This window comes from Halomonas sp. IOP_31 (genome assembly GCF_021151495.1).
Classification (GTDB): Bacteria; Pseudomonadota; Gammaproteobacteria; order Pseudomonadales; family Halomonadaceae; genus Modicisalibacter; species Modicisalibacter zincidurans.
This window is the reverse complement of record NZ_JAIRBP010000009.1, coordinates 1-57,274: the sequence shown is the minus strand read 5'-3', so window position 1 is coordinate 57,274 and position 57,274 is coordinate 1. Positions and strand designations below refer to the sequence as shown.

Below are 57,274 nucleotides of genomic sequence, written 5' to 3'. Positions count from 1 at the left end.
AAAAGCGGTTGACGCAGACGCAGGTCTGGCCGGCGTTGCGGAATTTCGAGGCCATCGCGCCCTCCACCGCGGCGTCCAGGTCGGCATCCTCGAAGACCAGGAACGGGGCGTTGCCGCCCAGTTCCAGCGAGATCTTCTGGACGTGCTGCGCGGCCTGCTCCATCAACCGTTGGCCGACCTCGGTCGAGCCGGTGAAGGTGATCTTGCGCACCAGCGGCGACTCGGTCAGCGCCCCGGCGATCTCGCTGGCACGCCCCGGCACCACGTTGAAGACCCCGCGCGGCACGCCGGCACGCTCGGCGAGCAGCGCCATGGCGGTGGCCGAGAACGGCGTCTGGCTGGCCGGCTTGACGACGATCGGACAGCCCGCCGCCAGCGCCGCGCCGACCTTGCGGGTGATCATCGCCGCCGGGAAGTTCCACGGCGTGATCGCGCCGACGACCCCGACCGGTTGCTTGATGACCATGATCCGTTGGTTGCTCTTGGCGCCGGGAATGGTCTCGCCGTAGATGCGCCGCCCCTCTTCGGCGAACCAGCGCAGGAAGCTCGCCGCGTAGACGATCTCGCCGGCGGCTTCCTTGAGCGGCTTGCCCTGCTCGAGGGTCATGATGCGCGCCAGCTCGTCCTGATTCTCGAGCATCAGCTCGTACCACTTCATCAGGATGTCGCCACGCTCCTGGGCGGTATGCGCGCGCCAGGCCGGCAGCGCGGCATGCGCCGCGTCGATCGCCCGCTCGGTCTCGGCGCGGCCCAGCCGCGGCACGCTGCCGATGATCTCGCCGGTGGCCGGGTTGTCGACTTCGATCTGCTCGCCGCTGTCGGCGGCGACCCAGCTGCCATCGATGTAGGCGAAGGGCCGGTACAGCGAATAGTCCTGCAGCGATTCCATGATGTTCTCCTTCCTGGAGGGCGCCCGCTCCGCGAATGCCCTGAAGCGTTACCCGGCCTGCGCGACGCCGGGCGTGACAATGGCTTGCAACTGAATGGCTTGCGACTGTGAATGTATATCCGGCAAGAGGGGTGACGTTATCGGTGGCTTCACCAACAAGCATAGCCTAGGATTTTGAGCGCCAGCCAGCCTAGCTCGCGCCGGCCGCGATCGTCGCGACGCAATCCGTTCAGGGCGGCGATCCCGAGCGGCATCATCGAAGCTGACCAGCATCCCCTCCAACGCTTACTCCGTGACCACGGCCGGTTCATGCTAAGCGCTTTGGTCGATGGACTCCAACCGCCGCTCAGGCCAGCCAGCGTGGCTGTTCGAGTGCGACGCGCTGCTGCTCGAGGGTGCGAATGTGCTGATCCCAGTACGCTTCGTCGGCGACCCAGGGAAAGGCGCGCGGAAACGCCGGGTCGCGCCAGCGTGCGACCAGCCAGGCGCTGTGGCGCATCAGCCGCAGGGTCCGCAGCGGCTCGATCCAGGCCAGTTCGCGGCGATCGAAATCGCAGTATTGCTCGTAGCCCTCCAGCAGCTCGGAGAGCTGCATCTGCCACTCCTGGTCGTTCTGGGCAGTCAGCATCATCCATAGATCCTGCACGGCCGGCGCCATGCAGCAGTCGTCGAAATCGACCAGCGCGAACTGCTCATCGCGCCCCAGAATATTGCCCAGATGGCAATCGCCGTGCACGCGAATCGCCGCCTGCGCCGGCCAGGCGCGCTCCGCCAGCGTGTTTTCCAAGGCCTCGCTGATGCGCTGGTAAGCGCGACGCTGGCGCTGGCTGAGCCATTCGCCGGCGAGCACCTGCTCGCGGCTGCTCACCGCCCAGCCAATCGGCTCGAGGGTCGGTCGCGTGGCGAACGGCGTTGCATCCGACACCGAGTGCACCCGGCCGATCAGTTCACCGAGGGCGAACAGGTGGGCAGGGTTCTCAAGCTCCGGGGCCTGACCCACGACGTGCGGGAACAGCGCGAAGCGAAAGCCCTCGTGCTCATGCAGACTCTCGCCGCCGGCGTCGCGCCAGGGCGCCGCCACCGGCACATCGGCGGCGGCCAGCTCGGCGAGAAAGGCATGCTCCTCGCGGATCTGCGCATCGCTCCAGCGGTCGGGACGATAGAACTTGGCAACCCAGCGGCGGCGCTCGTCGTCGTGGACCAGAAAGACCCGGTTTTCGTAGCTGTTGAGCGTGAACGGCTCGCCGGGCAGCCAGAATCCCAGTGCCTCGATGGCGGCAACGATGCGCTGCGGCGGCAGGTTCTCGAATGGGTGCGGGTTGGCGGCCATGCGGGCCTCCTCGATGAACGATGCCCGCATGCTAGCAGATCGCCACCCATCAACGTCAGCGCAGCCACTCAATGACCGAGCGGCGTGCGCGCCACTGCCCAGGCCTCGACATGACGAGCCCCGGCGCCGCGGCAGGCCACGGCCAGCGCGTCGAGCGAGGCGCCGGTGGTCATCACGTCGTCGACCAGCGCAATCCGCTCGGGCAATGCGGTCTCGACCGCGAAGGCGCCCTTGAGATTGCGCCGTCGCGCCAGGCGGTCAAGGCCGCGCTGCGAGGGCGTGGCGTGCAGCCGGCGCGGCTGGTACCAGGGCAATCCCAGCCGCGCGGCAAGGCGCTCGGTCAGCCAGGGGCCCGGATCGAAGCCCTGTTCCCGGGCACGCTGACGATGGCGCGGCAGAGCGATCAACAGTTCAGGCAATTGCTCCCTTTCGAGCCCCGCCAACGACTCGTTCATCAGGCTTACCAGCAAGTTGCCCGCGCGCGGGTCGTAGCCGAACTTGAAGCGACGCAGCAGCAGCGCGATCTCGTCTTCGTAGCGCAGGCCGATGCGCGCAACGGCAAACGCTGGAGGACGCCGCAGGCAGTGCCCGCAGTAGCGCGGAGACGCTTCCGGCAAGGGCTCGGCGCATTGCACACAGGCATGCCGGTTCCACGGCAGCACCGCCAGGCAGGGCCCGCACCATGGGACGTTCGGCATGCAGCGCGCCAGGCAGAACGCACAGCGCCCGGGCAGGGCGCGACGCAGCATCTTGTCAACCTGGTTAACAACCAGGGCTGGCTTCGGACCCATGCGCCCCGCCATCTCTGTCAACTTCATCATGAACAAAAGATCACTAATTGCTCGCAAGCCTGTGATGACCTTAACCGCGCCATCCTCCCGCGTCACGCTAGCCGCGCGGAACGGCAATTGACTTGGCCGACGCGGCCCGTACAATACGGGCGTTTCCTGCCCCCTATTTGCGGATGTGGTGGAATAGGTAGACACGCTAGATTTAGGTTCTAGTGCCGAGAGGCGTGGGAGTTCGAGTCTCCCCATCCGCACCATCTATGGGCCTGCAGGCCGCTTTACCAGAGCCTTTACCTATCTCAGAACTTGGCATTCTCAGTCCCCGCCAAGTCCCCATGCACTCCTGAGCACGGACGAGGCCAGCTAACGCTCTCCCCTCTCCCCTTGTTTCTATTCAGGCAATCGAATAGCGCTTGACGCAGACCCGCAAAGCCTCCATATGGTTATGTACAGGCATCGCATCAAGGAGATAGCCATGAAACGCATGCTCGGCGCAGCCGTTGCCAACTGGCTCAGGAATCCTCAGAACCGCGAGAAGGCCAAGCGCACGGCAAGGCAGTTATGGAGCAAGTATCAGAATCGCAAGGGCCCACCGCCAGGCAGCAATACGCCCACGAGATAAACCTACCGGCTGCGCTTCGGCTATGTGTCAGGCGCAGTCGAGTGCGCTACGCGTAGCGCCACCGCGCTGATCGCCGCCTGGGGCGTCGCGCTTCAAGACATGAGTTAGAACCGAGAGCTCACCATCAGATGGCCGAATCAAACTATTGTTTTTTAAGCAATGATTAATTACGTTAGCGCTTGCCATATAAATTCACCCACTACGCAGGGCAGTTATGGCAGTCTATTTAATAACGTATGAATTACACCTACCCATCGCCTACAACGCATTCCATGATCTGTTGGAATCCTTTCCCAATGCCACGGCGGTCGACTGCAGCGTACTCATAGAGGCCGATGCCACGGCTGCCGCTCTGATCGAACGCCTCCATCCGCATATCGGCGCTCACGATTCGCTCTTCGTATGTCAGATCGGCCGCGATTGGGCCGGCGTACAAGCGCGCTGCGGCAATTGGCTCGACGAGAGAGTCTATGGCTGAACCGACGGAGCACTGCATGCAGGCCAACAGAAACCCCGCACTCCGTTGTTTACTTGTCAGGCACTGACGTCACGGAAACGCGCATTGATGAAGCAGTAGATGCCATAAGCGACCAAACCCAGCGAGACGATACCCAACAGCCAGGGACCCAACGGCTGCTGAGCCAACGTCGCCAGAGCGCCACCCAACCCTTCCGCTTCGCTAGGGTCGGACTGCCAGGCAGCCAGACAGAGAAACAGCCCAATGAGCAGAAACACGATGCCGCGGGCCGTCAGCCCCATGCGTGTGGCCCACTTGGCAAGTTTGCGCTGACGCTCGTTCATCTCTCGCATGTGCCAATTCTTCAGAAATGAGCATTTGACTGCACGAACGATCTGGCGCACGCCAACCCCGAAAAAGACCACACCCACTGCGAAGACCAGATAGATTCCTCCGGGATGGCTCATCAATTCGGCCGTGCGACCGGTTGGCGAGGTATTACCGGTGGCGGCGTTGCGCAGCAGGTTGAAGCTGTAAAGTGCCAGGCCGCTATAAATACCGCTGCTGACCAGAAACCCCAGACGCGCCGCAATGGCACGCACTCCGTAGCCCAGATTCTCGGTGTCGATCAGAGCCTGTAGCAGACGCCACACGGCGTAGGCGAGCAGGCCCAGGCTGAGCAATGCCAGCATGAGACCACCGAATGGCTGACTAGCCAGCTGGGTGATCGCCTGCTTGGTGTTGACACTGCTGCCACCCAGCCCGGCGGCAGCCAGCGACGCCAGGACGCCGACGATCATATAGACCACGCCTTTGGCGACATAACCGCAACGAGCGATGATGCGAACGACGCGTCTCGCCAGGATAGAGCGCGATGCCAGAGCGCGGAGCTTGCTGAAAGGGGCTGCCAGCATCGTCAGAAGCGATCCAGACTGTCGATCAGAGGGCATCGTGGGCTCATGCCTCGCCCACAGGTTGGAGAGGCTCCGCTGCCATGCGCTTGTGAATGGCCAATGGCTGCAGCAGCGCAAGCACACCGAGATAGTCGGCCAGGCTGTCGTCGACCAGCACGAAGAAGTGCGACTTGGGATCGGTATCGACCTGAATCAGATAGCGCACGCCCTCCAATGCATGTCGAAAAGCATCGCCCAGCACGGTGTCTTCCACCGGCGCATAGACGGTATAGACGCCCTGGACGGTTTCATAGGCCGTGTAGCCCGCTTCGTCAAGAAGGTTCTCGAGTGTTTGCGGCGCGCTAGCACGATCGCCATGAAGTAGCTCGGCCAACGTATTGCTCTGCTTGACCAGCCGGCCATCGGTATGCCTGTAGACTCCGCATCCTGGCACATCGTCTCTGAACATGACTCTCTCCTTGAACCGCCAGCGTCGCGCCTTGTTTCGCCAGTGTACGTGGGCCTCAGGGGATCCACAAATGCTGACTTATCCGGCAATTATCCTTTTTGTCGCCATTAAGAGACGCTGTAGAGCGCTGATTAGACTAACGTTAACGCCGCGTTCATGGTGAGCGTCAGATATTAGCAACGCTTAATAAAAGCTCAGCCGATGGATGCCCAGCCAACGACCTGCGCGGGCCTGGATGGTTTTTATAAACCACTGTATTTAAATTGAATTAAAATAGATGGCACGCTTATGGCTAAGTTTTTAGCGAGTGAGCAACTGGGCGCCGGGCACGCTACGCCCGCGTAGCAAGCCTGGCTCTTCGTGACTCACTCAATGCGATGTGTGACTTAGGTTGCGATGAGACGGCACCGCCTTCGGGCAAGGAAGGGTGTCTAGGGAAAGGATTCCCCGGCAAGGATGCCACCTATCCAGCATGCTGCGTCATCGATAGGGCATGCCATCGGGGTGGCCGCGTCTACGCCAAGGCGACGAGGCATGCCCATTCCGGGCCTTCGGGCCAGCGACTACCTCGTGTTCGCATCTCCGATAGTTCCCTGCGTACTGGACCGCCACTGATGGCGGTCCTTTTTTGGTTCTTCGCGGATCAGCGTGAAACGTCAAGACCCCGCTATTGGGAATAAACTCCCTCCCACGCAAACCAGCCTGGATGGCCCACTGGAGCATGGGGACGCCGGTGGGAGGAAACTGGTTCGCGATTGGCGCCGCAGGCGCCCGGCATGGCCGGGGAGGTACAGTGCCCGCCGCCATCGCGAATAAATTCGCTCCCGCAAGGGCAAGGAGCTTGTTCGCGAAGGCAAAGAATGAGACATGACACTCTCCTGAACGGTATAAAAGGGGATCAGCTGACGGCACGCACGTCCGGACGGCGCTCCGGCAGCATGCCGCGATCGAGAATGAATCGGATGATGGTCTCGAGCCCCACCCCGTCGTGCAGATTGGCGAATACGAACGGTCGCTCGCCGCGCATCTTGCATGCGTCGCGGTCCATCACCTCCAGCGAGGCGTGGACGTACTCGGCGATGTCGATCTTGTTGATGATCAGCAGGTCGGACTTGGTGATGCCCGGCCCGCCCTTGCGCGGAATCTTGTCGCCGGCGGAGACGTCGATCACATACAGGGTCAGGTCGGACAGCTCGGGACTGAAGGTCGCCGAGAGGTTGTCGCCGCCGGATTCCACCAATACCAGCTCCAGATTGGGATGGCGGCTGTGCAGATCGTCGATGGCAGCGAGGTTCATCGAGGCATCTTCGCGAATCGCGGTATGCGGACAGCCGCCGGTCTCGACGCCTAGGATACGGTCCGCGGCCAGCGCATCGTGCTTGAGCAGGAAATCGGCATCCTCGCGGGTGTAGATGTCATTGGTGACCACCGCAATATCGTAATGGTCGCGCAGTGCCAGGCAGAGCTGCCTGAGCAGGGCCGTCTTGCCGGAGCCTACCGGGCCGCCGACACCCACACGCAAGCAATGATTCATGGCGTTACTCCTTCCTTAAATGACCGCTCAGCTACGAAATAGCCGCGAATATTGGGTTTCATGATGGGCGCTGGCCAAGGCTAGCCCCGGCAATGCCGGCCCCAGCTCCTCGTCCTCCAGCGCCAGGGCCGTGTCGACTGCCGCCACCAGCTGCGGTCGCAAGCGCTCGATCAGCCGCTGGGCGCTGGTCTGCCCCAGCGGCAGGGCCTTGCAGGCCACCGCCAGCTGGTTTTCCAGCCAGGCCCAGGTGAAGCCGAGCAGGCTGTCACGGACCGAGATACCCCGCTGCCAACTGGCGAGCGCGAACGTCGCGGCGTAAGTCGGGCGGGACGGCAGCGACGGCGCCAGCGGCAGCCGATCCAGCGAATGCAGCAGGCGCACCATGGCCTCACCGAGCCGGAAGTCCTCGGCGGCCAGCTCGGCGGTCTCGCGATTGGCCTGCAGCCAAGCGTTCCATGCGGCGAGGGCGTCTGCGTCGCCGGCCTGCCAGGCGTCGTACAGGCGCGCCAGTGCCGGCAGGTCGCAACGGGTCAGGCCATCCTCGAGCACGCCTGCCAGCCATTCGCCGAGGGTCACCTCGTCGCTCACCCAGCCCAGATCGAAGGCGCTTTCCAGCCCCTGGGACCAGGCGAACGCGCCGATCGGCAGCGCCGGACTGACCAGTTGCAGCAGGCCCAGCAGGGCCAGGTCGTCACTGCCGGCCTGGCTGGACTCAGTGGGCATGGCCGGGCTCGTGGTCGTGTCTATGTGACTGGCCATGATCGTGGTTATGACCGTGGGAATGTCGATGTCCGTGGGAATGATCTTCACCCTGCGAATAGGCGCCCGGCTCGGGGTCGAATGGCGCCTGGTGATGCTCGAGCGTCGCCCCCAGGCGCTCGGCGAGTTCCTCGAGCACGTGGTCCGGCGGGAAGCGCACCCAGCCCTGATCTCGTGAAGAGCGTTCGTCGCCGCCGATGGCCAGTTGCACGTGACGATTGCCCAGGTGATAGCACAACCGTGCCAGCGCCAGTGTGCCTTCGATGCGCGCCGTCACGGCCGGCTCGTCGGCCGCCCTGACCCGAATCACCTCGCCGCTTTCGGCACGCAACCCTTCGCCATCGCGCAGCACCGGGCCACGTTCGAGGAACAGTCCCAGCTCGCGGCCGGCATCGCTGACCGCCTTGAGCCGACCGCGCATCCGCGCCTCGAACGGCAGCGTCAGGGTGTCGCTCGCCGCGCTTTCATCTATCGGCCCCAGGCGTTCAATCAGTTTCAACATGTTTCACCTCAGCACGCAGGTCAGTGTGGGAGCGAATTTATTCGCGATTAGGGCAGCCGAAACCGATCGGGAACAAGTTCCCTCCCACCAAGAACTTCAGCCGTGATGGTTTTAAAATAAGTGATAACGCTGGGCCAGCGGCAGTTCCGTCGCCGGCTCGCAGGTCAACAGTTCGCCATCGCAACGCACCTCGTAGGTCTGCGGGTCCACCTCGAGATGGGGGCAGACCCCGTTGAGCTTCATGTCGGCCTTGCGCACGCCGCGCACGTCCCTGCAGGCCAGCAGCTCGCTCTGCAGTCCCAGGCGCTCGCGGATGCCGGCATCCAGCGCGGCCTGGCTGACGAAGGTCAGGCGCGTACGGCTGGCCGCGCGGCCCAGAGCGCCGAACATGGCCCGGTAATGCACCGGCTGCGGCGTGGGGATCGAGGCGTTGGGGTCGCCCATGGGCGCCGCGGCGATCATCCCGCCCTTGAGCATCATGGCCGGCTTGACGCCGAAGAAGGCCGGCTCCCACAGCACCAGATCGGCCAGCTTGCCGACCTCCACCGAGCCGACCTCATGAGCGATGCCATGAGTGATCGCCGGATTGATGGTGTACTTGGCGATGTAGCGTTTGGCGCGAAAGTTGTCGGTGCCGCGTTGGGTGTCTTCCGGCAGCAAGCCACGCTGCACCTTCATCTTGTGGGCGGTTTGCCAGGTTCGGCAGATCACCTCACCGACCCGCCCCATGGCCTGGGAGTCCGAAGCGATCATCGATATCACGCCCAGATCGTGAAGGATGTCCTCGGCGGCGATGGTCTCGCGGCGGATGCGCGAATCGGCGAAGGCCACGTCCTCGGGAATGTTGGGATCGAGGTGGTGGCACACCATCAGCATGTCGAGGTGTTCATCGATGGTATTGACGGTGTAAGGGCGCGTGGGATTGGTCGATGACGGCAGCACGTACGACTTGGCGCAGGCGGTGATGATGTCCGGTGCATGACCGCCCCCGGCGCCCTCGGTGTGGTAGGTATGAATGCAGCGTTCCTTGAACGCCGCCAGGGTATCCTCGACGAAGCCCGACTCGTTCAGCGTGTCGGTGTGGATGGCGATCTGCACATCGAAACGCTCGGCGACGCTCAGGCAGTTGTCGATGGAGGCCGGCGTGGTGCCCCAGTCCTCGTGCAGCTTGAGACCCATGGCGCCGGCCTCCAGTTGCGCCTCCAGCGCCTCGGGCAGGCTGGCATTGCCCTTGCCGAGAAAGCCGATGTTCATGGGCATGTCATCGACGGCCTGCAGCATCTTGCCGATATGCCACGCGCCCGGCGTGCAGGTGGTGGCGTTGGAACCGGTGGCCGGGCCGGTGCCACCGCCGAGCATGGTGGTCACGCCGCTCATCAGCGCTTCTTGCACCTGCTGCGGGCAGATGAAGTGAATATGCGCGTCGATGCCCCCGGCGGTGAGGATCTTGCCCTCGCCGGCAATGATCTCGGTCCCCGGGCCGATGACGATGTCGACATCCGGCTGGGTGTCCGGGTTGCCGGCCTTGCCGATACTCGCGATACGGCCCTGCTTGAGCCCCACGTCGGCCTTGACGATACCCCACCAGTCGACAATCAGCGCGTTGGTGATGACGGTATCCATCACCGCCTCGTCGAGGCGCTGGCTCTGCCCCATGCCATCGCGAATCACCTTGCCGCCGCCGAACTTGACCTCGTCGCCATAGTGAGTGAAGTCCTTTTCGACCTCGATCCACAGCTCGGTATCGCCGAGTCGCACACGATCCCCCACGGTGGGGCCGTACATGTCGGCATAGGCCTGACGCGTGATCTTCATGATTTATCTCCCTGATCCAGGTGCCCCATGACCTCTCCGCGGAACCCATAAATGTGGCGCTTGCCGACAAAGGGAATCAGGGTCACCTCGCGACGCTGGCCGGGCTCGAAGCGAATCGCCGTGCCCGCCGCCACGTCGAGGCGATAACCGCGCGTCTTGTCGCGGTCGAAGATCAAGGCCGGATTGGCCTCGGCAAAGTGGTAGTGCGAACCGATCTGGATGGGCCGGTCGCCGGTATTGGCGATCATGACGGTGATCCGCTCGCGCCCCGCGCAGAGCTCGATCTCGCCGTCCTGCAATTGGTATTCACCGGGAATCATCGACAACTCCTTACACAATGGGCGAATGCACCGTGACCAGCTTGGTACCGTCCGGAAACGTCGCCTCGATCTGTACGTCGTCGACCATCTCGGCCACGCCTTCCATCACCTCGTCGCGAGTCAGGATCTCGCGCCCGGCGCTCATCAGTTCGGCGACGCTCTTGCCGTCGCGGGCGCCTTCCAGGATCTCGAAGCTGATCAAGGCCACCGCCTCGGGGTAGTTGAGCTTGAGACCACGGTCGCGGCGGCGTTCGGCAAGCTGCGCGGCGGAAAACAGCAGCAGCTTGTCCTTGTCTCTCGGGGTCAGTTCCATATCGGCAACTCTCTCTTCATGAATTCGGGCTTCGGGCTTCGGGCTTCGGGCTTCGGGCTTCGGGCTTCGGCAGCATTCTAGCTCGCAGCTCGTTGCCCGTAGCTCGTGGCCGGCACTAAGTGCCGCTACGTCATCCATATTCTCGGCATGCATGCCTCGCGCCCGCAGAGCCAGGGCCTCAGCACTTTCCATGCCTGCTGACAAATTTCCCAGGCGGCATTGCGCTCATCGCCCAGGTAGCGCAGCAGGAGCACGTCGCGGCGCTGGGTGACCGCCCAGTGCCGCGACGCCGGCAATCGCTGCCGCAGGGCATCCACCGCCGCCGCAGGGTCGTCGAGCCCCACTGCCCAGAGCGTCGCCTGTACCGTACTGCCGCCCTGCCCCCAATGGCCGTGGAAGCGCGGATGCATGGGATCGAGCGGTTGACGCTCGATCCATAGCGGGCATCCGTCGCGCGTCAACGCGAAGCGTTGCTCGACCCGCCCGCTGGCGAACGGCAACTGGCTGGCGGGGCGTCCCAGCGCCAGGACTTCCCAGCCCACGCAGCACCCATCGCCCTGCACATCCAGCGTCGTGCTCTGTACGCCACGCGCGCCGTCGAAACACAGGGTTTCCTGCGGCAGCCATTCGAGCAGCGCGCCGGGCCGCACGGTCAGGTGCGTGTGCTGCCCCCAGCACACGCCATGGCTATCGGCGCGATACAGCTTGGTCGCCGCCGGGGTGGTCAACAGGGCATGGGCGCCGCGCTCGGCCTCGATGTCGATGCGCAGCTCGTCGCCGCTGACCAGTCCGCCCGGCGGGTGCAATAGATACACATGGCAAGGCGTTGCGTAGCGAGAGTCGGCGACATGGTCCGTTTCGGGATAGAACGGCCGTTGCACGCGCAGGGGGCCGTGGTGGCGCGCGTGGGTCATGCGCGTGCGTTCATCGCGGGCGCGAAAGGCCAGCGACAAGCAGGCCGCCCAATGACGCCGGGTGTCGAAGCGATGCCCCGAATCGCCGGATGGCGTCTTGCCCGGTGATTCGCCGGGAGACGCCACATGGCCGGGAACAGACAAGTCCGTCATACCGTCAGGTGCCGTTTGATCAGGTCATCGTCGAGTTCACCGATCTCGCCGCCGGCGACCGTCTGTCCCCGGTCCATGATCGTGAAGCGGTCGGCGTACTTGCGCGCGAACGGCAGCTTCTGCTCGACCAGCAATACGGTGAGCCCGTCCTCCTGGTTGAGCCGACGCAGCACCTCGCCGATCTGCGCGACGATGTTGGGCTGGATGCCCTCGCCGGGTTCGTCGAGGATCAACAGGCGCGGCTCGATCACCAGCGCCCGGCCGATCGCCAGTTGCTGTTGCTGGCCGCCGGACAGATCGCCGCCCCGCCGGTGGCGCATTTCCCTGAGTACCGGAAAGAGTTCGTAGATACGCTCGGGAATGCCTCGCTCCGCCTCGCCTGATACACGCTTGCGCCGTGCCGGCAGGCCGATGCGCAGGTTCTCCTCCACGCTCAGCGTGGCGAAGATCTGACGCCCCTGGGGCACGTAGCCGATGCCCAGGTCGGCGCGGCTCTCCGGACGCCGCTCGAGCAGGTTCTCCTCGGCGAAATTCAGCTGACCGGCGCGCACCGCCACTTCGCCCATGATGGCCTTGAGCAGCGTGGTCTTGCCCACGCCGTTGCGGCCCATCACGCAGGTACAGCGCCCCGCCGGCACCTCCAGCGAGAGATCGCGCAGGATATGGCTTTCGCCGTAATACTGGTTGAGCGTGTCGACGCTGAGCATCACTCTCCCTCCCGCGCGTTGGACGACGCGTCACCACCCAGATAGACCTCGATCACCCGCGGGTCGTTGGCGATTTCGTCCATGCTGCCCTCGGCGAGCACGCTGCCCTGGTGCAGCACGGTGACGGTACGCGCGATGGAGCGCACGAAGCCCATGTCGTGCTCGACCACCACCACCGATTGCTGGCCGGCCAGGCGCGTCATCAACTCCGCCGTGCGGTGCATTTCCGGCTCGGTCATGCCCGCCACGGGCTCGTCGACCAACAGCAGGCGCGGGCGCTGCATCAGCAACATGCCAATCTCCAACCATTGCTTCTGACCATGCGAGAGCACGCCGGCCAGCCGCTCGCGCTCGGCACTGAGGCCGATGGTCTCCATGACCTCGTCGATACGCTCGCGCCCCTCGTGGTCGAGCCGGGCCAGCAAGGTCTTCCACACGCGCCGGTCGCCGGCCATCGCCAGCTCGAGGTTGGCGCTCACCGACAGCGCCTCGAACACGGTGGGTTTCTGGAACTTGCGGCCGATCCCCAGGTTGGCGATCTGCGGTTCGTCCATCTGCAACAGGTTATGGCGGCTGCCGAACCAGGCCTGGCCGCGATCGGGACGCGTCTTGCCGGTGATGATGTCCATCATGGTGGTCTTGCCGGCGCCGTTGGGACCGATGATGCAGCGCAGCTCGCCGTCGTCGATGGTCAGGTTGAGATCGTCGATGGCCTTGAAGCCGTCGAAGCTCACGCTGACATCCTCGAGGTAGAGAATCGGCCCGTGACGCACGTCGACGGGGGAATCCGCCGGCGCCATGAAGTCGAAGACGCGATCGGGACGCGCGAACTCGCGCAGGCGTTGCATGCGCTGCGAATCCATCATGCTCATGCGGTCACCTCCCGGCGCCGACGCAGGCGTGCCATCAAGCCCGCCACACCCTGCGGCAGGAACAGGGTGACCACCACGAACAAGCCCCCCAGCAGGAACAGCCAGGCGTCGGGCATCACCCCGGTCAGCAGCGTCTTGAGATAATTGACGACCAGCGCGCCGAGCAGCGCGCCGTAAAGCGTGGCGCGGCCGCCCAATGCGACCCACACCACCACCTCGATGGAGAACAGCGGCGCGAAGGTGCTCGGGTTGATGATGCCGACCTGTGGCACGTAGAGCGCCCCGGCAATGCCCGCGATCATCGCCGACAGCACGAACACCGCCAGCTTGACATGCTCGACGCGATAGCCGATGAAGCGCACCCGTGCCTCGGCGTCCCGGGTGGCCATGCACACCCGCCCGAGCCGTGACCGGGTGACCGCCTTGCAGCCCCAGAACGCCAGCAGCACGGCCACGCCCGAGGCCACGAACAACGCCACGCTCATGCCTTCGCTGGCGAGCGAAAAGCCCAGCAGCTCATCGAACCGCGTCAGCCCGGTGCTGCCGCCCATGTCCATCTCGTTGCGGTTGAAGGCCAGCATCAGCGCGAAGGTCAGCGCCTGGGTGATGATCGAGAAGTACACGCCGGTGACCCGCGAGCGAAACGCCAGCCAACCGAAGATCAGCGCCAGCAGCCCCGGCGCCAGAACCACGGCGAGCGCCGCCACGGGAAAGTGGGCCAAGACACCCTGCCAGGGCGCCAGCGGTGCCTGCTGCGCGGTCAGATAGAGCCCCATGGCGTAGCCGCCCAGGGCGAAGAAGGCCCCGTGGCCCAGGCTCAGGATGCCCAGGTAGCCCCAGATCAAATCCACCGCCAGCGCCAGCAGCATGTAGGTCAGATACTTGCCCAGCAGCGAGACGACGGAACCGTCCAGGTGCCAGGCATGCTCCGGCGGCAAGGCATGGAGCACAACCACCGCCAGCATGCCGACGATCAGCACGACGCTGGTGATCCAGGTCGAGCGCTCATCGAGCAAGGAATTGCGTTTGAACATCGTGGCGAGACTCATGATGTCCGCCCCTTGGGCGCGAAGAGGCCCTGCGGACGTTTCTGGATGAACAGGATGACGCCGATCAGCACGATCACCTTGGCCAGCACGGCACCGACCCAGGGCTGCAGGACCTGATTGATCACCCCCAGCGACATGCCGGCGACCAGCGTGCCCCACAGATTGCCGACGCCGCCGAAGACCACCACCAGGAAGGAGTCGACGATATAGCTCTGCCCCAGGTTGGGCCCCACGTTGGTGATCTGGGACAGCGCCACGCCCGCCAGCCCGGCGACCCCGGCGCCCAGGCCGAAGGTGAGCATGTCCACCCGCGCGGCGCGCACGCCCATCGAGCGTGCCATGGCACGATTCTGGGTCACCGCGCGCACCTCCAGCCCCAGCCGGGTGTAGCGCATCAGCGCCCACAGCGCGGCGAACACCACCAGGCAGAAGAGCAGCACGCCCAGGCGGTTGAGGGTCAGCGACAAGGCCTCGTTGACCTGCCATGCGCCCTGCAGCCAGTCCGGCGAGTTCACGCGCCGATTGAGCGGCGAGAACACCGTGCGCACCAGTTGTTGCAGAATCAGGCTGATGCCGAAGGTCGCCAGCAACGTCTCGAGCGGGCGCCCCTTGAGAAAGCGGATCACGCTGCGCTCGATGAGAATCCCGAATGCGCCCGCCACCAGGAAGCCGCCGGGGATCGCCAGCAACAAGGCCAGCCCCGGCTGCCCGGGCAGAACCTGCTGGATCATCCAGGTGGTGTAGGCCCCCAGCATGATCAGCTCGCCGTGCGCCATGTTGATCACCCCCATCACCCCGAAGGTAATCGCCAGGCCAATCGCCGCCAGCACCAGCACGGACCCCGCGCTCAAGCCGAAGAACAGCGTCTGGCCGCGCTCGTACCAGGCACGCTTGCTCTCGATGCCGGCCAGCGTCTCGCCGGCCTGGGCAGCGATCGGGGCGTCGCTGGCGGCGATGGTAGAGAGCGAATTGCGCACGCGGGTGTCGAGATTGCCGCGCAGGGTCGCCAGGACCGCGGCATCGCCCTGCTCCACGCGATACAGCGCCAGCGCGGTTTCGATCTCGGCGCGTACCGCGGAACTCTCCTCGTCGTCGAGTTGTGCAGCGACCGCGTCGACGCTTTGCGCATCGACCTCGCCGATCAAGCGCTTGGCGGCATCGAGACGGGTCGCCTCGTCGCCCGCGTCGAGCGACAGCGAGGCGATCAGGCCCTGCAACTGGGTACGCATCGCGTTGTTGATGCGAAACGCATCGACGCGGCGACGGGAGCCGGTGCCGGCGTCCTCGAAGGTGATGGCATCGATGATCGGCCATTCGCGGCCGCTATCATCGGTGATGATGTAAAAACGTTCGCCGCGACGCTCGCGTCCCAGACGGCCGTCGAGCAAGGCCTCGAGCCAGCGCGTTTTCTGGGCGGCGTCGCTGGCGGCGATGGCCTGGGCGGCCTCGGCCTTGGCATCGAAGTCGTCGGTGTCCAGCGCCTGCAGCAGGGCCTGGGCACGCTGTGGCGTCACCTCGGCCTGCACCGGCGAGACGCCGACAAGCCACACCAGCAGTACGGCCACGACCGTCAGGCAACGCCGAAGACCGGTGCTGGCTTGCGATCCGATCACGATGCCAGGTCGCATCTTCGCGTGAGTTGGCGTCATCGAAGGATTCCTTCTCGCGCCGCGACGGTCGCGGCGCACGATTCGGGAGCGCCCCGTTCTTCAGGGCGCCTTGACGTGAAGGAAACGGCAAGGCGCAGGTCGCTTGCCATGGGCGTGCTTACTCGGCGCCGTCTTCGCAGGTCATGGTGTCGACATTGAGCTTTCCGCAGCGCAGCGGGGTACGCCAATCGCTGATCAGGTTCTGCGACTCGGGGAGATAATCGGACCAGGCGTCGCCGGCAATGGTGCCAGCACTTTCCCAGACCACGCTGAACTGACCGTCATCCTGGATCTCGCCGATCATCACCGGCTTGGTGATATGGTGGTTGGGCATCATCGTTGCGTAGCCGCCGGACAGGTTGGGCACACTGACGCCGATGATCGCTTCCTTGACCGCGTCGACATCGGTGGTACCGGCCTTGCGCACCGCTTCCAGCCACATGTTGAAGCCGATGTAGTGGGCCTCCATGGGGTCGTTGGTGACGGCGTTCTCGTCATCGGTGTAGTCGATCCAGTTGTCGATGAAGTCGTAGTTGGCGTCGCTGTCGACGCTCATGAAGTAGTTCCAGGCCGCCATATGCCCCACCAGCGGTCCGGTATCGATGCCGCTGAGTTCCTGCTCACCCACCGAAAAGGCCATGACCGGAATGTCGGCGGCACTGATGCCCTGGTTGGAAAGTTCTGTGTAGAACGGCACATTGGCATCGCCGTTGATGGTCGAGACCACGGCGGTCTTCTTGCCCTGGCTGCCGAAATCCTTGACCTCGGCGACGATCGACTGCCAGTTGCTGAAACCGAACGGCGTGTAGTTGATCATGATGTCGTCGTCGGCGACGCCGTGATCCTTGAGGTACGCCTCGAGAATCTTGTTGGTGGTGCGCGGATAGACATAGTCGGTACCCAGCAGCGCCCAGCGCTCCACGCCCTGGCTCATCAGGTAGTCGACCGCGGGAATCGCCTGCTGGTTGGGCGCCGCGCCGGTATAGAAGATGTTCTCGGAAGACTCTTCACCTTCGTATTGAACGGGATAGAACAACAAGCCGTTCTGTTCCTCGACCACCGGCAGAACCGCCTTGCGCGACGCCGAGGTCCAGTTGCCGAAGATCACGTCGACCCGGTCGTCCCCGGTCAACATGTCGCGTGCCTGCTCGGCGTACAGCGACCAGTCCGAGGCCGGGTCCATCACCACCGGTTCGAGCTGCTTGCCCAGCAACCCGCCGTTTTCGTTCTGCTGTTCGATGAGCATCAGCAGCTCATCCTTCAGCGTCGACTCGCTGATCGCCATGGTCCCGGAAAGAGAGTGCAGGATCCCCACTTTGATGGTGTCTTGCTGGGCGAAAGCGGGGAAGGACATGCCCAGGGACACCAGCGAGGCGCCAGCCAACCAACGAAGGGAAACATTCAGCTTTTTCACGGCAATCTCCTTGCGAATGATTGTTATAGGTATCCACGACACCGAATAACGTCGCGTTACCCCTCGCAAGGCATGTGCCAACCTAGTTTATTTCGCTTATTTACCCTATTAATCAGTATCTTATACAATATATGCCGCTCACCCCCTTTTCTTCCATGCACCATTGTTGTTCAACGCACCTCTTTCATGCACCACCACGACGACAACCTGCCCATCAGATGCATCAATTCGGGCAATTGAAAAAACCGGCCTCAAGAGGCCGGGGTCGTATCCTGTACTTTCAAGCTCATCATTCGGGATAGAAGTCCTCTTCGGCCAGATTCATCAATTCCTCGGCGCCCGCCTCGATCTGTCGTTCCAGGGCTTCGATACGCGGCAACATGCGTGTCAGGTAGTGACGGCCGACCGCCAGCTTGGTCCGGTAGAAGCGCTCGCCGACGCCGCCGTCTTCGCCCAGCCCGCGCTGTGCGGCACGCATCATCTTCCACCACATCCAGGCGTAGGCGACGTGGCCGAGCAGGTTGAGGTAGTCGACCGCCGCCGCGCCGAGCTCATCGGGGTGCTTCTCGCTCCGCCCGAGCACGCGGGTAGTGACGTTCTCGAGCAGCACCAGCGCCAGCGAGATGCGCGTGTGCGAATCGCGCAAGTCGGGCCCGGCACGCTCGCCGAGATCCTCGCGCATGGCCGCGACGAATTGCACCAGATAGCGGCCGCGGTTACGGGCCAGCTTGCGCCCTATCAGGTCCATGGCTTGAACGCCGTTGGTGCCTTCGTAGATCATCGCGATACGCGCATCGCGCACGTACTGCTCGGCCCCCCACTCCACGCAGTAGCCGCTGCCGCCGTAGATCTGCTGAGCCTCGACCGTCGACTCGAAGCCACGATCGGTGAGAAACGCCTTGGCCACCGGGGTGAGCAGTGCGACCAGCGCCTCGGCCTCGTCACGTACCGCCCCATCGGGATGGAACTTGGCACGATCGAGCTGCTGCGCCACGCAGGCGGCAAAGGCGCGCCCGCCCTCGTTCCAGGCACGCACGTTGAGCGCCATGCGCCGCACGTCGGGGTGCACCAGGATCGGGTCCGCGGGCTGTTGGGGATATCGAGCGCCGCCCGGCGCGCGGCTCTGCAGGCGCTCGCGGGCGAAATCCATGGCGCTCTGGTAGGCTACCTCGCCGAGCCCCAGCCCCTGGATGCCGATCGATAGCCGCTCGTAGTTCATCATCGTGAACATCGTCGCCAGGCCCTGGTGCGGCTCGCCAATCAGTACGCCCTGGGCCTGGTCGAAATGCATCACGCAGGTCGCGCTGCCCTTGATGCCCATCTTGTGCTCCAGACCGCCGCAACTGACGCCGTTGACATCGCCCAGTGCGCCATCCTCGGCGACCTTGCGCTTGGGCACCAGGAACAGCGAGATGCCCCGCGTGCCCTCCGGCGCATCGGGCAACCTGGCCAGCACCAGGTGGACGATGTTGTCGACCAGGTCGTGCTCGCCGCCGGTGATCCATAGCTTGCTGCCGCTGATCGCATAGCGCTCGTCGCCGATGGGCACGGCCCGTGTCTTGATCAAGCCCAGGTCGGTACCGCAGTGCGGCTCGGTCAGGCACATGGTGCCCAGCCACTCGCCGGCGTACATCTTCGGCAGGTAGCGCTGCTTGATCGGCTCGGAGGCGTGGTGGTCGAGCAACAGTGCCGCCCCGGTATTCAATGCCGGGTACAGCGCGAAGCTGGCGTTGCTGGCGTAGAGCATCTCCTCGAAGGCCACGGTAAGCAGCTTGGGCAGCCCCTGGCCGGCATAGTCGGGGTTGCCGCCCAGGCCGAACCAGCCCCCCTCGGCCAGGGTCCGCTGGGCCTCCTTGAAGCCCTTGGGCGTGGTGACCCGGCCCGCCTCGAAGCGACAGCCTTCGGCGTCGCCGCTCTGGTTGAGCGGAAACAGCTCGGCCTGGGTGACCCGCGCTCCTTCCTCCAGGATGGCCTCGGCAAGGTCGGGGGTGAGCTCGGCGGTTGCGGGCATCGCGGCCCACTCCTCACCAGCCTGAAAAACCTCGTTGAGCACGAAGCGCATGTCGCGCAGCGGCGCCTGGTAGCTGGCCATGAAACACTCCTGAAACGGTTGGCGGAAAGGTACGGTTTGCCTGAATACACGCGGCAGCACAAGAATTCAAACGATCGATTGGATACTAGTCCATTACCCCGGTCGGCTTATAGCCCGACCTTCGCCCGGCGCCGTTTGGCCGACACCGCGCCGGTGGCATGCCGAGCGCATGAATAAACGAACGCCGGACGGCGACAAAACCAGGCCCCGCTTCCGGTAGCAACTGTCGCCACTTTGCGTCAGGATAAAGGCACCAATTGCGCTCTCATTTTGCAGCGTCGCGTGACATGACACACGACGCCATTGATGCTTTGTCAGTTGGTCGCGCAATCTCGGCCTGGCCGGCAACGCCGCCAGCATACGCTTCGAACATCACACCGAAACGGAGATGCCCTATGGCTGAAAATCCCAACAGGCAGAACGAGTCGCCATCGCCGGAAAGCCAGGAAGGCATTCCGGCGCCGACCGGACGCTCGGACCTCATCGATACCGACTATGTGATCGGCCAGGACAACCTCACCACCCGCCGGTTTGGTGTGGATGTCGACCTGCACGGCAAGGTCTTCTCGATCTCCGCCTTGCTGATTCTGTTCTTCGTGTTCATCACCCTGGCTCTGCCGGACCAGATGGGCCCGATCTTCAATGGCGCCAAGAGCTGGCTGACCGGCAACCTGACCTGGGTGTTCCTGTTCGCCGCCAATATTTTCGTGGTGCTCACGGTCGTGCTGATCTTTACACCGCTGGGCAAGGTGCGCATCGGCGGCATGGAAGCCAAGCCGGACTTCAGTTACGCCGGTTGGTTCGCCATGCTGTTCGCCGCGGGCATGGGCATCGGGCTGATGTTCTACGGGGTTTCCGAGCCCATCACCCACTTCGGCACTTCGATGGCAGGCACCAGCGTAGAAGGTGGCGTGCGCACCGACTGGGCCCCGTTGGGTGCTGCCGCGGGCGATCAGCAAGAGGCCATCTCGCTGGGCATGGCGGCGACGATCTTCCACTGGGGGCTGCACCCCTGGGCGATCTATGCCGTGGTTGCCCTGGCCCTGGCGCTGTTTTCGTACAACAAGGGGCTGCCGCTGACCATGCGTTCGATCTTCTATCCGATCCTCGGCGAGCGGATCTGGGGGTGGCCGGGCCACGTGATCGACATCCTGGCGGTGTTCGCCACCCTGTTCGGCCTGGCAACCTCGCTCGGCCTGGGCGCTTCCCAGGCCTCCGCCGGCTTAAACTATCTGTTCGACACGCCCAACAACAACGTCACCATGGTGCTCCTGATCATGGGCATCACCCTCGTTGCGCTGATGTCGGTCATGGCCGGCGTCGACAAGGGCGTGCAGCGATTGTCCCAGGTCAACATGGTGCTCGCCTTCCTGTTACTGGCCTTCGTGATCGCCGTCGGACCGACGCTGATGATTGTCACCGGCTTTTTCGAGAATCTGGCGAGCTACCTGGCCTATCTGCCCGCGCTGTCCAATCCGTTCGGGCGTGAGGACGTCAACTTCAGCCAGGGCTGGACCGCCTTCTACTGGGCCTGGTGGATCAGCTGGTCACCGTTCGTCGGCATGTTCATTGCCCGGGTCAGCCGTGGCCGCAGCGTGCGCGAGTTCCTGATCGCCGTACTGCTGGTGCCCTCGCTGGTGTCGGTACTGTGGATGACCGCCTTCGGTGGCACGGCCATTCATCAACTGGTGGCCGACAATTTCGAGGGCGTCAAGAATGCCGCGCTCGAACTGCAACTGTTCGTGATGCTCGGGCAGCTGCCGTGGACTAGCGTCACCTCCTTCGTGGGTATCGTGCTGGTGATGGTGTTCTTCATCACCTCGTCGGATTCCGGCTCGCTGGTGATCGACTCAATCACCGCCGGCGGCAAGGTCGACGCACCCAAGCCTCAGCGCGTGTTCTGGGCGCTGATCGAGGGCGCCATCGCCATCGCGCTGTTGCTCGGCGGCGGCCTGACGGCGCTCCAGGCGGCGGTGATCTCGACCGGCCTGCCCTTCACGCTCGTGTTGCTGGCGGCATGCTATGCCATCGTCAAGGGGCTGATGAGCGAGCCACGCGCCTAAGCGTATGGCGCGCTCTCCATGAGAGCGCCACTGCCCATGAGAAGAGCGGCCCGCGGGCCGCTCTTCTTTTGCCTCGATCAAACGCCTCAGCGCCAGAATGTGCTCACCGGGGTCTGCCAGGAATAGTGGCGGGCAACCTGGGCCTGCAGCAGCTCGGCGGTGGCCAGGGCGTCGCTCAGCGCGTGATGACCCGTATAGGCCGGCAGATTGTAACGCTGGCGGCTTTCGTGCAGCCGGACCGATGCCGGCGGCCGCCCCACCAGACGCCGCAGCCACAACCAGCGCCGTCGGCGGTGACGCAGCGCTTCCAGCGACATGGTATCGATCATCGGGAACAGCAGATGCTCGTCGATTCGCTCGTGGATCGCCGAATCGAGGAATTCGCGTTCGATGGGCCGGTAGTGAACCACCGCCAGCCGTCCGGCCAGGCAAGCCAGCAATTCATCGAGTATGGCTTCCAGATCCGGCGCGTTGGCCACTTCCGAGTGGGTGATATGGTGGAACGTCACCGACTCGGCGCTCAGCGGTCGGCGTGGCGCCACCACCCAATAGCGTGCCTCGCTGAGGCGGATGCGCTCCAGCGTGAACGCAATCAGGCCGATGCTGACGATAGCGTGGCGACTGGCATCCAGTCCGGTGGTTTCAATATCCAGCGCCACCAGCGGCACATCACCGATGGGTGTCGCCGCCTCCGGCGTACCGGCGGCGTAATAGCGCGCGAGACGCGGATCGCGGGTCCGGCTTGCCCGCGAGGCCAGGTACGCCGGCCAATCGGGTACCTGCTGGCGCAGCCGGGAGAACAGGCGCATCACCATCAGCGCGACTTCGACGGCATCGGATAGCGAAAGCCGAGAAACTTCTGGGCATGGCTCAATACCTCGAAGGCATCCTTGAGATCCCGGCGCTCGCGCCCCGACAGGCTTTCCGGCTCGACGCTGTTGTCGGTGGTGTCCTCGTCGTGCTCGATGTCGTAGGCCTGGTGGCGGATGCGCACCATCGACAGCAGCTCGAAGGCATAGCGCAGCCGCTCGTTGACACCCTCGGGCAACAAGCGGGTACGGGCGATGTCGTTCAGCCGGGCGAAGGTATTCTGGGCTTTCGAACCACAGGCCAGCGCATGGATCCTCACCAGGTCGACCAGCGGTGCCGTGCCACGCCGTTTGAGATTGATCGACTGACGATGCTTGCCGTCCTGCTCCATCACGAAGGTGCGGAAGAAGCCCAGTGGCGGCGTTCGCCCCAGCGCGTTGCGCGCCATCGCCGCAAGGAACACCGGACGTTGCGGCGCGCGTTCGGCGATCAGATCCTGCAACTGCTCGACGTAGGCGGCCTCGCCATGCACGCTGGTCAGATCGAAGAAGATCGAGCTGTGCAACAGCCGCTCGGGGCTGGGCTCGTCCATCCATTCATTGAAGTAGCGCTTCCAGACCTTGAGTGGCTGACGCCAGCGTTCATGGGTGGCCATGATATCGCCCTTGCAATAAGCATAACCGCAGGCCGCCAGGCCATCGCAGACGAACGCCGCCAAGGCCTTGAAATAGCCGTCGTGGCGCCCAGGGTCGAAGCGGTCGTCGAGAATCAGCGCATTGTCCTGGTCGGCGGTGATGGTCGGCTCGCCCCGCGCCATGGAGCCCAGCACCATGAAGCAATAAGGCACCGGCGGCGGCCCCAGCTCGGCCTCGCCAAGCTCCAGCAGACGTCGCGCGAAACTGCGCCCGATGGTCGCCAGCGCCTGCCCGACAATTTCCGAGTTGGCGCCATCCTTGACCAACCGGGCAAAGGCGGTGCGCACTTCGCCACTCAGTGCCGCGAGCTGCGTCACGTCGGTCTGGTGGAAGATGTTGTTGACCAGATACAGGCTGCTGTGAGTCTCGTAGCGCACGATATCGGAAAGATTCAGCACCCCGACGGGATGGCGGCGATGCAGGACCGGCAGGTGCTGGACATTGTTGCGCAGCATGCAGAGCATGGCCTCGTAGACCGATTCATCCGACTGAATGGTGATCGGGTCATGCGACATCACCTCGCTGACTGGCGCCTGCGGCGAGATGCCATCGGCCAGTACCCGTGTGCAGAAGTCGCGGTCGGTCAGGATACCCGCCAGTCGCCAGGCCTGATCGTCGCGCCCGGTGAAGGAATGCTGCCAATCGCCGCCGGGGGCATCCAGCACCAGCACGCAGGTGGTGTTTTCCTCGCGCATCTGCTGAGCAGCCTGTTGCAGGGGCGTGCCGGCCTCGACCAGCACGGCCTGACGGTGGATCAGCTTGCGCACCCGGGTAGTCAGCAGCTCGCTGCCGCGATGCTGCTGCTCCACCGTGGCCTTGAGCCGCTGGCCGCCGGTATCGACGAAGTCCGAGAATTCGTCGTTCTCGTCGCAGAGTTGCTGGAACAGCGTCTCGGGAATGAAATAGACCAGCGAGTCCTCGAGCGCACGCACCGGAAAGCGCACCCGATTGTTTCGCAAAAGGTCCGAGTAACCGAAGATGTCGCCTTCGCTCAAGCGGTTGAACAGGCTCCCGCTGCGCTTGAACATTTCCACCGCGCCGCTGCGCAGATACCACAATTCATGGATTGGCTGGTCCTTGACCAGCAGCTCGGTACCGGCCTGGAAATAACGAACCTCCACCTGCCCCGCGACGCGATCCAGCAGCGCGTCGGGGAGCGTGTCGAACGGCGCGAACTGCGCCAGGTGATCGCGGATGTCCAGCTGTTCGATGGTCATGACGGCCTCGTCCATGGCGTCGGGGGTAGGAGTCATTTTCGAGAGCGCCCCGACGAGCGTCAACCGCCATCGGACATCGCTTCGTCTAGGCCGTCGGCATCGCCCTGCGGCGACGGATGCTTGCCATGCTCCCAGCCCTGGCTCGCCGCACGGGCGCCATCGAACCAGGCGAGCCGCGCGGCCAACGACACCACGCTGCCGACGACGATCAGTGTCGGCGGATGCACCGGCCCCTGGGTGAGACTGGCGGGAAGCGTCGCCAAGGTGCCGACGTGCAGGCGCTGGCGGGCGGTGGTGCCCTGCTCGACCAGCGCCAGCGGCGTCTCGCCAGCCAGGCCGTGCGCGCGCAGCTCGCGGCGAATCACCTCGAGGCTGCCCAGCCCCATGTAGAACACCAGCGTCTGCTGCGGCCGGGCCAGCGTCGGCCAGTCCAGGTCGCTGCTGCCGTTCTTGAGATGGCCGGTGACGAAGCGTACCGACTGGGCGTGATCGCGGTGGGTCAGTGGAATGCCGGCATAGGCCCCGCAACCCGAGGCGGCGGTGATCCCGGGTATCACTTCGAAGGCAATGCCGGCGTCAGCCAGCGTTTCGAGCTCTTCGCCGCCGCGACCGAAGATGAAAGGATCGCCGCCCTTGAGGCGCACCACCCGTTTGCCCTGGCGCGCCCAGTCGACCAGCGCCTGGTTGATATCCACCTGCGGCAGGCTATGCCGCGAACGCGCCTTGCCCACGTAGAGCCGCCTCGCGGCCGGGTTGGCCAGCGCCAGGATCTCGCTGCTGACCAACCGGTCATGGAGGATCACCTCGGCGACCCGCAGACGCTTCAGGGCCTTGAGCGTCAACAATTCGGGATCGCCCGGCCCCGCTCCGATCAGGCAAACCTGGCCACGCGGGAAGTCGTGCAACGCCGACGAGGCGGCCAAAGATTGCGCGGTGGGAGTGTCGGGCATCGGTCAGCTCTTATAACTAAACATAAGCAAAGGCTCTTCTATTAGGCGCAAAAATAATCATCGCGCGACGACTATGCCAGTAACGTCTGGTTGCCAGCTTATAACCCAGGCCCTGCAACGCAAACGCCCCGGCCAGGGACCGGGGCGTTCGTGGTCCGTATCAGCGACAGGCTAACCGGCCAACTGTCGCTTGAGCCGCGGACTGAGCAACTCGCCGATCAGCGTGATCGCCACCAGCACGGCCAGCAGCCAGGGCCACTGGCGTCCCATGTCGAGCGCCATCAGGCCCAGCGCGTCGATAAAGATCAACACGATGCCCAGCGGGCTGACGTAGCGGATCATGAACAGCCATAGCGCGTACGGAACACGGCCCATCCCCAGCTCGGAGCGGAAGACCTCGTTACGCAGGAAGAACCCGGCCAGCAGCGCCATGCCCAGTCCACCCAGCGGCATCATCCAGCGCGAGGTCAGATAGTCCAGCCAGTTGAAGAAGTTCTTGCCGCCGAGCGTCCATTCCGCGCCGACGTTGAACGACAGCATCGCCAGGCTACTGACCAGCCACAGCACGATTCCGGTAGCCCAGGCGGCCTTGGCCCGGGAAATGCCCTTGCTCTCGTTGAGCCAGGCGACCGTCGCCTCGATCATCGAAATGGCCGAGGTCAGTGCCGCCAGGGTCAGCATGACGAAGAAAATGATCGCGAGCAGCGTGCCCAACGGCATCTGCTGGAAGGCCAGCGGCAGGCTCATGAAGATCAGCCCCGGGCCGCTGGCCGGATCCATGCCGCTGGCGAAGATGATCGGAAAGATCGCCAGCCCCGCCATCAGCGCCACCAGCGTGTCGAACACCGCCACGGTGAAGGTGGTGCGGGCGATGGATTGGCCATCCGGAAGATAGGAGCCATAGGTCAAGATAGCGCCGGAGGCCAGGGACAAGGTGAAAAACGCCTGGCCCATGGCCGCCAGCAGGCCTTCGCTGGAGAGCTTGCCCAGTTCGAAGGTAAACAAGAAGCGCAGGGCCTGGCCGAAGCCGCCGGAGAAGATGGCATAGAAAATCATCAGGGCAAGGATGAGCACCATGCCCGGCATCATCCAGCGCACGCTCTTCTCGATGCCTTCCTGTACGCCCTTGCCGACGATCAGCATGGTAGCCAAGGTCACCAGGGTGCTCCAGACTCCCAGATTCCAGGGATTGGCGTTGTTGGCAGCGAAGATCGCCGCCATGCCCTCGACGCTGTCGGCGCTCAGTCCGCCGGTGATGGCCTTCCACAGATACGACACCGACCAGCCGGCGACCACCACGTAGAACGACAGGATCATGAAGCCGCACAGCATCGCCATCCAGCCGATCAATGCCCAACCGCGGCCATGTCCGGACTCGCGAGCCACCCGCCGGATGGCGTCGATTGGACTGCCGCGACCACGGCGGCCGAAGCCGATCTCGAGCATCATGATCGGAATGCCGATCGCCAGGATGCACAGCAGGTAGACCAGCACGAAGGCGCCGCCCCCGTATTCGCCGGTCATGTAGGGAAACTTCCAGATATTGCCCAAGCCCACGGCCGAGCCGGTCGCCGCAAGGATGAAGCCCCAACGGCTCATCCAAAGATTGTGGGGTTTCTCTCTCGTCGTCATGAAATACCTTAAAGTTTGTTGTTGTGCCGATGGAGCGCCGCGCAGCGTGGCACAAGCCGGCAATTGTAGCGTTGTTGGCTCAGCTGTCATCAATGATGCCGGCGTTCATGGTGCTAAATGAAGCGCTTGCGGCAAACCTCCGGGTGCCTCGGCCCGACTCCCGGCCAGTGTCGTCCGCGCCAGCGCACTTGCAACCGGGTCGATGATTCGCCACAAAGTTTCACTTGAAACCTTATGCCGAGGCTCAGCGGCTCCACAAGCGCCTGGACGACACCACGCTTGCCGCAGCAGTAGAATTGCGTAACGTTTTCGCTACAAGCCTTTCGCGACAGCGCCAGAGTCGTGCCGTCCCGCCGCCAGGAGATCGCCTTGCCCCTCCCCGACCAGCCATCCCCTATGCTCGATCTCAAGGCATTCCTGCCTTATCGACTGTCCAACCTGGCCGAGCGCATCAGCCAGGCGCTATCGACGATCTATGCCCAGCAATACGACTTGACCATCGCCCAGTGGCGGGTACTCGCCTGGCTTCAACAGGCTCAGCCGCTGACCGCCAAGCGCATCTGCCAGTTGACCGACATGGACAAGGCCCGCGTCTCGCGTGCCGTTGCCCAGCTGGTGGAACGTCGGCTGATCCAGCGACAGCGCGATGCTGTCGACCAGCGCACATTATGGCTGACCCTGACCGTCGAGGGCAGCGACCTGCTGGCCTCGGCAATCCCCCGGGCGCTGGCCTGGGAAAGCGAACTGATCGCGAACCTGAGCCCGGCAGAATACCGTGAACTCTTCAGACTTCTGGCCAAGGTAGAGGCTGGCCTGACACAGGACTCGCCAATCGACGGCGATATCTAGGAGTCTGTCGGGCTTGGCCGATCGTCACGAGAAGCACGGGTTCCGAGTCAAATTTATCGATCGATTGAGGCGAATAGCGCGCTATTTAACGAAATGGATCGATGGAATTGGCCGAAAGGCCGGGATTCGCAGTAGGTCAGTGTCAAGTCCGACGGGCTCCTAGGGCCGACCGTGGACAGCGTCACCGCCAGCGGCCCCGGTTTCATGGTAATCCACGCCAGCAACGAGCAGGGCGCGCCCGTCGTGCCGAGTCCATCGGTCATGAGCAGGTGGAGGAAGGCCAGCAGCAGGACGTCACGATCACCCTGGACAAGGAAGTGCAGTCCGGCGACAAAGTCTTCGTCATGCTTCACGAGGACACGGCGCCATCTCCGTCATCGACTGGATACGGCGCCGTGCGACGGCAGGTCGGGTCATTTCCTGCGGGCCTGAGGGGAGGCCGTCAGACCAGTACCCGCAGTCAGCCCGGGCAGACCCCGTTTCGTCTTACTCTTCCTTGTACCCCAGCAACCTCAGGGCGTTGAACACGACCACCAACGTGGAGCCCTCGTGGAAGACCACGGCCGGGCCGATACCGAGCAGCCCGAACGCGGTAGCCGGTATGAGGAAGATTACAATCCCGAGGCTTACGAACAGGTTCTGCTTGATGATCCGGCTCGTCCTCCGGCTGAGACCGACGGCGAACGGGAGTTGCCGAAGGTCGTCGGACATGAGAGCCACATCGGCGGTCTCCAGGGCCACGTCCGAGCCGGCGGCGCCCATCGCGATGCCGACGGTGGAGTTGGCCATCGCCGGGGCATCGTTGACGCCATCGCCGACCATCGCCAGCTTGCTCTCCTCTTCACGCAGGTTTTTTATGGCGTCCACCTTGTCCTCGGGGAGCAGGTCTCCGCGCGCTTCGTCCAGCCCGATCTCGGCCGCCACGGCATCGGCGACGCGCTGGTTGTCGCCGCTGATCATGATCATGCGCCTGAGTCCGAGCTCGCGCAGCTTCTTTATGACCTCCGCCGCTGATCCGCGCGGCGTATCCATCAGGCCCAGCACGCCGAGGTACTTATCGCCCCGACGCACGATCATGGTCGTCCGTCCTTGTTCTTCGAGCTTCTCGACCTTCTCCCGGAGTTCCTCCGGCAGCCCCGGCCCGTCGACCTCTGCGAACAGGTCGTCCTTGCCGACGTACACGGGCTCGCCGTCGAGCCAGGCCCGCACGCCCCGGCCGGTGATGCTCTCCATGCCGCGCGCCTCGGGTACGCTGTAACCGTCGAGCCTCTCCGCGCCGTCCCGGACCACGGCGGCGGCGAGCGGGTGGTCGCTGAGCCTCTCTACCGCCATTGCCGCGCCGAGCAGTTCCTTCACGTCCGCTCCATCAGCGGGCTCCACGTCCGTCAGGCGCGGCTTGCCCTCGGTCAGGGTGCCGGTCTTGTCGAACGCAATGGCCGTGAGCGTGCCCAGGTTCTCCAGCGGCCCGCCACCCTTGACCAACACGCCGCTGCGGCCGGCACGGGCCACCGCGGAAAGTACGGCGCTCGGGGTGGAGATCGCCAGGGCGCACGGGCTCGCCGCCACCAGTACGGCCATCGCCCGGTAGAACGAATCGCCGAATGCCTCGCCCGTCACCAGCGGCGAGAGGAGCAACAGCACGACGAGGACCAGCACCGACGGGACGAAATACCGCTCGAACTTGTCGGTGAAACGCTGAGTCGGTGACTTCTGGGTCTCGGCCTCGCTGACGAGCTGCACCACGCGGGCAAGCGTGTTGTCTTCAGCCCGCTTGAGCACCTGTACCTCCAGGGCGCCGCTGCCGTTGATGGTGCCGGCGAAGACCCGGCCCGAGGCATCGAGCTTATCCGGAGACTGCATCGCCTTCTCGGGGTCTTCCACGGGCTGCTTGTCCACCGGGACGCTCTCGCCCGTCACGGCGGATTGATCCACACTGCTCACGCCCTGGATCACGAACCCATCGGCAGGGATCTTCTCGTTGGGCTTGACGATGACCACGTCCCCGACCTCGAGTTGCTCGACGGGGATTTCTTGCTGGCCGTCTGCTCGCCGCACGATGGCCGTCTTGGGCGCGAGCTCCCCCAGGGCTTCGATGGCCTTGCGCGCCCGGCCCATCGCGTAATGTTCCAGCGAGTGCCCCAGGCTGAAGAGGAAGAGCAACAGCGCGCCCTCGGCCCACTCGCCCAGGATCGCGGCGCCCGCGGCAGCGACAAGCATGAGGAAGTCGATCTCGAACTGCCCGGCCCTCACGCTCTCGAAGGCCTCCTTGAGCGTATAGAACCCGCCGAAGAAGTAAGCGGCGAAGTAGAAGCCCAGAGGCACCCACTGCGTCACGTCGGTCAATACCGAGATGAGGAAGCCGGTGATGAGAGTGGCCCCTGAGAGGATCGCGAAGATCAACTCCGTATTCTCGCCGAAGATGCCACCGTGGGAATGGCCGTGCTTCCCATGGTCGTGCTCCTCTTCGTGATCGTGCTCCTCTTCGTGGTCGTGTTTCTCCGGCTCGCCGGCCTCGCCCGGCTCGCGCGTGTGCTCTTCGCCTCCGGCCCTTTCGCGAGGCTTCTCCCGGACCCAGACGTCCATTCCTTCCAGCGCGGCCAGTATCTCGGCTTCATCCGTTCGTTCGCGGTCGAACTCCACGCGCACCGGCCCCGAGGCCGTCGCCTCAGCCTCCACCACGCCGTCCAGTCGCTTCAAGCGTTCGGTGACGGTGCGTGCCCGGCGCTGGTGGTTTATGCCCTCGACCTTCCAGAGCACGTGCCCGAAACGGTCCGTCAGGTGCGCCCCCGCGCGCTCGGCGATCTGACGGATACGCGCCAGCGAGAGCACCTCCGGGTCATAGTGGATACATAGCTTCGCCGGCTCCTCATCGGATGGCGCGACCACGTGCGCCCGTTCGAACCCCTCGCGGGCCTCCAGGTCGGCGATAAGCCGCTCGACGCAATCGTCCCGCTCGTCCGGCACCTCGGGCAACAGGACGGGCAGATCCAGCTGGTAACTATCGCTCACTATAATCCTCCTCCGCGTCTCCTACTGATGAATCGCGCTCTTATCCTTGCGTACCCGATTACCCGCGAGACCGCGTGCTTCGGCGGGGTCGAGATCATCATGTGCACGTGATCCGGTATCAGGTGACCCTCTTCGATCCGGCGCTCCCTCTGCTCCGCTAGATCCCTCGGCACACCGCGAGATCTCGGCGAATCTGTGTCGATATACGTAAACTAACATGAGTATAGGAAGCTTTCATGCTGAACGTCCTGCTCTGGGCTGGATGGTCCTTCTTTCGTACAATGCCCTGCCAGCGGGTGCCGCGCTTCTGAAAAGTCGCCATGGCGTACCACCAAACGCCGGTTTCGGCGCCTCTCTCTGAAAATGCTACAGCGAGGGTACACCAAGCTCGGTTTCGGGCGGTATCGAATGGGTATTAGCGTGATAGGACGAACAGCGGAAGGAGGGTTAATTGGCTGAGTTAAAGAGAAACGACTCTCTGGAAGTGGCTCGACGGTTCAGTGTGGCGCCGATGATGGACTGGACGACCCGCGACTACCGCGCCTTCGCCCGGACGCTGACGCGTCATGCCCTTCTGTACACCGAAATGGTCACCACCGGGGCGATCCTGCATGGCACGCCGCGCGAGCGCTTCCTCGGGCACGACGCAGTGGAGCATCCGCTGGCCCTGCAACTCGGCGGCAGCGATGCCGGGGAGCTTGCCGAGTGCGCGGCGATCGCCGAGGAATGGGGCTATGACGAGGTCAACCTGAATGTCGGCTGCCCCAGCGATCGTGTGCAGAACAACCTGATCGGCGCCTGCCTGATGGCGCATCCGCAGACCGTTGCCGCCGCGGTGCGCGCAATGCGCGATGCGGTGTCGATCCCGGTCACCGTCAAATGCCGCATCGGCATCGACGACCAGGACGAGGACGCCGACCTGACGCGCTTCATCCAACAGGTCGCCGACGCCGGTTGCGAGACGTTCATCGTGCATGCCCGCAAGGCCTGGTTGCAGGGCCTGTCGCCCAAGGAAAACCGCGACGTGCCACCGCTCAACTACCCGCGCGTGCAGCGTCTCAAGGCCCAGCACCCGCAACTGCACATCGGCATCAACGGCGGCATCAGGACGTTGGCCGAGTGCCGCGAGCATCTGGAATCCGTCGACAGCGTGATGGTGGGTCGCGAGGCGTACCGGAACCCGTGGCTGCTGGCGGGCATCGACGAGGCGCTCTATGGCCGCCCCGGCCCGGCAACGTCGCGTCACGGAGCCGCACGAGCGCTGCGCCCCTACATCGCCCGGCGGCTCGAGGAAGGCGCCAGGCTCAACCACATCACCCGGCATCTATTGGGACTGTTCCAGGGCTGCCCGGGGGGACGCCGCTTTCGCCGTCATCTGTCCGAGAACGCCCACCGCGACGGTGCCGGGGTTGGCGTCTTCGACGACGCCCTGGGATTGGTGCCCGAGCCGCACGAAACCGCCGCCCCCTCCCCGGCCCGAGCCGGTCATAGCGTGTCCGGCGTGCCCTCGTAATCCGACTGGAACGACTCGACGGCGTTCTCGGCCTCCTCGATCGCCTCGAAGCGGGCGACGTGGAACAGCGCCTCGCCCTCGTTGGCCAGCGGCAGGTTGCTCATGCCGATGACGATGCCATCGGCGTTGGCCAGCACCTCGCCTTCGGAGTTGCCGAACGGATCGGCGACGAGCCCCAGCACCTGGCCCTTGGCGACCCGCGCCCCGAGGCGCACCCGCGGACGCAAAATGCCGTCGATCGGCGCCCGCGCCCAGCTCGAGCCGTTGGCGACCTCGGCCGCTGGCGGCTCGCGACGTTGTCGGCTGGCGGCCAGCATGCCCAGGTGGCGCATCACCCGCAGCACCCCGCGCACCCCCGGGGCGATCGCCCACTCGTCGAAGCGCAGCGCCTCGCCGGCCTCGTAGGTCAGCACCGGCACGCCGTGATGCTGGGCGTAGGCGCGCAAGCTGCCCTCGCGCAGTTCGGCATTGAGGATCACCGGTGCGCCGAACGCCCTGGCCATTGCCGCCGTCTCGCTGCCCACGCTCAGTTGCGAACGGACCTGCGGCAGGTTGGTGCGATGAATGGCGCCGGTGTGCAGATCGATGATATGGCTCGCCAGGTCGACGATCTGCTCGCGGAACAGCGCAGCCACCCGCGAGCCCAACGATCCGGCGTCGCTGCCCGGGAAGCAACGATTGAGATCGCGCCGGTCAGGCAGGTAACGGGTGTGCTGGACGAAGCCGAAGACGTTGACGATGGGCACCGCGATCAGCGTCCCGCGCAGCCGGCGGATCGCCGACGAACGCAACAGCCGGCGGACGATCTCGGCGCCGTTGATCTCGTCGCCGTGGATCGCCCCGCACACCAGCAGCACCGGCCCGGCCTGGCGACCGTGCACCACTTCCACCGGAATGTGCAGCGGCGCATGGGTATAGAGCTTGGCCACCGGGACGTCGAGCTGTGTGCGGGAGCCGGGCGCCACGCGCACACCGGCGAGTTCGAAGGGAGCTCGTGTCATGATCCATCGCTCATGTAGCAGAAATCTGGCCCTCTTATACGCGGACTACACCGGCTTGACGACCCTTGGCGGCACCTGGCCGCGACCCACGGCGTGCCGTGCCAGCGTTTACGCTACTGAACGAGCGGCTAGCGTGCGCTAGCATTACTCGTACCGCCCGCATAAGGAGCCACGTGCATGTTCAGCCTCACCGTTGGCGATCACATGACGATCATCGACAGCTTCCAGGGCGAGGTGTTCGGCCCCGCCCACGACCAGCTGGCCGAGGCCTACCGGAACGCCGACCTGTTCGTGCTGCCCTCGCACTACGAAGGCTATGGCATGGTCATCAGCGAGGCGTTGGCTCATGGCCTGCCGGTGATCACCACCACCGGCGGCGCGCTGGCCCATACCTTGCCCCGGGACGCCGGGCTCGCCGTGCCGCCGGGCGATAGCCAGGCGCTGGCCGAGGCGCTGGCGCGCTGGCTCGACGAACCCGAGCTACGCCAGCAGCTGCGCCAAGGCGCCCAGCGAGCCCGTGACGGGCTCGCCGACTGGAGTGGCGCCGGACGCGCCTTCGCCAAAGCGCTCGACCGTGCGCCCCACTGACTGTCGCTCATGACGCTCCCTCTGGGTCGAAATTGAATCGAGGTTGGCAAATTGTCATCGTCACTGTGTCACGATAGGCCCAGCGCATCGCCCGCTCGGCGGCGCGGATTCACCGCCATCTTGCCATCCGTTGTTGCCGGAGCCTGCCATGCTGGAAGTCATTTGTCTGTCGTTCGCGCTCGTGCTGGGGCTGGTGGCGCGTCGCTGCGGCCTGCCGGCGCTGATCGGCTTCCTGGCGGCGGGCTTTCTGATCAACCCGCTGGCCGACCAATTGTCGCTGCCCGCCTCGACGCCGGCGGTGCTCGATCACGTCGCGCATCTCGGCGTGCTGTTGCTGCTGTTCACGGTCGGCTTGAAGCTCAAGCTCAAGAGCCTCGCCCAGCCGGAAGTGATCGGCGGCGGACTGGTGCATTTCGCCGTCACCGTGGGCGTTTTCGCACCGGGCCTGCACTGGCTGGCTGGCATCGCCTGGGGGCCGTCGCTGCTGCTGGCTGTCGCGCTGGCGTTTTCGAGCACCGTGCTGTCGGCCAAGAGCCTCGAGTCGCGCCGCGAATTACGCGCCTTTCACGGTCGCGTGGCGATCGGCATCCTGATCATCCAGGATCTGATAGCGCTGTTCGTGCTGGCGTTCTCGACCGGCCAGGTGCCCTCGCCCTGGGCGCTCGCGCTGTTCGGCCTGCCGTTGTTGCGACCGCTCTTTTATTGGCTGATCGATGTCAGCGGCCACGACGAGCTGCTGTTGCTGATGGGGCTGGTACTGGCGGTAGTGGTCGGCGGGGCGGGCTTTTCCGCGCTGGGGCTGTCCAGCGAGGTCGGCGCGCTGGTGCTGGGCGCGCTGGTTGCAGGCCATCCGCGCGCCCAGGAACTGGGCAAGTCGCTGTGGGGGCTCAAGGAGCTGTTCCTGGTCGGCTTCTTTCTCAAGATCGGCATGTCGGGGCTGCCCGACTGGCAGGCGCTGGGCTTCGCGGTGGCGTTCACTGCGCTGCTGCCGCTCAAGGCGGCACTGTTCTTCTTCCTGCTGATCCTGTTCCGGCTGCGCGCGCGCAATGCCTTTCAGGCTGCGGTCAGCCTGACCAGCTACAGCGAGTTCGGGTTGATCGTCGCCGCGGCGCTGGTGCCGGATGCGCTGGTCGGCCTGGCGCTCGCCGTGGCGCTGTCGTTCTTGTTCGCGGCACCGCTGCAGCGCAATGCCCACGCGCTGTTCGCCCGATTCGAGCCGTGGCTGCTGCGCTTCGAGACGCGCACCTGGCATCCCGACGAGCAGCCCGCCTCGCTGGGCAATGCGCGGGTACTGATCCTGGGCATGGGCCGCACCGGAACCGCCGCCTACGATCGCCTGTGCGAGGACCATACGCGCCTGATCGGCATCGACGCCGACCCCAGCCGGGTCGAGCGCCACAGCCGCGCCGGGCGTCATGTGGTCTACGCTGATGGCGAGGATATCGGCTTCTGGCACAGCCTCTCGCTCGATACCATCGAGGTGGCGGTGCTCACCCTGCCCGATGCCGAGTCGAAGATCTTCGCCACCCGACAGTTACGCCAGCATGGCTTTTCCGGTGCGATCGTCGCGCACAGTCTCTACGAGGACGAGGCCGAGGCGATTCGCCGCGCCGGCGCCAACCAGACCTACCTGACCATGCACGAGGCCGGCCTGGGGCTGGCCGAGCATGTCCGTCAAGGCCTCATCGAGCGGCCCGGCTAGACGACCACGAAGCCATTGGCTGGCCAAGGCTTTTCCCGATCAGGGCTTGCCAGCACTGCGCCAAGCCGTTGCAATGGTGGTTTCGCGCATACACCCAGGAGGTCGCCATGGAGCCCCAAGCGCCACCCGTACCGCGCACGACAGAGGGCCAATTGCGGCGTGTCGGCGTGGAAATCGAATTCGCGGCGCTTGCACCGGCGGCGGCGGCCGAACTGGTGCAGGGCCGTTTCGGTGGCGATATCCACCAGCTCAGCCCGCATCGCTTCAAGGTCGCGGACACCCGCTGGGGCGATTTCACCGTCGAGCTCGACGCCAAGTACGCGCATCCCGACGACAAGCTGCTGGAAAAGACTCAGGCGAGCGGCGACGCCGAATGGCAACGCCTGCGCGCCGACCTGCACAACCGCACCCGGGCGCTGATCGGCGACGCCGTGTCCGGCGTGGTGCCTACCGAGATCGTTTGTCCGCCGATCCCCTGGCTGTCGCTGGGCGAGCTCGATTCGCTGTTCGACGCCCTGCGCCTGCAAGGCGCCCGTGATACTCGCGAGAGCCTGCTCTATGCCTTCGGGCTGCACCTGAATCCGGAGGTGCCGAGCATCACCACCGCAAGTGTGCAGGCTCATCTGCGCGCCTACATGATTCTCGCCGAGTGGCTGCGCGAGGAGATCGACATCGACATCACCCGCGAGGTGCTGCCGCACGCCAATCCGTTCCCTCGCGACTATGCCCTGCAGGTACTCGACCCGGGCTACCAGCCCGATCTGGGGACCCTGATCGAGGATTACGCCGTCGCCAATCCGTCGCGCAATCGCGAACTCGACCTGTTTCCGCTGTTCGCCTTCCTGCAACCCGAGGCGTTGCCCCAGTTGTTCAGCGACGAGCGCATCAAGCCACGCCCGACCTATCACTACCGGCTGCCCAACGCCCAGTTCGCGCAGCCCGACTGGAGCGTGGTCGCGGAGTGGAACCGCTGGGTCGAGGTAGAGCGCCTGGCCGCCGATGAAGCACTGCTCGCCGAACGCGCCGCCGCCTACCTCGCCCATCACCATCGATTACCGATGACGCGCTGGCTGGATCGCCTGCGCGGATGGATGAAGGACGCATGAAGACAAGACCCCTGATCGGCATCACCACCTCGAATGACAAGAGCCGGCTGGCCTGGTATTGCGACTGCCTGGCGGTGTGGCGCGCCGGCGGCCGGCCGGTGCGACTGTCGCCGGCACGCCCCGATGGTATCCGACTCGACGGCCTGATCATCGGCGGCGGCGACGATATCGGCGCGCAACTCTACGGCGGTGAAGTGCAGCTCGACGTGCGCGTCGATCCCCAGCGCGACACCCTCGAACTGGAGCTGCTCACGCGGCTGGTACCGGACGGCTGCCCGGTGCTGGGCATCTGTCGTGGCGCGCAGATCATCAATGTGTTCTTCGGCGGCACGCTGTTCAGCGATATCTACACGACCTACGAACACATCAAGCCGCGTCGCACGGTGCTGCCGCGCAAGAGCGTCGACGTGGTCGAGGGCAGCCGGCTGCACGACATCCTGCGCGTCAACTGGTGCCAGGTGAACAGCCTGCATCATCAGGCCATCGACGCCACCGGTCATGGCATCAATGTCGTCGCCCGCGACCGCGACGGGCTGGTCCAGGGCATCGAGAGCCATCATCACGATTTTTTGATCGGCGTGCAGTGGCATCCGGAGTTTCTGATCTTCAACCGTCCGCAACAACGCCTGATCCGCGCGCTGGTCGAACACGCCACCCGCTACGCCGAACGCGGCGAAGCCGCGTCACGCGCCGGTGTCTGATCCGACGGCCCCGTCGTCAATGATTCGATACGCGACCAAACCGGCTCCAGGGCCGGTTTGGTCTGTCCTTGCGCCGCCATGAGCCGAGCGATGACGTGTTCGAGCGCTATCCGGCGGCCAGACTCAATTCTCGAGCTTGGCGTCCAGGGTGATGTTGGCCTTGAACAGCTTGGACACCGGGCACCCTTCCTTGGCCTTGTTGGCCGCGGTCTCGAAGGTCGACTGGTCGGCACCGGGGATCCTGGCGAGCGTGTCGAGATGGATCGCCGAAATGGTGAAGCCGCTGTCGTCCTGCTCCAGGGCCACGGTGGCCTGGGTCTTGATGCTCTCGGCCTCGAGGTTTTCCTCGCCGAGGATCATCGACAGCGCCATCGAATAGCAGCTGGCATGCGCCGCGCCGATCAACTCTTCGGGATTGGTGCCCGGCTGGCCCTCGAAGCGCGTGTTGAAGCCATAAGGGATTTCCGTAAGCGCACCGCTCTCGCTGGAAACGCTGCCCTTGCCCTTCTTAAGGCTCCCCTGCCACTGCGCGGATCCTTTCTTCTGAATGCTCATGTCGTCTCCTTTGATTGGCCGATGGCAGGCATGGCCTGCCTCGCGCAAGCGCTGTTGCCGTGCGACGGCTTGCGCCCATTTCACTGTAGCCGATGGACGGGCGTTGCGGACAACGCACTGCACCCTAACTCACCAGTGCCACTCTACGACATGGCCGCCCGACTGCGTGCTTTCAAGGGCAAGCCCCTGGGAAAGCGATTTCCGATAGTCCGTTCAGGGCTCGTCCGCCGTCCGTTCGGCGTCCAGTCGGGCATTGCCCAGACGCCGCATCAACGCGACGTTGCGTTCGGGGATGGCCTGCGGGTCCGGGTAGCTGTCCAGCACACGGCTCACGCTGGCCTCGCGCAGCAGATGCAGCATCGGCCATGGCGAGCGGTTGGTGGCATTGGCCGGGTCGTCGGGCTCGGCGCCGTCGAAGCGGTAATCGGGATGAAAACTCGCCAGCTGATAGACGCCGCTGTAACCCTCGGCCTCGAGCAGCGCCTCGGCGAGATCCAGCAGATCCAGGTAGTCCTCGAAATCGGCGACGCCGCTGGGCAGAATCAGCAGCGTGGTCTCGATGGCCGGCGACGCGTCGAGCGCGCGGCAGGCCTCGACCAGCGCCAGCAACGCCGTCTCGACAGCATCCGCCGCCAACACCTGGTAGCGGATGCTGTCGCGACGCACCTCGCGGGCGGCAAACGGGCAGATATCGTGGCCGACGACGAAGCGCGCAACCCAATTGCGGGTCGCGGCGATCACGGCGGCTTCGGTTGGATAAGCGGACATGGCGGCAAGCCTTGGTTGGATGGAGTCGGGATACAGCGTACCGAGAGTATACCCAGGCAAGGTGCGAGCGGGTCTCGTCCCGTTATCGCGAATAAATTCGCTCCTACGAAACCCGGTCTGGACGGCCCACTGGGTATGAACCTGGAGGTTTTTGTGGGAGGGAACTTGTTCCCGATTGGCGCCGCCAGGCACCCTGGTATGGTCAAGCAAGTAACGCTATCGAGATTGAATTCGCTCCCACGCGAGACGGCAGAGCACTGGGTTTATAGCCGCGAACCGCCCGGCTCGACGAAGCGGCTGCCGCGCCGCGAGGCGATACGATCCGCCAGCCGCGTCGGTTCCGGCAGCTTGGTACGGCCCAGGCAGGCGATCGTCCAGTCCAGCGCGGTGGCCAGGCTCAGCCGATGGCCCGGCGAGACGATCACCGGCTTGACGTTCTGCCGCGAGCGCAACAGGGCGCCGATGATCACCCGGCCGCTGGCATCGACCGGCGCGTCGCCCGGGTCCTCGTCGCGACGCTTGTCGCTCAGCGCGGTCCACTCGCCTCTGGCCTCGGGTATCTCGCCATGCCGACCGCACAGGCGTTTCTTGGCCACCCCGAGGGTCGGCAGGTCGAGCCACAGGCCGAGGTGCGCAGCGATACCCAGACGGCGCGGATGGGCGATACCCTGGCCATCGACCATTACCAGGTCGGGGCGCCGCGACAGGCGTTCGAAGGCGCTCAACGCCGCGGGGAGCTCGCGAAACGACAGCAGGCCGGGAATGTAGGGCATGGGGGTCGGCTCGCGGTGCACGATCTCGTCGACGGGGGTCAGATCCGGCCAGTGTAGCAGCACCACCGCGGCGCGGGTGGTGGCGCCTTCGTCCTCGAAGCCGATGTCCATCCCGGCGATCCACTCGACGTCGTCGAGGCGATCATGGCGTTCGACCCGCGGGACAAGTTCACGCTGCAGGGCGATCGCCTGTTCGGGTGTCAACGACCAATCGTGAAGCGGCTCGCGCGGTAAGGATTGAAGCGAAGTATCGGGCATGGCGGCAAGGTCCTTTTGTCGTCCTTGCCCCGAGTCTAGCAGTCAGGTTTCATGCGCCGAAACGAGCTGGACCCGCTTCGCCGAGGCGCTACACTGGGCGCACTTTTTTCACCAGCCGGCTCAGGAGCTCACCGTGAAACTGCTGCACACCGCCGACTGGCACCTGGGCCAGACCTTCCATGGCCAGGAACGCCACGCCGAACACCAGGCGTTCCTCGACTGGCTGCTCGAGACCCTGGCGCAGCGCCATAGCGACGCCCTGCTGATCGCCGGCGATATCTTCGATGTGGTCAATCCCTCGCTGCGCGCCCAGCAGCAGCTCTACGACTTCATCGTCAGCGCCCACCAACGGCTGCCACGGCTCGAGATCGTGATGATCGCCGGCAATCACGACAGCGGCGCACGCATCGAGTTGCCCGGGCCGTTGCTGGAGCGCCTGCGTACCCATGCGCTGGGGCGCGTGACATGGCTCGACGACGGCCAGGGCGAGACTCGCCGCCTCGCTGCCGAGCGGCTGTTGATACCGCTCGAGGCCGCCGATGGCCAGGTCGCGGCCTGGTGCCTGGCGCTGCCCTTCCTGCGCCCCGCCGAAGTCACCGGCGGCGCGCATGGTGACGATTACGTCAGCGGCGTCGAGCGCGTTCACCGCGAGCTGATCGCCTGCGCCGAGGCGCGACGTCGACCCGGCCAGGCGCTGGTCGCCATGAGCCATGCGCATATCCAGGGCGCCAGCGTGTCGGCCGACAGCGAGCGGCCGATCGTCATCGGCGGCGAGGAGTCGCTGCCCAGCACACTGTTTCCCGCCTCGCTGGCCTATGTCGCCCTCGGCCACCTGCACCGCCCGCAGCAGGTCGGCGAGGCGCGCATCCGCTACAGCGGCTCGCCGCTGCCGATGGATTTCTCCGAGATCGACTATCCGCATCAGGTCGTCGAGGTGACCCTCAACGGCGAAGCGCTGGCCGGCTGCGAGGCGATCCGCGTGCCGCGCGCGGTGGCCCTGCTGCGTGTCGGCCCGGCCCCGCTCGACGCAGTATTGGCGAAGCTCGAGGCCCTCGATAGCGACCCCGAGGCCCCGCGCGAGCGCTGGCCCTGGCTCGAGGTACGCGTCGAGCTCGACGCCCCGCGGGTCGACCTGCGCACCTGTATCGAGCAGGCGCTCACCGACAAGGCGGTGCGTCTGATCCGCATCCAGTCGCTGTATGCCGGCAGCCGCGACGCCAGCGCGCTCGACGCTGCGCCCCAGCAGGCCCCCGAACCGGCGGCGCTGTTCGCCCATGCCTGGGAGCAGCAGTTCGGCGCGCCGCCGGACGACGATGTGGTCGGCGATTTCGCCAGCCTGCTCACCGAGCTCGTCCATGCCGACTCGGCGGAGGATGCCGACGCGTGAAGATCCTCGCCATTCGCCTCAACAACCTCGCCTCGCTGGCCGGCGAACATGCCATCGATTTCACCAGCGGGCCGCTCGCCGACAGCGGGCTGTTCGCGATCACCGGGCCCACCGGCGCCGGCAAGAGCACCCTGCTCGATGCCCTGTGCCTGGCGCTCTACGGCAACACCCCGCGGCTGCGCCAGGCGCCGTCGCGGGACTCGCTGGCCCCCGATGTCGGCGACGAACGGCTGATTACTGCCGATCCGCGCACCCTGCTGCGGCGCGGCACCGCCAGCGGCTACGCCGAGGTCGACTTCGTCGGTCGCGACGGCGCGCGCTACCGGGCGCGCTGGTCGGTACGCCGCGCCCGCAACCGCCCCGACGGCCGTCTGCAGGCCGTCGATCAGACGCTCATCGAGCTGCCCGGCGAACGCGTGCTGGCCAGCCAGAAACGCGATTTCGAGCGCCTGCTGCCACAACGTCTGGGGCTCAACTTCGAGCAGTTCACCCGCGCCGTGCTGCTCGCCCAGAGCGAATTCAGCGCCTTTCTCAAGGCCGACGACAACGCCCGCAGCGAACTGCTCGAACGGCTCACCGATACCGGCATCTATTCACGCATCTCGATCGCCGCCTACCAGCGCGCCAAGCAAGCCGCCGAGCGGGTGCGCGCCGTCGAGGCACGTCTCGACGGCGAGCCGCCGGCCGAGCCCGCCGCGCGTGTCGCGCTGGAAGACGCGGCACGCGATGCCGACCGCGACTGGCAGGCGATCCAGCAGCGCGAGAAAGCGTTGCATGCCGAACAGGCCTGGCTCGACCAGGAATACAGCCTGCGCCAAGCCTGGCAACGGGCCGAGCGCGAAAACGCCGCCAGCGATGCTGAATGGCACGCGCTCGGCGCGACGCGTCAGACGCTCGAACGGCTCGAGACCCTGGCCGCGAAGCGTGGCGACTTTCACGAACGCGACCGGCTGGCCCACCAGAGCGATGAACTCGGGACCCGGCTCGCCGAGACCCAGGCAAAGCGCCAGGCCAGCGATGCCCGGCAGGCCGAGCAGGACCGCGCCTTCCAGGCCGCCGACGCATCCCAGGCCGCGGCCCGCCAGGCCCAGCGCGATGCCCAGCCCGCCTTGCAGGCCGCCAGCGAGAGTCGCCAACGGCTCGACTATTTACGCCACGAACTTGATGCGCTCGACGCCGAACACCGCCGCCTCGGCGAGCGCCGCGTCAAGCTGATCAGTGAGCTGGACGACCAGCGCCGACAGCGCCAACAAAAGGGCGAGGAACTCGCCGCTCTCGAGCAGCGCCTTGGCGGCGACCCGGAGCGAGCCCGCCTGGCGCTACAGGCCCGCCACGACGAGATGCGTCAACGCCACGCCGAGCTCGACGCACTGCGTCATGTCACCCAACGCTGGCAGGCGCTCGATGCCGAATACCGGGCGCTCGACGAACGCCAGCGCCACGATCAGGACCGGCAGCAACGCCTGCTCGCCGAGGGTAGACAGGCCCGCGGCCGGCTCGACGCCTGCCAGCGCGACGCCGAGCGTTGCCACGCCAGCATCCAGCGCCTGCGCGCGGCGCGCGGCGAGCGGGTAGAGGCGCTGCGCGCCCAGCTCGAAGCCGAGCACCCCTGCCCGGTCTGCGGTAGCCACGAGCATCCCTACCGGCATGCCCCGCCGCCCTCGCCCGATCAGGCCGCCCTGGCGGCGAGTATCGCCGAGGAGGATCGCCAGCTGGTCGAGGTCGACCGCGCGCTCGCAGCGGCCCGCGACGAACATCAACGCCTCGCCGCCGATTATCAGGCGCTGCGCGCGCAAGGCCAGCAACGTCAGCGACGCTTGGCGGAGCTGAGCGAGTCGCGCGATGCGGTGCGCCGGGAACTCGACGCCCAGCCATTGGCCGGCGAATACCTGGCCGACGAGGTCGACCGGGATGTCGAGCGCGACGCGGGCTGGCTGGACGAGCAGCTCGCCGCCAGCCGCCTGCGGCGCGACGAGCTCGCCGCCAAGCTGACCCGACTCGATGACGATCGCCGCCACCAGCAACCGCTGCGCGAAGCGCTCAACCGCCACGATCTGGCGATCGGCCGGCAGCAGAGCCAGCTCGAGCCGCTCGACAGCAGGCTGGGCGAGATCGACCGGGCCCGGCCGCCCCGACGCGCGCAGTGTGCCGAACTCGAGCGCGACATCGCCGCGCTGCTTGGCACGCACGCGAGTATCGATTCCTGGCGGGAGGCGCTGGAGCGCGCCTGCAGCGAGGCCCAGCACAATGCCGACCAGGCCCGCGAAGCGCGCGACGCCGCACGCCTGGAAAGCCAGCGCCTGACCCAGCAACAGCACGACCTAATGATACGTGTCGAGCAGACCCGGGAGGCACTGCGTGCGCTGAGCGCCGAACTCAGCGCCTGGCAGGCCGCCCATCCGGCGTTCGACGAGGCCACGCTGGCCGAACTGCTGGCGATGGACGACGTCGCGCAACGCGCGTTGCGCGAACGTGTCGAAAACGCACACAGGGTACGGGAAGCCTGTCGGGTGCGCGCCGGCGAGCGCCGCGACGCCTTGCTCGGACATCGCCGTCAAGGGCTCGATGAGACCGATCGAGAGGCTCCCGAAAACGACCACGCGCGCCTCGACCGGCGCCGCGAACAGGCTGGCCAGGCCCGGGAAGCGTTGGCCCCCGCCGGCGAAGCCGCCCAGCAGCAGCGCGATCGGGCGATGGCCGCGCTGCACGACGACGACCGCCGCCGGGCCCGGCAGCAGGAACTACAAGCAACGCTAACGGCGGCGCGGGACGAACACCGTCGCTGGGGACGCATCAGCGAGCTGATCGGCTCCGCCGACGGCAAGGCCTTCCGGCGTATCGCCCAGGCCTATAACCTCGAGCAGTTGCTCGCCCACGCCAACCAGCACCTCACCGGCCTCACCCGGCGCTATCGGCTGGCCCGCGGCGGCAGTCCGCTGGGCCTGCTGGTCGTGGATACCGAGATGGGCGATGAACGCCGCTCAGTGCATTCGCTATCCGGCGGCGAGACCTTTCTGGTCTCGCTGGCGCTGGCATTGGGCCTGGCGTCGATGGCCTCCGGCAAGCTCGACATCGAGACGCTGTTCATCGACGAAGGCTTCGGCAGCCTCGACCCGCATTCGCTGGCATTGGCCATGGAAGCGCTCGACGGCCTCCAGGCCCAGGGCCGCAAGGTGGGCGTGATCTCCCACGTGCAGGAGATGCACGAGCGTATTCCGACCCGCATGCGGGTCGAGCCGACCGGCAATGGCGCCAGCCGGATCGTTCAGGAAACCACGCAGCCGGGCTGACCGGGACGGCACAGGCCCGCCCAGGCTTAACCCGACTTCAACCGGCCAGCTTGGCGGTGAGCTTGGCCACGTGTTCGCCCTGGAAGCGGGCGATGGTCAGTTCGTTGTCGCTGGGTTGGCGGCTGCCGTCGCCGCCGGCCAGGGTCGTCGCCCCGTAGGGAGTGCCGCCGGAGACCTCGCCGAGTTCGGTGAGCGCTGCGCAGGAATACGGCACCCCCACCACCACCATGCCCAAGTGAAACAGCATGGTGTGGATCGAGGTCAGGGTGGTTTCCTGGCCGCCGTGCTGGCTGGCCGTGGAGGTAAAGGCGCTACCGACCTTGCCGACCAGCTTGCCCTGGGCCCAGACGCCACCGGTCTTGTCCCAGAAGTTGCGCATCTGCGAGGTCATGTTGCCGTAGCGGGTGGGCGTGCCGATGATGATCGCATCGTAATCGACCAGCGCATTGGGGTCGTCGAGCACCGGTGCTGGCTGATCGCGCTTGTAGCCCGATTGCTCGGCGACATCGTCGGGCACCAGTTCGGCGACGCGGCGGATGTCCACCTCGCTGCCGGCGACGCTGCGCGCGCCTTCGGCGACGGCATTGGCCATGGTCTCGATATGACCATAGCTTGAATAATAGATCACCAGAATGCGGCTCATGACGGCTCCTTGTTCAGGATAGGCTGAAAGATGAATCGAGCAGATGAATGAAAGTCCGTCTTCAAGATAGGCCATGCCGGGCGCCTGGTCAAAAGCCTGCCGGCTCGGCTGGCACGCATGTTAGGCTGGACGCAACAAGGAAGCGCTGAACAAATAGGTGAGCGGGATGAAGCGCAAGGCGTACGGAGCACAGGAACCAGAGCATATGGGTTATATGTGAGGGTTCCGCGCACCGCACAACGCAGCGATTCGCCCGCGCAGACATTTGTGCAGTGTTTCCACAGTCCCGGAGCCCATCGGAGCCTTCATGCGATCCGCCCAGCAACTCCTCGAAACCCTCGTCGGCCATCCCAGCGTGTCACGTGACTCCAACCTGGAGCTGATCCGCTTCATCGAAGGCTACCTCGACGAGTTCGAGCTGCCCTACCGGCGCATCGAGAACGACGACGGCACCAAGGCCAACCTGCTGGCCCGTATCGGCCCCCGGGTCGAAGGCGGCGTGGTGCTGTCGGGCCACACCGACGTGGTGCCGGTGGACGGCCAGCCGTGGACCAGCGACCCGTTCTCGTTGACCGAGCGCGACGACGGCCGGCTCTACGGGCGCGGCAGCTGCGACATGAAGGGCTTCATCGCCTGCGCGCTGGCCCAGGTGCCACGCTGGGTGGAGCAGGAGCTGACCCGGCCGATCTATCTGGCGCTGTCCTACGACGAGGAGGTCGGCTGCATTGGCGCGCCGCGCCTGATCGAGGCCCTGATGGCCGACGAGCCGCGTCCCACCGCGGTGATCGTCGGCGAGCCGACGCTGATGGCGCCGGTGGTCGCGCAGAAGGGCATCACCAACCTGCGCACCACGGTGAGCGGTCGCGAAGCGCACTCCAGCCAGGTCGACCAGGGCGTCTCGGCGATCCACGCCGCCGCTCGGCTGGTCAGTAAAATCGAGGACATCATGGCCGAGCTGACCGCCGAGGGACGCGTCGACGAGGCCTTCAACGTCGCCCACTCCAGCCTGCACGTGGGCAGGATCCAGGGCGGCACGGCGATCAACATCACCGCCCGGGAGTGCCAGTTCGACTGGGAGATCCGCCATCTCCCGCAAGACGGTTTCGACAGTGTATTCGCTCGTTTCGACGACTATGCCCGCCGCCTCGAGGCCGAGTTGCGCGAGCGAGCACCCCAGGTGAGCATTCATACCGAGCACCTCACCGACACCGTGCCGGCACTGGCCGATCGCGACAACGCCGCAGCCCTGACGCTGTGCCGCGAGCTGCTCGGCGAGCGTGACAGCGAGGCGGTGGCCTACGCCACCGAGGCCGGCCAGTTCCAGCGTGTCGGCCTGTCCACCGTGATCTGCGGCCCGGGCAGCATCGCCCAGGCCCATCAGCCCGACGAGTATCTTGAAATTGACCAGCTCGATGCCAGCTCGACGTTCATGCAGCGGTTGGGCGATCGCCTGGCGAGCCGCTGACCAGTGCGCGCGTCACACCTAAGTGACATTGCCCAAATGTTGAACATATGTCAGCGTGAATCAAACACTGGTTGGAAACTCCTAACGTGAAGGCAAAACAACACAAGTCACCACTGCGACCCAGTGTCGCCGAGGTCCTTGCCGAATCCATCTTTTCCGGGCATTACCAGCCCGGCGACTTCGTCCCCAAGGAACTCGCGCTGTGCGAGCAGTTCGCCATCAATCGCTCGGCGGTGCGCAGCGACCTGCGTCAACTGGTCGACCTGGGGATCATCGAACGCATCTCGGGCCACGGCTCCAAGGTTCGCGAATACGCCGACTGGAACATCCTCGATCCGCAGGTCACCGCCTGGATGACTCGCTACGCGGCGCCGAACGCCAAGGTGCAGCGCGAGATCCTGACCTTCCGCCTCGACGTCGAGCCTTATGTCGCGATGACCGCCGCCAGACGCGCCACGGCGCGCGACCTGGTGACGCTCGAGGAAGCCTTCGAGGGCATGGGCCAGTATCTGCACAATGCCGACAGCGGCGAGGCGCGGCGGTTGCACAGCGATTACGACGTGGCCTTTCACGAGGCGATCTTCAAGGCGACCCACAACATCGTCTGGGCGCAGCTCTCGCATATTCTGCGCCCGTCCATCTACCTGCTGGTGTCGATGTCCAACGTCAGCGAGACCGACGACCCGGCCAAGAGCCTGGAACGCCATCGGCGGTTGATGGAGTGCATCCGCGCCCGCCAACCGCGCGAAGCGTTCCGCGCGGCCCAGGCGGTGCTGGCCGGCACCGCCAAGGCGCTCGGCCTGGAAGCTCCCAAAACGTCGCTGGGACGCAGCGTGGAGCTCGACTGAGCCGCCTTTCCCAACACACAGCAAGCCATTCAGTGATTGTCGCGGGGCGGCGAGCGGCGTGCCACGTCGCGATACCGGGTCGCCGGTTCCAGGGTCATGCCACGATCGAGCGGCTCCACCAGGCTGCGCTGGATCTCCTGCCACGGCGTCTGGTGCGGTGGGTAGGCATAGCCGCCGCGGGCGGCCAACGCTTCGCGGCGCGCCTCGAGCGTGGCCGCGTCGAGCAACAGGTTGGCCTCGCCACGGCGCAGATCGACGCGAATGCGATCGCCGGTCTCGAGCAGCGCCAGGCCCCCGCCCGTCGCCGCCTCGGGCGAGGCGTTGAGGATCGACGGCGAACCGGAGGTGCCCGACTGGCGTCCGTCGCCGATGCACGGCAGCGACTCGATGCCCTGACGAATCAGCGCCTCAGGCGGCTGCATGTTGACCACCTCGGCACTGCCCGGATGGCCCACCGGCCCGGCGCCGCGCATGATCAGGATGGTGTTCTCGTCGATCGCCAGGTCGGGGTCGTCGATACGCGCATGGTAATCCTCGGCGCCGTCGAACACCGCCACGCGGCCCTCGAAGGCGTCGGGGTCCTCGGCGCGACTCAAGAAGCGCCGGCGAAAGTCGCTGGCGATCACGCTGGTCTTCATCAGCGCCGAATCGAACAGATTGCCCTTGAGGTTGATGAAGCCGGCCGCCTCGACCAGCGGGTTGGCGTAGCGGCGGATCACGTCGTCGTCGCTCGTCTCGCGGCCGGCGGCGTTGGCGGCCAGGCTCTGGCCGTTGACGGTGATTACCTCGCCGTGCAGCTTGCCGGCGCCGAGCAGTTCGCTGATCACCGCCGGCACGCCGCCGGCGCGGTAGAACTCCTCGGAGAGATAGATGCCTGCCGGCATGACATTGGCCAGCAGCGGGATCTGGTGGCCCAGGCGCTGCCAGTCGTCGTTGTCGATCTCTATGCCGGCGTGGCGGGCGATGGCGTTGATGTGCACCGGCGCGTTGGAGGAGCCGCCCAGTGCCGAGCACACCACGATGGCGTTCTCGAACGCCTCGCGGGTAAGAATATCGCTGGGCCGCAGATCTTCCCAGACCATCCCGACGATGCGCTCGCCGGTCTGGTAGGCGACCATCGAACGTTCCTTGTAGGGCGCGGGGATCATCGCCGAACCCGGCAGGCTCATGCCCAGCGCCTCGGCCATCGAGTTCATGGTCGAGGCGGTGCCCATGGTGTTGCAGTGGCCCGCCGAGGGCGCCGAATCGGTGATTCGGGCGAGGAACTCGGGGTATTCGATGTCGCCGGCCGCCAGCCGCTTGCGCAGCTCCCAGACCACGGTGCCCGAGCCCACCCGCTCGCTGCCCCGCCAGCCGTTGAGCATCGGCCCGCCGGAGAGCACGATCGCCGGGATGTTGACCGTGGCCGCCGCCATCAGGCAGGCCGGGGTGGTCTTGTCGCAGCCGGTGGTCAACACCACCCCGTCGAGCGGGTAGCCATGAAGTATCTCGACCAGTCCCAGATAGGCCAGGTTGCGATCCAGCGCCGCCGTCGGCCGCCGCACGTTCTCGTGGATCGGATGCAACGGAAACTCGAACGGCACGCCGCCGGCGGCGCGGATGCCGTCCTTGACCCGCTTGACCAGCTCGATGTGGTGGCGGTTGCAGGGCGTGAGGTCGGACCCCGACTGGGCGATGCCGATGATCGGCTTGCCGCTGGTCAGTTCTTCCAGGGTGATGCCGTAGTTCATGTAGCGTTCGATGCACAGCGCGGTGGTCCCGGGATGCTCGGGGTTGTCGAACCACCAGCGCGAGCGCAGCTGCTCGGGCGTGATCTTCTGACTACTCATGGGTGCGATGCCTTGAACCAAATGGGAATGCTGAAATGAGGCGACCGGTCACTGATGCACCGAGCCGCCTATACCGGAGAGAGTAGTCTATCCAATCATCAGCGTATGTTGAACAAACGAACTATATGTTCAACATACAGTTGGCATCAGGTCACTCATAGGACATGGCTTCCAGCTCTCTGCCCTTGGTTTCCTTGACGAACTTGATGACGAAGAAGGTCGAGATCACGGCACAGAGCGCATAGAATCCGTAGGCGCCGGTCAGCCCAACCGAGGCCAGCATGATCGGGAAGGTCATGGTGATCGCGAAATTGGCCAGCCACTGGAACAGCCCGGCGATGGCCAGCCCCGATCCACGCATCTGATTGGGAAACATCTCCCCCAGCATGACCCACATGACGGGCCCCCATGAAACATTGAAGAACAGCACGTAGGCATTGGCGGACAATAGCGCGATAACCCCCATATCGTCTGACAGCGACAGCGAGCCATCGACCATGCTGGCCGTGGAAAAGGCATAGGAGAGTATCGCCAGGGTGACCGACATGCCTACCGAACCGCCCCACAGCAGCGGCTTGCGGCCGATCCGGTCGATCAGCGCAATGGCGATCAGACAGGCACCGATACTCACCGCCCCGCTGATCACGTTGATCAGCAACGCATCGTTCTCGGAAAAGCCGACGGATTGCCATAACACCGCACCGTAGTAGAACACCACGTTGATGCCGACCAGTTGCTGGAAGACCGCCAGGCCGATCCCGACCCAGACGATACTGTGGACCTTGCCGGTCGCTCGATTGATCACATCGGAGAGGCGTGGCTTATGGCTGCTGGAAAGGGTTTCCTTGATCTCCACAACCTTCGCTTCCAGCTCGCTCTCGGCGTAAGTCAATGCCAGCACCTTTCTGGCCTTGTCTTCCTTGCCCGCACTGATCAGGTAACGTGGGCTTTCCGGAATGAATAACAACGCTGACAGAAAGAACGCCGCCGGCAGAATCTCGATCCAGAACATCCAGCGCCAGGCGGCGAAATCAAGCCATAACGCCGAAACGGATGAGCCCGCGATCTGTGCCAGCAGATAATTGCTCAGGAAAGACACGAACAGCCCGGAGATGATGGCTACCTGCTGAATCGTTGCCAGGCGGCCACGCACACGTGACGGCGCAATCTCGCTGATGTACGCAGGCGTCATGACGCTTGCCGCGCCCACGGCGATCCCGCCGAGAATGCGGTAAATGACGAACTCCAGCGACGATTCCGCAACACCGGAGCCCCAGGCGCTGATAAGGAAGAACGCGGCAGCGACCAGCAGAATGGTACGTCGGCCATAGAGATCGGCCAGGCGGCCGGCGAAGAACGCCCCGGCGGCAGCGCCCAGCAATATCGAGGCGACATTGAATCCCGTACCCACGCTGTCGGAATCGAACGCCGACTGCAAGCCGTCAACGGTGCCGTTGATGACCCCGCTATCGAAGCCAAACAGGAAACCGCCGATCGCAGCGATACAACATATGATGAAGATATAGACGGGTTGTCTTTTACTTGTTGCTGGCATGCTTTACTCCTTTATTTTCGTATTGTTTTTTGCTTATCAGGTTTGAAAGAAGCTAATTTGAAGCGAACGCCGACTGCGCGGAGCCGAGCAGTGTGGCGACGGAGACGCTCATCAGGATCTTTCTGGGATGGCTTGACATGGCTACTCCCGTCTTGTTGTTGGAGCGTGACAAGGGCGGTCGTTCAGCGCGTGACGCGCGGTTCGATCAACCCGGGGTTGGGCGCGGGCATGGCGAACAAGCTGCCCGCCGACGGCCATTGCCGTTTTTCGGCGTCGCTTAGATGCTGCGTGGCCGTGGTGATGTAAAGCGTCCTGCGGTCGGTCCCTCCGAAAGCCACCATGGTGGGGTGCGGGCAAGGCAAGGCATGGCTTTCCAGGAAAGCGCCATGGCGATCGAACCTGGCGATCCGCCCGCCCCCGTAGAGCGCGCACCAGTAGTCGCCCCGGCTGTCGACCGCGGCGCCGTCCGGCACCCCGGGCAGGTCGTGATCCGCCAGATCGATCCATGGCTCACCCGCCTCGAGCGTGCCGCGTTCGGCATCGAAGGCGTAACGCCAAACTTGGCGGGTTGGCGAGTCGCTGTGGTAGGCGAAGCGGCCGTCGGGACTGAATGCCAGGCCGTTGGAGATGGCCAGCGCGCCCTTCACCGAGGTGAGGCGTTCGCCGTCCAGGCGATACAGGCTGGCACTCGGCGCCGCTTCGGTGGCGTCGATCGTGCCCACCCAGAATCGCCCGAGCGGATCGCAGCGGCCATCGTTGAAGCGATTGCCGGCTCCATCGAGCCATTCGGGGTTGGCGACGATCCGCGTCTTTTCGCCGCTGCCAGGGTCCAGCCGGTAGATCCCCGAGCGCGCGGCGACGATCAGCCCCGCGTCGCCCAACGCCAGGCAGCCCAGCGGCTCGCCCAGCGCGACACTATACGGTGCGGCGTCACTCCCGGGCCGCCAGCCGTAAACCAGTCCGCGGTTGATATCCACCCAATGCAGGGACTCGTTCGCCGCGTCCCACACGGGGCTCTCGCCCAGGCTCATGTCGAGCGCGACGGCGACGGCGGGCGCGCTCACCCCCAGCCTCCATCGACCGGGATCTCCTGGGCGCTGATCTGGGCGCTATCGTCGGCGGCGAGAAACAGCGCCGTTGGTGCGATATGCTCGGCTTCCAGGCGTACCTTCAGGCATTGGTGGGCCTGGATGTTGGCCTCGTCCTCGGGACTGATCCATTTATCGAGCTGGCGCTCGGTCATGACGCTGCCGGGCACCAGAGTGTTGACGCGAATGCCATGCGGGCCCAGGTCGCGGGCCAGGCTGCGCGTCAACCCGTGCACCGCGGCCTTGGCGCTGACATAGGCGGCCATGTCGCCGAGCGCCAGGCGCACGCTGACCGAGCCGAAGTTGATGATCGAACCGCCGCCCGCCTCGCGCATCTGCTCGGCCACGGCCTGAATGGTGAAGAACATCGGTCGCAGGTTGAGCGACATCCGCTCGTCCCAGTAGGCCACGTCGACATCGCGCCAATCGTGGCGGTCATCGTTGGCGGCGTTGTTGATCAGCACGCGGATGGGACCCAGCGTCTCGCCGACCCGAACGATGGTGGACTGCAGGGCTTCGACATCGCGGATATCGCAGAACTCGAAACACGGGGCACGGCCGGTTTCCCGCTCGAGTTCCTCGACCAGCGCCTCGCTCGCCTCCCTGGCGATATCGACGAACACCACCCGGGCGCCCTGGCGATGAAAGGCACGTGTCAGGGCGGCGCCGATACCGCTGCCGCCACCGGTAATGAACACCACGCGCTGTTCGAGGCTGGGGTACCGCGCTGAAGGGTGGGTCATATCGGCTCCTGTTTTCTTCGCTTTGTTTCGCTGTTTTAGGGGCTGAAAGACTAGCCACGCTTGACGCCCCTACAGCAACCAAGCGCACGATGTGGCTGGCTTCGAGTGAGATTTAATTTAGCACATGAATTAAATACAGCCACATGGCACTTTAGTCGCTTCGACAAAAGGCGAAAAAGCAAGGATTGGGATGTGCAGACGAGCAAAAAATCGGCCCAAATGAATCGTTTATTGGATTACCCCCGTTCGATTGGCATTTTTCCTTAAATCTTTTGGCGCTATATAATTAGCAACATGAATTAATTAGAGGTCTCTTCATGGTCGCCCCGGTCACCGACTCGATACGCACCGACAACACCTTGGCACTGATCCGTTCGCTGCGCGCCCATGGCGCCATGGCGCGTGTCGATCTGGCAGCCGCCAACCAGTTGAGCTCGGCGACGGTGACCTCGATCAGCGGGGAACTGCTCGAACGGGGCGTCGTCGTCGAGCGTCCACTGTCCACCCAGAACCTCGGCCATCGCGGCCGCCCCAAGACGCTGATAGCCCTGGATCCTAACGTGGCCTGCGTCATCACCATCAAGCTGTCGATCAATGAAGTGCGCTTAACGGTAGGCAACTTCTGCGGCGATCTGCACTACAGCGATACCCAGGCGATCGATACGCTGAGCTTGACGGCCGAGGCGCTGATCGAGTTGCTGATCCAGCACATCGACGGCCTGAGCCAACGCCTGGCGGCCACCTCAGGCCCGGTCGCCAGTATCTGTCTGGCCGTACAGGGAATCGTATCCCCGATACGCGGCAGCATCGTCTGGTCGCCGGCCTTCGCCCTGCGCAATGTCGATGTCGTCTCTCCGCTCCGGGCCCGCTTCGCCTGCCCGGTTCAACTGGATAACGACGCCAACTGCATCTCTGCAGCGATTACCAGCCACCCCGACTACATGACCATCCCCAACCTGGCGGTGATCATGCTCGGCTATGGCGTGGGCATGGCGATCATGATCGATGGCAAGCCCTATCTCGGCGCCCACGGTTCGTCGGCGGAGTTCGGGCATACCAAGTATGAATCCAACGGTGCGCTCTGCGCCTGCGGCAAGCGCGGCTGTATCGAGGCCTATGTCAGCGACTACGCGCTCTATCGGGACGCCCACACGCTGTTGACGCTGCCCGCCGGCGATAGCGCCCATCCCTCGGAAGAACAGATGCAGGCGCTGGTGCGGCTCGCCGAGAACGACAACCCGATCGCCCGGCAGATATTCGCCAAGGCGGGGCAGGTGCTGGGCACCGGCATCGCCAACGTGCTGGCGTTGTTCAATCCCGACCAGGTACTGATCACCGGCTCGGGCGTGCGCGCCTATGACCAGCTCAAGCCCAGCCTCGACCAGGCACTGAATGATGCGCTGGTCGAGGAACTGATCGGCCAGACGCGCCTCACCACTTACAGTTGGGACCACGACATGACCTGCATGGGCGCTATCCAACTGGCCCTGAAGGCGGCCGATCATCGGCTGGTACAACTTGATCGTTCGCAGGCCCTGCCCCTGGCCTGAGTCGCCACGCTTGCGCATGGCGCCAAACCGAGGCTGGCAAGCCGACGCAACTCGTCGGTCGACGGAGCGAACTCGCCAAGTCTGTAAGAGCAATTCGAGTCACGCCCTACGAAAGTATATGTTGAACATATATACTCTATGTTCAACATTTAAGGCCGCCTTGATCGAAGACCACACTGATCGAAGACAACAACATTTGACTGAATAGGCTCATAGACCATGCACACCCACGCACTGCTGCCTCGGGATATGCCCGACAACCGACTGCTCGGCCGGCTCTGGGACCCCGAAAGCCAAGGCCCGCGTCTGGTCACGGTGCGTAGCGGCTGGCTGCACGACATCAGCGCTCTGGCGCCGACGCTCAGCACGCTGCTCGAGCGCGACGACCTGACGGCGTGTATTGAGGCGGCCGCCGACGCCCCGCTGGTTAGCGTGGACGGATGCCTGACGAACTCGCTCGACGCCCAGGGCGATCCTGATCGCCAGTACCTGATGGCACCCTGCGATCTGCAGGCGATCAAGGCCTGTGGGGTAACGTTCGCCAGTTCGATGCTCGAGCGGGTGATCGAGGAGCAAGCCCGCGGCGACGCCAGCCTGGCGGCATCGATCCGCGAAACCATCGAGGAGCTGATCGGCGACGACCTGTCGCGTCTCGAACCGGGCTCCGAAGACGCCGCCACCCTCAAGCGCCGGCTGATCGACCTGGGCGTCTGGTCGCAATACCTCGAGGTCGGCATCGGTCCCGATGCCGAAGTCTTCACCAAGGCCCAGCCGATGTCCTCGGTGGGCTTCGGCAGCCAGGTGGGCATCCATCCAGCCTCGGCCTGGAACAATCCCGAGCCCGAAGTGGTGCTGGCGGTGGACTCTCGCGGCCGGGTGCGCGGTGCGGCGCTCGGCAACGACGTCAATCTGCGCGATGTCGAGGGCCGCTCGGCGCTGCTGCTGGGCAAGGCCAAGGACAACAACGCTTCCTGCGCCATCGGTCCCTTCGTGCGGCTGTTCGACGAGGCGTTCGGCATCGACGACGTGCGCCGCATGGAGGTGCATCTCGAGGTCGAAGGCGGCGACGACTATCGCCTCGAGGCGATCAGTTCGATGGCGCAGATCAGCCGCGACCCGCTCGATCTGGTCGAGCAGACGATTGGCGCCCACCACCAGTACCCCGACGGCTTCCTGCTGTTTCTGGGCACGCTGTTCGCACCGACCCAGGACCGTGGCAAGCCGGGCAGCGGCTTCACTCACAGGATCGGTGATCGCGTCACCATCGCCGCGCACCAACTCGGCGCGCTGATCAATCCCGTCGAGCGCTGCGATCGGATTCGCCCCTGGCGGTTCGGCAGCGGCGCCCTGCTCGACTATCTGACCCGGCGGTAATAACAGCCGCCGGGACTGATCGGTCCGTGTGGTGGCACGAACCTTGTCGCCGCCGTTGGGCCCGGCCACGTTCAACCTGAAGGGCGTGGCGTCGTCGGAGATCAGCCTCAAGGACGTCGTCGTGTCGCTGCTGCCGTTCATCGCCAACCAGCTGTGCATGCTGCCGGTCCTGCTATCGTGGTCCAACCTGGCGATGTGGCTGGTATGACGATCAACCCGCTACACTGCTCAAGGGAGCCATTTATGCGACTGATACAATGCGAACACCAAAGCCGGTTGCGCGTCGCGCTGGTCGAGGATGAGCGGCAAGTTCGCCTGCTGGACGCCGAATACGGCACCTACGGCCTGGCACAGCACGCCATTCGCGAAGGGCAGACGCTGAGCGCGGCTGCCGAGGCCGCGCTGACCGATACGCGGCTGGACTATGCCAAACTGATTGCCGAAGGCCGCCTGCGCACGCCGCTCAGCCACCCCGATCCGGCCCATTGCTTGATCAGCGGCACCGGCCTGACCCACCTGGGCAGTGCCGATACCCGCTCGGCGATGCACGCCCAGATATCGGATCAGGCCCAGGCCGCCAAGGAAGCGCTGACCGACTCGATGCGCATGTTCAAGATGGGCGTCGAAGGCGGCAAGCCCGCCGTCGGCGAGATCGGCGCCCAGCCGGAATGGTTCTACAAGGGCGACGGCGGCATCGTCGTCGATCCCGAAGCAGCGCTGTCGGTACCGGCCTTCGCCGAGGATGCCGGTGAGGAGCCCGAACTCGCCGGACTGTACGTGATCGGCGACGACGGCCAGCCGTGGCGGGTGGGTTACGCAATCGGCAACGAGTTCTCCGATCACGTCACCGAGCGCCATAACTATCTGTGGCTGGCCCACTCGAAGCTGCGCGCCTGCAGTTTCGGCCCGGAGCTGCTGATCGGCGAGCTGCCCGAGCACCTCGAGGGCACCAGCCGCATCGTGCGCGATGGCAAGACACTCTGGGAAAAGCCGTTTCTCACCGGCGAGGCCAACATGGCGCATAGCCTGGCCAATCTCGAATACCACCATTTCAAGTATCCGGGGTTCCGGCGCCCCGGCGATGTCCACGTCCACTTCTTCGGCACGGCCACCTTGAGCTTCGCCGAGAACGTCCGCACCCAGGAGGGCGATCGCTTCGAAATCGAGCTGCCGGCGCTGGGTCGCCCGCTACGCAATTCGCTGACGTTCGTCGCCGACGACGGCGCCACCACCGTCAACGCGCTCTGATTCATAGTTCTTCATAGCCAGACTCGTATCGTCGATACGACACGCTGCAGCATCATTCTCAGGAGGAAGTCATGACCTTGGAAGGCAAACTACTCATCGGCCAGCAGGCCGTCGCTGGGGCCAGCGAGCCGATTCAGGCCATCGACCCGAGCACCAATCAACGCCTGGAGCCGGCCTATGCCGGCGGCACCGCCCACGACGTCGATCGCGCCTGCGGCCTCGCCTGGGCGGCCTTCGACCGCTACCGCGAGACCTCGCTGGAGGAACGCGCGACGTTCCTCGAGACGGTAGCCTCCGAGATCGAGGCGCTCGGCGACACGCTGATCGAGCGCGCGGTGGCCGAATCCGGCCTGCCCCAAGGCCGCATCGAGGGCGAGCGCGGCCGTACCTGCGGCCAGCTACGGCTGTTCGCCCAGGTGGTGCGCGCCGGCGAGTGGCTCGACGTGCGCGTCGACCCGGCGCTGCCCGAGCGTCAGCCGATGCCGCGGGTCGACCTGCGTCAGCGCCACATCGCGCTGGGCCC

Annotated in this window: 52 protein-coding genes, 1 tRNA gene and 1 pseudogene (1 of these 54 cut by a window edge); 20 read left to right on the top strand and 34 right to left on the bottom strand. The window is 65.1% G+C overall.

Going from position 1 to position 57,274, the window contains the following annotated elements:
• From K7I12_RS06920 to K7I12_RS06910, 3 genes are all read right to left on the bottom strand, one after another.
• A protein-coding gene (locus K7I12_RS06920) for an NAD-dependent succinate-semialdehyde dehydrogenase (protein WP_231663664.1) crosses the window boundary here: on the bottom strand, positions 1–889 show its 5' portion. It extends 569 nt beyond the left edge of the window; only the first 889 of its 1,458 coding nucleotides appear in the window; its start codon is at positions 887–889; its stop codon lies off the left edge, out of view.
• A 346-nt stretch (positions 890–1,235) separates the two neighbouring features.
• Complete coding sequence (locus tag K7I12_RS06915) at positions 1,236–2,219, bottom strand: serine/threonine protein kinase (protein ID WP_231663661.1); 984 nt, start codon at positions 2,217–2,219, stop codon at positions 1,236–1,238.
• 68 nt (positions 2,220–2,287) lie between these two features.
• Entirely contained in the window at positions 2,288–2,968 is a 681-nt protein-coding gene (locus K7I12_RS06910) for a ComF family protein (protein WP_231663659.1), read from the bottom strand.
• Positions 2,969–3,179: 211 nt separating this feature from the next.
• Between K7I12_RS06910 and K7I12_RS06905 the strand changes: the two genes are divergently transcribed.
• The 3 genes from K7I12_RS06905 (at position 3,180) to K7I12_RS06895 (ending at position 4,107) form a co-directional block, all read left to right on the top strand.
• Positions 3,180–3,264, top strand: a tRNA-Leu gene (locus tag K7I12_RS06905).
• Positions 3,265–3,482: 218 nt separating this feature from the next.
• Positions 3,483–3,629: a hypothetical protein gene (locus tag K7I12_RS06900; protein WP_201448173.1), complete on the top strand. Its 147-nt coding sequence runs from the start codon at positions 3,483–3,485 to the stop codon at positions 3,627–3,629.
• Positions 3,630–3,843: 214 nt separating this feature from the next.
• Complete coding sequence (locus tag K7I12_RS06895) at positions 3,844–4,107, top strand: hypothetical protein (RefSeq protein ID WP_150113077.1); 264 nt, start codon at positions 3,844–3,846, stop codon at positions 4,105–4,107.
• 56 nt (positions 4,108–4,163) lie between these two features.
• Here K7I12_RS06895 and K7I12_RS06890 read toward each other — a convergent pair whose 3' ends face one another.
• The 15 genes from K7I12_RS06890 to K7I12_RS06820 form a co-directional block, all read right to left on the bottom strand.
• The gene (locus tag K7I12_RS06890) at positions 4,164–5,036 is read right to left on the bottom strand and encodes a DUF1206 domain-containing protein (protein ID WP_231663657.1); all 873 of its coding nucleotides are present in this window, start codon (positions 5,034–5,036) and stop codon (positions 4,164–4,166) included.
• A 7-nt stretch (positions 5,037–5,043) separates the two neighbouring features.
• The gene (locus K7I12_RS06885; RefSeq protein ID WP_031382922.1) at positions 5,044–5,448 is read right to left on the bottom strand and encodes a hypothetical protein; all 405 of its coding nucleotides are present in this window, start codon (positions 5,446–5,448) and stop codon (positions 5,044–5,046) included.
• A gap of 898 nt (positions 5,449–6,346) precedes the next feature.
• Entirely contained in the window at positions 6,347–6,982 is a 636-nt protein-coding gene (gene ureG, locus K7I12_RS06880; RefSeq protein WP_031382921.1) for an urease accessory protein UreG, read from the bottom strand.
• Positions 6,983–7,009: 27 nt separating this feature from the next.
• Positions 7,010–7,705 carry an urease accessory protein UreF gene (locus K7I12_RS06875; RefSeq protein ID WP_031382920.1) on the bottom strand — a complete coding sequence of 232 codons (696 nt, stop codon included), beginning with the start codon at positions 7,703–7,705 and terminating at the stop codon, positions 7,010–7,012.
• Complete coding sequence (ureE, locus tag K7I12_RS06870; protein WP_031382919.1) at positions 7,695–8,243, bottom strand: urease accessory protein UreE; 549 nt, start codon at positions 8,241–8,243, stop codon at positions 7,695–7,697. The genes K7I12_RS06875 and ureE overlap by 11 nt, the downstream gene beginning before the upstream one ends.
• 111 nt (positions 8,244–8,354) lie before the next feature.
• Positions 8,355–10,058, bottom strand: a complete 1,704-nt coding sequence (gene ureC, locus K7I12_RS06865; RefSeq protein WP_031382918.1) for an urease subunit alpha — start codon at positions 10,056–10,058, stop codon at positions 8,355–8,357.
• Positions 10,055–10,378, bottom strand: a complete 324-nt coding sequence (locus K7I12_RS06860; protein WP_031382917.1) for an urease subunit beta — start codon at positions 10,376–10,378, stop codon at positions 10,055–10,057. The genes ureC and K7I12_RS06860 overlap by 4 nt, the downstream gene beginning before the upstream one ends.
• Before the next feature lie 10 nt (positions 10,379–10,388).
• On the bottom strand, positions 10,389–10,691 hold the full coding sequence (locus K7I12_RS06855; protein WP_031382916.1) for an urease subunit gamma: 303 nt from the start codon (positions 10,689–10,691) through the stop codon (positions 10,389–10,391).
• Positions 10,692–10,816: 125 nt separating this feature from the next.
• A complete protein-coding gene (locus tag K7I12_RS06850) occupies positions 10,817–11,758 on the bottom strand; it encodes an urease accessory protein UreD (RefSeq protein ID WP_231663655.1) in 942 nt (313 codons plus the stop codon).
• On the bottom strand, positions 11,755–12,465 hold the full coding sequence (gene urtE / locus K7I12_RS06845; protein ID WP_231663653.1) for an urea ABC transporter ATP-binding subunit UrtE: 711 nt from the start codon (positions 12,463–12,465) through the stop codon (positions 11,755–11,757). The genes K7I12_RS06850 and urtE overlap by 4 nt, the downstream gene beginning before the upstream one ends.
• Entirely contained in the window at positions 12,465–13,337 is an 873-nt protein-coding gene (gene urtD / locus K7I12_RS06840; RefSeq protein WP_231663651.1) for an urea ABC transporter ATP-binding protein UrtD, read from the bottom strand. Before urtD ends, urtE begins: the two co-directional genes overlap by 1 nt.
• Positions 13,334–14,386 (bottom strand): urea ABC transporter permease subunit UrtC, encoded by a 1,053-nt coding sequence (gene urtC / locus K7I12_RS06835; RefSeq protein ID WP_031382912.1) that lies wholly within the window; start codon positions 14,384–14,386, stop codon positions 13,334–13,336. The genes urtD and urtC overlap by 4 nt, the downstream gene beginning before the upstream one ends.
• Positions 14,383–16,035, bottom strand: coding sequence for an urea ABC transporter permease subunit UrtB (gene urtB, locus K7I12_RS06830; RefSeq protein WP_231663647.1), 1,653 nt, complete (start codon positions 16,033–16,035; stop codon positions 14,383–14,385). Before urtB ends, urtC begins: the two co-directional genes overlap by 4 nt.
• Before the next feature lie 118 nt (positions 16,036–16,153).
• Positions 16,154–17,389 carry an urea ABC transporter substrate-binding protein gene (gene urtA, locus K7I12_RS06825; RefSeq protein ID WP_231663711.1) on the bottom strand — a complete coding sequence of 412 codons (1,236 nt, stop codon included), beginning with the start codon at positions 17,387–17,389 and terminating at the stop codon, positions 16,154–16,156.
• A gap of 349 nt (positions 17,390–17,738) precedes the next feature.
• Positions 17,739–19,541, bottom strand: a complete 1,803-nt coding sequence (locus K7I12_RS06820; RefSeq protein WP_031382909.1) for an acyl-CoA dehydrogenase C-terminal domain-containing protein — start codon at positions 19,539–19,541, stop codon at positions 17,739–17,741.
• A gap of 395 nt (positions 19,542–19,936) precedes the next feature.
• Here K7I12_RS06820 and K7I12_RS06815 point away from each other — a divergent pair, with 395 nt between their 5' ends.
• Positions 19,937–21,604, top strand: a complete 1,668-nt coding sequence (locus tag K7I12_RS06815) for a BCCT family transporter (RefSeq protein ID WP_031382908.1) — start codon at positions 19,937–19,939, stop codon at positions 21,602–21,604.
• 86 nt (positions 21,605–21,690) lie between these two features.
• Here the strand turns inward: K7I12_RS06815 and K7I12_RS06810 are convergent, their stop codons facing one another.
• From K7I12_RS06810 to K7I12_RS06795, 4 genes are all read right to left on the bottom strand, one after another.
• Entirely contained in the window at positions 21,691–22,419 is a 729-nt protein-coding gene (locus K7I12_RS06810) for a 3'-5' exonuclease (protein WP_422723632.1), read from the bottom strand.
• A complete protein-coding gene (locus tag K7I12_RS06805; RefSeq protein WP_031382906.1) occupies positions 22,419–24,326 on the bottom strand; it encodes a DUF294 nucleotidyltransferase-like domain-containing protein in 1,908 nt (635 codons plus the stop codon). Before K7I12_RS06805 ends, K7I12_RS06810 begins: the two co-directional genes overlap by 1 nt.
• A gap of 59 nt (positions 24,327–24,385) precedes the next feature.
• Positions 24,386–25,276, bottom strand: coding sequence for a uroporphyrinogen-III C-methyltransferase (gene cobA / locus K7I12_RS06800; RefSeq protein ID WP_231663645.1), 891 nt, complete (start codon positions 25,274–25,276; stop codon positions 24,386–24,388).
• A 171-nt stretch (positions 25,277–25,447) separates the two neighbouring features.
• Positions 25,448–26,908 (bottom strand): sodium-dependent transporter, encoded by a 1,461-nt coding sequence (locus K7I12_RS06795; protein ID WP_031382904.1) that lies wholly within the window; start codon positions 26,906–26,908, stop codon positions 25,448–25,450.
• A 369-nt stretch (positions 26,909–27,277) separates the two neighbouring features.
• On the opposite strand from K7I12_RS06795, the gene K7I12_RS06790 reads away from it, so the two are divergent.
• The gene (locus tag K7I12_RS06790; protein ID WP_035575134.1) at positions 27,278–27,757 is read left to right on the top strand and encodes a MarR family winged helix-turn-helix transcriptional regulator; all 480 of its coding nucleotides are present in this window, start codon (positions 27,278–27,280) and stop codon (positions 27,755–27,757) included.
• Between the two features lie 53 nt (positions 27,758–27,810).
• On the opposite strand, the gene K7I12_RS06785 is transcribed toward K7I12_RS06790, so the two are convergent.
• A complete protein-coding gene (locus K7I12_RS06785; RefSeq protein WP_031382902.1) occupies positions 27,811–28,110 on the bottom strand; it encodes a hypothetical protein in 300 nt (99 codons plus the stop codon).
• On the opposite strand from K7I12_RS06785, the gene K7I12_RS17660 reads away from it, so the two are divergent.
• Positions 28,027–28,281 carry a DUF7282 domain-containing protein gene (locus tag K7I12_RS17660; protein WP_422723631.1) on the top strand — a complete coding sequence of 85 codons (255 nt, stop codon included), beginning with the start codon at positions 28,027–28,029 and terminating at the stop codon, positions 28,279–28,281. The two genes, K7I12_RS06785 and K7I12_RS17660, sit on opposite strands and share 84 nt — an antisense overlap.
• On the opposite strand, the gene K7I12_RS06780 is transcribed toward K7I12_RS17660, so the two are convergent.
• The gene (locus K7I12_RS06780; RefSeq protein WP_231663643.1) at positions 28,244–30,766 is read right to left on the bottom strand and encodes a heavy metal translocating P-type ATPase; all 2,523 of its coding nucleotides are present in this window, start codon (positions 30,764–30,766) and stop codon (positions 28,244–28,246) included. The two genes, K7I12_RS17660 and K7I12_RS06780, sit on opposite strands and share 38 nt — an antisense overlap.
• A 27-nt stretch (positions 30,767–30,793) precedes the next feature.
• Positions 30,794–30,939, bottom strand: a pseudogene (locus tag K7I12_RS06775) (transposase); the annotation flags it as partial.
• A 278-nt stretch (positions 30,940–31,217) separates the two neighbouring features.
• Between K7I12_RS06775 and dusA the strand changes: the two are divergent.
• A complete protein-coding gene (dusA, locus tag K7I12_RS06770) occupies positions 31,218–32,279 on the top strand; it encodes a tRNA dihydrouridine(20/20a) synthase DusA (RefSeq protein ID WP_269438588.1) in 1,062 nt (353 codons plus the stop codon).
• Here dusA and K7I12_RS06765 read toward each other — a convergent pair.
• Positions 32,252–33,280: a succinylglutamate desuccinylase/aspartoacylase family protein gene (locus tag K7I12_RS06765; protein WP_231663641.1), complete on the bottom strand. Its 1,029-nt coding sequence runs from the start codon at positions 33,278–33,280 to the stop codon at positions 32,252–32,254. The two genes, dusA and K7I12_RS06765, sit on opposite strands and share 28 nt — an antisense overlap.
• A 177-nt stretch (positions 33,281–33,457) precedes the next feature.
• Between K7I12_RS06765 and K7I12_RS06760 the strand changes: the two genes are divergently transcribed.
• From K7I12_RS06760 to K7I12_RS06745, 4 genes are all read left to right on the top strand, one after another.
• Positions 33,458–33,868, top strand: a complete 411-nt coding sequence (locus K7I12_RS06760; RefSeq protein ID WP_231663639.1) for a glycosyltransferase — start codon at positions 33,458–33,460, stop codon at positions 33,866–33,868.
• A 148-nt stretch (positions 33,869–34,016) separates the two neighbouring features.
• Positions 34,017–35,570 (top strand): cation:proton antiporter family protein, encoded by a 1,554-nt coding sequence (locus tag K7I12_RS06755; RefSeq protein ID WP_031382897.1) that lies wholly within the window; start codon positions 34,017–34,019, stop codon positions 35,568–35,570.
• Between the two features lie 107 nt (positions 35,571–35,677).
• Positions 35,678–36,676, top strand: coding sequence for an amidoligase family protein (locus tag K7I12_RS06750; RefSeq protein ID WP_031382896.1), 999 nt, complete (start codon positions 35,678–35,680; stop codon positions 36,674–36,676).
• Positions 36,673–37,377, top strand: a complete 705-nt coding sequence (locus K7I12_RS06745; protein WP_231663637.1) for a gamma-glutamyl-gamma-aminobutyrate hydrolase family protein — start codon at positions 36,673–36,675, stop codon at positions 37,375–37,377. Before K7I12_RS06750 ends, K7I12_RS06745 begins: the two co-directional genes overlap by 4 nt.
• 123 nt (positions 37,378–37,500) lie before the next feature.
• Here the strand turns inward: K7I12_RS06745 and K7I12_RS06740 are convergent, their stop codons facing one another.
• The 3 genes from K7I12_RS06740 to nfi form a co-directional block, all read right to left on the bottom strand.
• A complete protein-coding gene (locus tag K7I12_RS06740) occupies positions 37,501–37,932 on the bottom strand; it encodes an OsmC family protein (protein WP_231663635.1) in 432 nt (143 codons plus the stop codon).
• Between the two features lie 213 nt (positions 37,933–38,145).
• Positions 38,146–38,700, bottom strand: a complete 555-nt coding sequence (locus K7I12_RS06735; protein ID WP_031382893.1) for a DUF1415 domain-containing protein — start codon at positions 38,698–38,700, stop codon at positions 38,146–38,148.
• A gap of 263 nt (positions 38,701–38,963) precedes the next feature.
• Complete coding sequence (nfi, locus tag K7I12_RS06730; protein ID WP_231663632.1) at positions 38,964–39,731, bottom strand: deoxyribonuclease V; 768 nt, start codon at positions 39,729–39,731, stop codon at positions 38,964–38,966.
• Positions 39,732–39,864: 133 nt separating this feature from the next.
• Here nfi and K7I12_RS06725 point away from each other — a divergent pair, with 133 nt between their 5' ends.
• A complete protein-coding gene (locus K7I12_RS06725) occupies positions 39,865–41,118 on the top strand; it encodes an exonuclease SbcCD subunit D (protein WP_231663629.1) in 1,254 nt (417 codons plus the stop codon).
• Positions 41,115–44,408: an AAA family ATPase gene (locus tag K7I12_RS06720; RefSeq protein WP_231663627.1), complete on the top strand. Its 3,294-nt coding sequence runs from the start codon at positions 41,115–41,117 to the stop codon at positions 44,406–44,408. The genes K7I12_RS06725 and K7I12_RS06720 overlap by 4 nt, the downstream gene beginning before the upstream one ends.
• Positions 44,409–44,445: 37 nt before the next feature.
• Here the strand turns inward: K7I12_RS06720 and wrbA are convergent, their stop codons facing one another.
• The gene (gene wrbA / locus K7I12_RS06715; protein ID WP_231663625.1) at positions 44,446–45,051 is read right to left on the bottom strand and encodes an NAD(P)H:quinone oxidoreductase; all 606 of its coding nucleotides are present in this window, start codon (positions 45,049–45,051) and stop codon (positions 44,446–44,448) included.
• Positions 45,052–45,358: 307 nt separating this feature from the next.
• Here wrbA and argE point away from each other — a divergent pair, with 307 nt between their 5' ends.
• Both argE and K7I12_RS06705 read left to right on the top strand, forming a co-directional pair.
• Complete coding sequence (argE, locus tag K7I12_RS06710) at positions 45,359–46,516, top strand: acetylornithine deacetylase (RefSeq protein ID WP_231663623.1); 1,158 nt, start codon at positions 45,359–45,361, stop codon at positions 46,514–46,516.
• A gap of 86 nt (positions 46,517–46,602) precedes the next feature.
• On the top strand, positions 46,603–47,364 hold the full coding sequence (locus tag K7I12_RS06705; protein ID WP_231663621.1) for a FadR/GntR family transcriptional regulator: 762 nt from the start codon (positions 46,603–46,605) through the stop codon (positions 47,362–47,364).
• A gap of 29 nt (positions 47,365–47,393) precedes the next feature.
• Here K7I12_RS06705 and K7I12_RS06700 read toward each other — a convergent pair whose 3' ends face one another.
• The 4 genes from K7I12_RS06700 to K7I12_RS06685 form a co-directional block, all read right to left on the bottom strand.
• Complete coding sequence (locus K7I12_RS06700; RefSeq protein ID WP_231663617.1) at positions 47,394–49,193, bottom strand: IlvD/Edd family dehydratase; 1,800 nt, start codon at positions 49,191–49,193, stop codon at positions 47,394–47,396.
• A 151-nt stretch (positions 49,194–49,344) separates the two neighbouring features.
• Positions 49,345–50,748: a sugar porter family MFS transporter gene (locus K7I12_RS06695; RefSeq protein WP_231663614.1), complete on the bottom strand. Its 1,404-nt coding sequence runs from the start codon at positions 50,746–50,748 to the stop codon at positions 49,345–49,347.
• 182 nt (positions 50,749–50,930) lie between these two features.
• A complete protein-coding gene (locus tag K7I12_RS06690; protein WP_031382880.1) occupies positions 50,931–51,812 on the bottom strand; it encodes an SMP-30/gluconolactonase/LRE family protein in 882 nt (293 codons plus the stop codon).
• A complete protein-coding gene (locus K7I12_RS06685; protein WP_031382879.1) occupies positions 51,809–52,579 on the bottom strand; it encodes an SDR family NAD(P)-dependent oxidoreductase in 771 nt (256 codons plus the stop codon). The genes K7I12_RS06690 and K7I12_RS06685 overlap by 4 nt, the downstream gene beginning before the upstream one ends.
• 317 nt (positions 52,580–52,896) lie before the next feature.
• Between K7I12_RS06685 and K7I12_RS06680 the strand changes: the two genes are divergently transcribed.
• The 5 genes from K7I12_RS06680 to K7I12_RS06660 all read left to right on the top strand — a co-directional run.
• The gene (locus tag K7I12_RS06680) at positions 52,897–54,129 is read left to right on the top strand and encodes an ROK family protein (RefSeq protein WP_031382878.1); all 1,233 of its coding nucleotides are present in this window, start codon (positions 52,897–52,899) and stop codon (positions 54,127–54,129) included.
• 219 nt (positions 54,130–54,348) lie between these two features.
• Positions 54,349–55,503: a fumarylacetoacetate hydrolase family protein gene (locus K7I12_RS06675; protein ID WP_031382877.1), complete on the top strand. Its 1,155-nt coding sequence runs from the start codon at positions 54,349–54,351 to the stop codon at positions 55,501–55,503.
• 31 nt (positions 55,504–55,534) lie between these two features.
• A complete protein-coding gene (locus K7I12_RS06670) occupies positions 55,535–55,711 on the top strand; it encodes a hypothetical protein (RefSeq protein WP_201448171.1) in 177 nt (58 codons plus the stop codon).
• Between the two features lie 35 nt (positions 55,712–55,746).
• Positions 55,747–56,751, top strand: coding sequence for an AraD1 family protein (araD1, locus tag K7I12_RS06665; protein WP_031382876.1), 1,005 nt, complete (start codon positions 55,747–55,749; stop codon positions 56,749–56,751).
• Between the two features lie 71 nt (positions 56,752–56,822).
• Positions 56,823–57,274: aldehyde dehydrogenase family protein (locus tag K7I12_RS06660; protein WP_231663612.1), on the top strand; the 452-nt coding region annotated here is incomplete at its 3' end.

Excerpts from the sequence above, each read along its gene's own strand:
- K7I12_RS06900 (WP_201448173.1), top strand. The coding sequence starts at position 3,483 with ATGAAACGCATGCTCGGCGCAGCCGTTGCCAACTGGCTCAGGAATCCT.
- K7I12_RS06815 (WP_031382908.1), top strand. The coding sequence starts at position 19,937 with ATGGCTGAAAATCCCAACAGGCAGAACGAGTCGCCATCGCCGGAAAGC.
- K7I12_RS06855 (WP_031382916.1), bottom strand. The coding sequence starts at position 10,691 with ATGGAACTGACCCCGAGAGACAAGGACAAGCTGCTGCTGTTTTCCGCC.
- K7I12_RS06735 (WP_031382893.1), bottom strand. The coding sequence starts at position 38,700 with ATGTCCGCTTATCCAACCGAAGCCGCCGTGATCGCCGCGACCCGCAAT.
- K7I12_RS06820 (WP_031382909.1), bottom strand. The coding sequence starts at position 19,541 with ATGGCCAGCTACCAGGCGCCGCTGCGCGACATGCGCTTCGTGCTCAAC.
- K7I12_RS06885 (WP_031382922.1), bottom strand. The coding sequence starts at position 5,448 with ATGTTCAGAGACGATGTGCCAGGATGCGGAGTCTACAGGCATACCGAT.
- K7I12_RS06890 (WP_231663657.1), bottom strand. The coding sequence starts at position 5,036 with ATGCCCTCTGATCGACAGTCTGGATCGCTTCTGACGATGCTGGCAGCC.
- K7I12_RS06860 (WP_031382917.1), bottom strand. The coding sequence starts at position 10,378 with ATGATTCCCGGTGAATACCAATTGCAGGACGGCGAGATCGAGCTCTGC.
- K7I12_RS06680 (WP_031382878.1), top strand. The coding sequence starts at position 52,897 with ATGGTCGCCCCGGTCACCGACTCGATACGCACCGACAACACCTTGGCA.
- ureC (WP_031382918.1), bottom strand. The coding sequence starts at position 10,058 with ATGAAGATCACGCGTCAGGCCTATGCCGACATGTACGGCCCCACCGTG.
- K7I12_RS06765 (WP_231663641.1), bottom strand. The coding sequence starts at position 33,280 with ATGACACGAGCTCCCTTCGAACTCGCCGGTGTGCGCGTGGCGCCCGGC.
- urtD (WP_231663651.1), bottom strand. The coding sequence starts at position 13,337 with ATGAGCATGATGGATTCGCAGCGCATGCAACGCCTGCGCGAGTTCGCG.
- nfi (WP_231663632.1), bottom strand. The coding sequence starts at position 39,731 with ATGCCCGATACTTCGCTTCAATCCTTACCGCGCGAGCCGCTTCACGAT.
- K7I12_RS06915 (WP_231663661.1), bottom strand. The coding sequence starts at position 2,219 with ATGGCCGCCAACCCGCACCCATTCGAGAACCTGCCGCCGCAGCGCATC.
- urtB (WP_231663647.1), bottom strand. The coding sequence starts at position 16,035 with ATGACGCCAACTCACGCGAAGATGCGACCTGGCATCGTGATCGGATCG.
- K7I12_RS06695 (WP_231663614.1), bottom strand. The coding sequence starts at position 50,748 with ATGCCAGCAACAAGTAAAAGACAACCCGTCTATATCTTCATCATATGT.
- K7I12_RS06895 (WP_150113077.1), top strand. The coding sequence starts at position 3,844 with ATGGCAGTCTATTTAATAACGTATGAATTACACCTACCCATCGCCTAC.
- K7I12_RS06910 (WP_231663659.1), bottom strand. The coding sequence starts at position 2,968 with ATGCTGCGTCGCGCCCTGCCCGGGCGCTGTGCGTTCTGCCTGGCGCGC.
- ureE (WP_031382919.1), bottom strand. The coding sequence starts at position 8,243 with ATGTTGAAACTGATTGAACGCCTGGGGCCGATAGATGAAAGCGCGGCG.
- cobA (WP_231663645.1), bottom strand. The coding sequence starts at position 25,276 with ATGCCCGACACTCCCACCGCGCAATCTTTGGCCGCCTCGTCGGCGTTG.
- K7I12_RS06875 (WP_031382920.1), bottom strand. The coding sequence starts at position 7,705 with ATGCCCACTGAGTCCAGCCAGGCCGGCAGTGACGACCTGGCCCTGCTG.
- wrbA (WP_231663625.1), bottom strand. The coding sequence starts at position 45,051 with ATGAGCCGCATTCTGGTGATCTATTATTCAAGCTATGGTCATATCGAG.
- K7I12_RS06755 (WP_031382897.1), top strand. The coding sequence starts at position 34,017 with ATGCTGGAAGTCATTTGTCTGTCGTTCGCGCTCGTGCTGGGGCTGGTG.
- K7I12_RS06675 (WP_031382877.1), top strand. The coding sequence starts at position 54,349 with ATGCACACCCACGCACTGCTGCCTCGGGATATGCCCGACAACCGACTG.
- K7I12_RS06760 (WP_231663639.1), top strand. The coding sequence starts at position 33,458 with ATGTTCAGCCTCACCGTTGGCGATCACATGACGATCATCGACAGCTTC.
- K7I12_RS06685 (WP_031382879.1), bottom strand. The coding sequence starts at position 52,579 with ATGACCCACCCTTCAGCGCGGTACCCCAGCCTCGAACAGCGCGTGGTG.
- urtE (WP_231663653.1), bottom strand. The coding sequence starts at position 12,465 with ATGCTCAGCGTCGACACGCTCAACCAGTATTACGGCGAAAGCCATATC.
- K7I12_RS06745 (WP_231663637.1), top strand. The coding sequence starts at position 36,673 with ATGAAGACAAGACCCCTGATCGGCATCACCACCTCGAATGACAAGAGC.
- urtC (WP_031382912.1), bottom strand. The coding sequence starts at position 14,386 with ATGAGTCTCGCCACGATGTTCAAACGCAATTCCTTGCTCGATGAGCGC.
- argE (WP_231663623.1), top strand. The coding sequence starts at position 45,359 with ATGCGATCCGCCCAGCAACTCCTCGAAACCCTCGTCGGCCATCCCAGC.
- K7I12_RS06850 (WP_231663655.1), bottom strand. The coding sequence starts at position 11,758 with ATGACGGACTTGTCTGTTCCCGGCCATGTGGCGTCTCCCGGCGAATCA.
- urtA (WP_231663711.1), bottom strand. The coding sequence starts at position 17,389 with ATGTCCTTCCCCGCTTTCGCCCAGCAAGACACCATCAAAGTGGGGATC.
- ureG (WP_031382921.1), bottom strand. The coding sequence starts at position 6,982 with ATGAATCATTGCTTGCGTGTGGGTGTCGGCGGCCCGGTAGGCTCCGGC.
- araD1 (WP_031382876.1), top strand. The coding sequence starts at position 55,747 with ATGCGACTGATACAATGCGAACACCAAAGCCGGTTGCGCGTCGCGCTG.
- K7I12_RS06795 (WP_031382904.1), bottom strand. The coding sequence starts at position 26,908 with ATGACGACGAGAGAGAAACCCCACAATCTTTGGATGAGCCGTTGGGGC.
- K7I12_RS06805 (WP_031382906.1), bottom strand. The coding sequence starts at position 24,326 with ATGACCATCGAACAGCTGGACATCCGCGATCACCTGGCGCAGTTCGCG.
- K7I12_RS06740 (WP_231663635.1), bottom strand. The coding sequence starts at position 37,932 with ATGAGCATTCAGAAGAAAGGATCCGCGCAGTGGCAGGGGAGCCTTAAG.
- K7I12_RS06700 (WP_231663617.1), bottom strand. The coding sequence starts at position 49,193 with ATGAGTAGTCAGAAGATCACGCCCGAGCAGCTGCGCTCGCGCTGGTGG.
- K7I12_RS06810 (WP_422723632.1), bottom strand. The coding sequence starts at position 22,419 with ATGGTGATGCGCCTGTTCTCCCGGCTGCGCCAGCAGGTACCCGATTGG.
- K7I12_RS06750 (WP_031382896.1), top strand. The coding sequence starts at position 35,678 with ATGGAGCCCCAAGCGCCACCCGTACCGCGCACGACAGAGGGCCAATTG.